Annotated in this window: 54 protein-coding genes and 4 pseudogenes (1 of these 58 only partly in view); 20 read left to right on the forward strand and 38 right to left on the reverse strand. The window is 38.5% G+C overall.

Features of this window, described 5'->3' with window-relative positions:
• From TI10_RS24850 to TI10_RS05280, 3 genes are all read right to left on the reverse strand, one after another.
• On the reverse strand, positions 1-392 hold the 5' portion of the coding sequence (locus tag TI10_RS24850) for a lysis protein (RefSeq protein ID WP_049582808.1). It extends 70 nt beyond the left edge of the window; only the first 392 of its 462 coding nucleotides appear in the window; its start codon is at positions 390-392; the stop codon falls past the left edge of the window.
• A 92-nt stretch (positions 393-484) separates the two neighbouring features.
• Positions 485-1,021, reverse strand: a complete 537-nt coding sequence (locus tag TI10_RS05275; RefSeq protein WP_049582238.1) for a lysozyme — start codon at positions 1,019-1,021, stop codon at positions 485-487.
• Positions 1,005-1,187: a phage holin family protein gene (locus TI10_RS05280; RefSeq protein ID WP_049582239.1), complete on the reverse strand. Its 183-nt coding sequence runs from the start codon at positions 1,185-1,187 to the stop codon at positions 1,005-1,007. Before TI10_RS05280 ends, TI10_RS05275 begins: the two co-directional genes overlap by 17 nt.
• Before the next feature lie 160 nt (positions 1,188-1,347).
• On the opposite strand from TI10_RS05280, the gene TI10_RS23490 reads away from it, so the two are divergent.
• Entirely contained in the window at positions 1,348-1,749 is a 402-nt protein-coding gene (locus tag TI10_RS23490) for a YjaA family stress response protein (protein WP_074524849.1), read from the forward strand.
• A gap of 43 nt (positions 1,750-1,792) precedes the next feature.
• On the opposite strand, the gene TI10_RS05285 is transcribed toward TI10_RS23490, so the two are convergent.
• The 11 genes and pseudogenes from TI10_RS05285 to TI10_RS05335 form a co-directional block, all read right to left on the reverse strand.
• Positions 1,793-2,836 (reverse strand): DNA-methyltransferase, encoded by a 1,044-nt coding sequence (locus TI10_RS05285; protein ID WP_175445327.1) that lies wholly within the window; start codon positions 2,834-2,836, stop codon positions 1,793-1,795.
• Between the two features lie 101 nt (positions 2,837-2,937).
• Positions 2,938-3,138: a hypothetical protein gene (locus tag TI10_RS23495; RefSeq protein ID WP_074524840.1), complete on the reverse strand. Its 201-nt coding sequence runs from the start codon at positions 3,136-3,138 to the stop codon at positions 2,938-2,940.
• 179 nt (positions 3,139-3,317) lie between these two features.
• Positions 3,318-3,833, reverse strand: coding sequence for an antiterminator Q family protein (locus TI10_RS05290; RefSeq protein ID WP_244161519.1), 516 nt, complete (start codon positions 3,831-3,833; stop codon positions 3,318-3,320).
• Positions 3,834-3,887: 54 nt separating this feature from the next.
• Positions 3,888-4,481 (reverse strand): DUF1367 family protein, encoded by a 594-nt coding sequence (locus TI10_RS05295; RefSeq protein ID WP_049582240.1) that lies wholly within the window; start codon positions 4,479-4,481, stop codon positions 3,888-3,890.
• Between the two features lie 100 nt (positions 4,482-4,581).
• Positions 4,582-5,781 (reverse strand): helix-turn-helix domain-containing protein, encoded by a 1,200-nt coding sequence (locus TI10_RS05300; RefSeq protein ID WP_049582241.1) that lies wholly within the window; start codon positions 5,779-5,781, stop codon positions 4,582-4,584.
• Between the two features lie 15 nt (positions 5,782-5,796).
• Positions 5,797-6,468 carry a hypothetical protein gene (locus tag TI10_RS05305; RefSeq protein ID WP_049582242.1) on the reverse strand — a complete coding sequence of 224 codons (672 nt, stop codon included), beginning with the start codon at positions 6,466-6,468 and terminating at the stop codon, positions 5,797-5,799.
• A 538-nt stretch (positions 6,469-7,006) separates the two neighbouring features.
• Positions 7,007-8,374, reverse strand: a complete 1,368-nt coding sequence (locus TI10_RS05310) for a replicative DNA helicase (protein ID WP_049582243.1) — start codon at positions 8,372-8,374, stop codon at positions 7,007-7,009.
• Between the two features lies 1 nt (position 8,375).
• The gene (locus TI10_RS05315; RefSeq protein ID WP_049582244.1) at positions 8,376-8,960 is read right to left on the reverse strand and encodes an ATP-binding protein; all 585 of its coding nucleotides are present in this window, start codon (positions 8,958-8,960) and stop codon (positions 8,376-8,378) included.
• On the reverse strand, positions 8,957-9,688 hold the full coding sequence (locus tag TI10_RS05320; RefSeq protein ID WP_049582245.1) for a helix-turn-helix domain-containing protein: 732 nt from the start codon (positions 9,686-9,688) through the stop codon (positions 8,957-8,959). The genes TI10_RS05315 and TI10_RS05320 overlap by 4 nt, the downstream gene beginning before the upstream one ends.
• A 241-nt stretch (positions 9,689-9,929) precedes the next feature.
• A pseudogene (locus TI10_RS05330) lies at positions 9,930-10,368 on the reverse strand (toxin YdaT family protein).
• A 57-nt stretch (positions 10,369-10,425) separates the two neighbouring features.
• Positions 10,426-10,614 carry a transcriptional regulator gene (locus TI10_RS05335; protein WP_049582247.1) on the reverse strand — a complete coding sequence of 63 codons (189 nt, stop codon included), beginning with the start codon at positions 10,612-10,614 and terminating at the stop codon, positions 10,426-10,428.
• A gap of 139 nt (positions 10,615-10,753) precedes the next feature.
• Here TI10_RS05335 and TI10_RS05340 point away from each other — a divergent pair, with 139 nt between their 5' ends.
• The 11 genes and pseudogenes from TI10_RS05340 (at position 10,754) to TI10_RS24855 (ending at position 17,459) form a co-directional block, all read left to right on the forward strand.
• Entirely contained in the window at positions 10,754-11,125 is a 372-nt protein-coding gene (locus TI10_RS05340; protein ID WP_049582248.1) for a hypothetical protein, read from the forward strand.
• A 1,018-nt stretch (positions 11,126-12,143) separates the two neighbouring features.
• Positions 12,144-12,488 carry a hypothetical protein gene (locus tag TI10_RS05345; protein WP_049582250.1) on the forward strand — a complete coding sequence of 115 codons (345 nt, stop codon included), beginning with the start codon at positions 12,144-12,146 and terminating at the stop codon, positions 12,486-12,488.
• Positions 12,489-12,503: 15 nt separating this feature from the next.
• On the forward strand, positions 12,504-12,755 hold the full coding sequence (locus tag TI10_RS05350; RefSeq protein ID WP_049582251.1) for a hypothetical protein: 252 nt from the start codon (positions 12,504-12,506) through the stop codon (positions 12,753-12,755).
• A 13-nt stretch (positions 12,756-12,768) separates the two neighbouring features.
• Complete coding sequence (locus TI10_RS26450) at positions 12,769-13,557, forward strand: hypothetical protein (protein ID WP_049582252.1); 789 nt, start codon at positions 12,769-12,771, stop codon at positions 13,555-13,557.
• Positions 13,558-13,623: 66 nt separating this feature from the next.
• Positions 13,624-14,523 (forward strand): hypothetical protein, encoded by a 900-nt coding sequence (locus TI10_RS26455; RefSeq protein ID WP_049582253.1) that lies wholly within the window; start codon positions 13,624-13,626, stop codon positions 14,521-14,523.
• A complete protein-coding gene (locus TI10_RS05365) occupies positions 14,523-15,020 on the forward strand; it encodes a siphovirus Gp157 family protein (RefSeq protein ID WP_049582254.1) in 498 nt (165 codons plus the stop codon). The genes TI10_RS26455 and TI10_RS05365 overlap by 1 nt, the downstream gene beginning before the upstream one ends.
• Before the next feature lie 51 nt (positions 15,021-15,071).
• A complete protein-coding gene (locus TI10_RS05370; protein WP_011147664.1) occupies positions 15,072-15,260 on the forward strand; it encodes a hypothetical protein in 189 nt (62 codons plus the stop codon).
• A 567-nt stretch (positions 15,261-15,827) separates the two neighbouring features.
• Positions 15,828-15,998, forward strand: coding sequence for a hypothetical protein (locus TI10_RS25595; protein ID WP_167337833.1), 171 nt, complete (start codon positions 15,828-15,830; stop codon positions 15,996-15,998).
• 4 nt (positions 15,999-16,002) lie between these two features.
• On the forward strand, positions 16,003-16,218 hold the full coding sequence (locus TI10_RS05380; protein ID WP_049582256.1) for a hypothetical protein: 216 nt from the start codon (positions 16,003-16,005) through the stop codon (positions 16,216-16,218).
• Positions 16,170-17,354, forward strand: coding sequence for a site-specific integrase (locus TI10_RS05385; RefSeq protein WP_049582257.1), 1,185 nt, complete (start codon positions 16,170-16,172; stop codon positions 17,352-17,354). The genes TI10_RS05380 and TI10_RS05385 overlap by 49 nt, the downstream gene beginning before the upstream one ends.
• 2 nt (positions 17,355-17,356) lie before the next feature.
• Positions 17,357-17,459, forward strand: a pseudogene (locus TI10_RS24855).
• Positions 17,460-17,616: 157 nt separating this feature from the next.
• Here the strand turns inward: TI10_RS24855 and TI10_RS23505 are convergent.
• The 3 genes and pseudogenes from TI10_RS23505 to TI10_RS05395 all read right to left on the reverse strand — a co-directional run.
• Positions 17,617-17,805 (reverse strand): annotated as a pseudogene (locus TI10_RS23505) (IS4 family transposase); the annotation flags it as partial.
• A gap of 112 nt (positions 17,806-17,917) precedes the next feature.
• Entirely contained in the window at positions 17,918-18,208 is a 291-nt protein-coding gene (gene nadS, locus TI10_RS05390) for a NadS family protein (protein WP_036777552.1), read from the reverse strand.
• A gap of 2 nt (positions 18,209-18,210) precedes the next feature.
• Positions 18,211-18,522 carry a toxin HigB-2 gene (locus tag TI10_RS05395; RefSeq protein WP_036777554.1) on the reverse strand — a complete coding sequence of 104 codons (312 nt, stop codon included), beginning with the start codon at positions 18,520-18,522 and terminating at the stop codon, positions 18,211-18,213.
• A gap of 637 nt (positions 18,523-19,159) precedes the next feature.
• Between TI10_RS05395 and gapS6a the strand changes: the two genes are divergently transcribed.
• The 3 genes from gapS6a to TI10_RS05410 all read left to right on the forward strand — a co-directional run bounded on the left by gapS6a (position 19,160) and on the right by TI10_RS05410 (position 24,037).
• Positions 19,160-19,489, forward strand: coding sequence for a GapS6a family protein (gene gapS6a, locus TI10_RS05400; RefSeq protein ID WP_036777559.1), 330 nt, complete (start codon positions 19,160-19,162; stop codon positions 19,487-19,489).
• Positions 19,489-22,785 (forward strand): GapS6b family protein, encoded by a 3,297-nt coding sequence (gene gapS6b, locus TI10_RS05405; RefSeq protein WP_049582258.1) that lies wholly within the window; start codon positions 19,489-19,491, stop codon positions 22,783-22,785. Before gapS6a ends, gapS6b begins: the two co-directional genes overlap by 1 nt.
• Positions 22,786-23,782: 997 nt before the next feature.
• A complete protein-coding gene (locus TI10_RS05410) occupies positions 23,783-24,037 on the forward strand; it encodes a YceK/YidQ family lipoprotein (protein ID WP_049582260.1) in 255 nt (84 codons plus the stop codon).
• Between the two features lie 620 nt (positions 24,038-24,657).
• Here TI10_RS05410 and TI10_RS05415 read toward each other — a convergent pair.
• From TI10_RS05415 to TI10_RS05440, 6 genes are all read right to left on the reverse strand, one after another.
• Positions 24,658-24,945 carry a gp53-like domain-containing protein gene (locus TI10_RS05415; protein ID WP_049582263.1) on the reverse strand — a complete coding sequence of 96 codons (288 nt, stop codon included), beginning with the start codon at positions 24,943-24,945 and terminating at the stop codon, positions 24,658-24,660.
• Between the two features lie 1,039 nt (positions 24,946-25,984).
• Complete coding sequence (locus tag TI10_RS05420; protein WP_049582264.1) at positions 25,985-26,572, reverse strand: putative adenosine monophosphate-protein transferase Fic; 588 nt, start codon at positions 26,570-26,572, stop codon at positions 25,985-25,987.
• A gap of 7 nt (positions 26,573-26,579) precedes the next feature.
• Positions 26,580-27,062: a YhfG family protein gene (locus TI10_RS05425; protein ID WP_049582265.1), complete on the reverse strand. Its 483-nt coding sequence runs from the start codon at positions 27,060-27,062 to the stop codon at positions 26,580-26,582.
• Positions 27,063-27,138: 76 nt separating this feature from the next.
• The gene (locus tag TI10_RS05430; RefSeq protein ID WP_049582266.1) at positions 27,139-27,678 is read right to left on the reverse strand and encodes a GNAT family N-acetyltransferase; all 540 of its coding nucleotides are present in this window, start codon (positions 27,676-27,678) and stop codon (positions 27,139-27,141) included.
• A 204-nt stretch (positions 27,679-27,882) separates the two neighbouring features.
• The gene (locus TI10_RS05435; RefSeq protein ID WP_244161520.1) at positions 27,883-28,368 is read right to left on the reverse strand and encodes a bactofilin family protein; all 486 of its coding nucleotides are present in this window, start codon (positions 28,366-28,368) and stop codon (positions 27,883-27,885) included.
• Between the two features lie 959 nt (positions 28,369-29,327).
• The gene (locus TI10_RS05440; protein ID WP_049582268.1) at positions 29,328-29,723 is read right to left on the reverse strand and encodes a hypothetical protein; all 396 of its coding nucleotides are present in this window, start codon (positions 29,721-29,723) and stop codon (positions 29,328-29,330) included.
• A gap of 539 nt (positions 29,724-30,262) precedes the next feature.
• Between TI10_RS05440 and TI10_RS05445 the strand changes: the two genes are divergently transcribed.
• Positions 30,263-30,538, forward strand: coding sequence for a FaeA/PapI family transcriptional regulator (locus tag TI10_RS05445; RefSeq protein ID WP_049582811.1), 276 nt, complete (start codon positions 30,263-30,265; stop codon positions 30,536-30,538).
• Positions 30,539-30,743: 205 nt separating this feature from the next.
• Positions 30,744-31,199, forward strand: coding sequence for a GNAT family N-acetyltransferase (locus tag TI10_RS05450; protein ID WP_049582269.1), 456 nt, complete (start codon positions 30,744-30,746; stop codon positions 31,197-31,199).
• Between the two features lie 117 nt (positions 31,200-31,316).
• On the opposite strand, the gene TI10_RS05455 is transcribed toward TI10_RS05450, so the two are convergent.
• The gene (locus tag TI10_RS05455; protein ID WP_049582270.1) at positions 31,317-33,263 is read right to left on the reverse strand and encodes an autotransporter domain-containing esterase; all 1,947 of its coding nucleotides are present in this window, start codon (positions 33,261-33,263) and stop codon (positions 31,317-31,319) included.
• Between the two features lie 426 nt (positions 33,264-33,689).
• Here TI10_RS05455 and TI10_RS05460 point away from each other — a divergent pair, with 426 nt between their 5' ends.
• Positions 33,690-34,145 (forward strand): acetyltransferase, encoded by a 456-nt coding sequence (locus TI10_RS05460; RefSeq protein WP_049582272.1) that lies wholly within the window; start codon positions 33,690-33,692, stop codon positions 34,143-34,145.
• 66 nt (positions 34,146-34,211) lie between these two features.
• Here TI10_RS05460 and TI10_RS05465 read toward each other — a convergent pair whose 3' ends face one another.
• The 6 genes and pseudogenes from TI10_RS05465 to TI10_RS05485 all read right to left on the reverse strand — a co-directional run bounded on the left by TI10_RS05465 (position 34,212) and on the right by TI10_RS05485 (position 42,578).
• Entirely contained in the window at positions 34,212-34,994 is a 783-nt protein-coding gene (locus TI10_RS05465; protein ID WP_244161521.1) for an energy transducer TonB, read from the reverse strand.
• An 84-nt stretch (positions 34,995-35,078) separates the two neighbouring features.
• Positions 35,079-38,072: a TonB-dependent receptor domain-containing protein gene (locus TI10_RS05470; protein ID WP_175445324.1), complete on the reverse strand. Its 2,994-nt coding sequence runs from the start codon at positions 38,070-38,072 to the stop codon at positions 35,079-35,081.
• A 52-nt stretch (positions 38,073-38,124) separates the two neighbouring features.
• Positions 38,125-39,546 carry a surface lipoprotein assembly modifier gene (locus tag TI10_RS05475; RefSeq protein ID WP_244161544.1) on the reverse strand — a complete coding sequence of 474 codons (1,422 nt, stop codon included), beginning with the start codon at positions 39,544-39,546 and terminating at the stop codon, positions 38,125-38,127.
• A gap of 161 nt (positions 39,547-39,707) precedes the next feature.
• Positions 39,708-40,130: a Slam-dependent surface lipoprotein gene (locus TI10_RS25855; RefSeq protein WP_244161522.1), complete on the reverse strand. Its 423-nt coding sequence runs from the start codon at positions 40,128-40,130 to the stop codon at positions 39,708-39,710.
• A pseudogene (locus tag TI10_RS25860) lies at positions 40,122-40,453 on the reverse strand (Slam-dependent surface lipoprotein); the annotation flags it as partial. The gene TI10_RS25855 and the pseudogene TI10_RS25860, both read right to left, overlap by 9 nt.
• An 835-nt stretch (positions 40,454-41,288) precedes the next feature.
• On the reverse strand, positions 41,289-42,578 hold the full coding sequence (locus tag TI10_RS05485) for an MATE family efflux transporter (protein WP_244161524.1): 1,290 nt from the start codon (positions 42,576-42,578) through the stop codon (positions 41,289-41,291).
• 566 nt (positions 42,579-43,144) lie between these two features.
• Between TI10_RS05485 and TI10_RS05490 the strand changes: the two genes are divergently transcribed.
• Together TI10_RS05490 and TI10_RS05495 are read left to right on the forward strand one after the other, a co-directional pair.
• The gene (locus tag TI10_RS05490; RefSeq protein ID WP_049582275.1) at positions 43,145-44,419 is read left to right on the forward strand and encodes a bifunctional O-acetylhomoserine aminocarboxypropyltransferase/cysteine synthase; all 1,275 of its coding nucleotides are present in this window, start codon (positions 43,145-43,147) and stop codon (positions 44,417-44,419) included.
• A gap of 289 nt (positions 44,420-44,708) precedes the next feature.
• Positions 44,709-45,503, forward strand: coding sequence for a glycoside hydrolase family 16 protein (locus tag TI10_RS05495; RefSeq protein ID WP_049582276.1), 795 nt, complete (start codon positions 44,709-44,711; stop codon positions 45,501-45,503).
• Between the two features lie 58 nt (positions 45,504-45,561).
• Here the strand turns inward: TI10_RS05495 and TI10_RS05500 are convergent, their stop codons facing one another.
• The 8 genes from TI10_RS05500 to TI10_RS05535 all read right to left on the reverse strand — a co-directional run bounded on the left by TI10_RS05500 (position 45,562) and on the right by TI10_RS05535 (position 57,642).
• Entirely contained in the window at positions 45,562-47,655 is a 2,094-nt protein-coding gene (locus TI10_RS05500; protein WP_175445323.1) for a TonB-dependent copper receptor, read from the reverse strand.
• A 155-nt stretch (positions 47,656-47,810) separates the two neighbouring features.
• Entirely contained in the window at positions 47,811-48,356 is a 546-nt protein-coding gene (locus tag TI10_RS05505; protein ID WP_279615314.1) for a DUF2946 domain-containing protein, read from the reverse strand.
• Between the two features lie 342 nt (positions 48,357-48,698).
• Positions 48,699-49,484: a cupin-like domain-containing protein gene (locus TI10_RS05510; protein WP_074524848.1), complete on the reverse strand. Its 786-nt coding sequence runs from the start codon at positions 49,482-49,484 to the stop codon at positions 48,699-48,701.
• Positions 49,485-49,633: 149 nt separating this feature from the next.
• Positions 49,634-52,057, reverse strand: coding sequence for an acylase (locus TI10_RS05515; protein ID WP_049582281.1), 2,424 nt, complete (start codon positions 52,055-52,057; stop codon positions 49,634-49,636).
• A gap of 2 nt (positions 52,058-52,059) precedes the next feature.
• Positions 52,060-53,040 carry a TauD/TfdA family dioxygenase gene (locus tag TI10_RS05520; protein WP_244161526.1) on the reverse strand — a complete coding sequence of 327 codons (981 nt, stop codon included), beginning with the start codon at positions 53,038-53,040 and terminating at the stop codon, positions 52,060-52,062.
• 184 nt (positions 53,041-53,224) lie between these two features.
• Entirely contained in the window at positions 53,225-53,968 is a 744-nt protein-coding gene (locus TI10_RS05525; protein ID WP_049582283.1) for an aspartyl/asparaginyl beta-hydroxylase domain-containing protein, read from the reverse strand.
• 127 nt (positions 53,969-54,095) lie between these two features.
• Positions 54,096-55,751, reverse strand: a complete 1,656-nt coding sequence (locus tag TI10_RS05530) for a cyclic peptide export ABC transporter (RefSeq protein ID WP_244161527.1) — start codon at positions 55,749-55,751, stop codon at positions 54,096-54,098.
• A gap of 52 nt (positions 55,752-55,803) precedes the next feature.
• A complete protein-coding gene (locus TI10_RS05535; protein ID WP_049582287.1) occupies positions 55,804-57,642 on the reverse strand; it encodes a thioesterase domain-containing protein in 1,839 nt (612 codons plus the stop codon).
• Between the last annotated feature and the right edge of the window lie 29 nt (positions 57,643-57,671).

Consider the following 57,671-nt stretch of genomic DNA (forward strand, 5'->3'; position numbering starts at 1 on the left):
ATGATGCCTTCTCGGATATCAAGAACAGTTGATCCAGTTTCTCCAGTGAGTTCGACTGTGGTTGTAGTGCCCACGCCGCCGGAGGTAGTGGCCTCACACACGGGACAGGTGGCCGCGATGCGCAACCGACGACGACCGGCAGCAACATCATCACGCAGAGCATCATTTTCAGATTTAGCATTAGCAAGTTCCTTCGTATGTTTCACATCCAACTCGTTCAACATCGTGATGTGAGAGTTCTGATAGTCGATAGTGTCTATGAGTTGCTGAATGTCTTCTTGCTGCTGCTTTGTAACACGTTGCTCTCTCTGTAACTCAGAGTGATGACAATACGCTGTCAATGAAATAAGGATCAACGCTAGTATCGTGTAGTAATGAAAGCTAAATTTCATAGCAACAACGCCCCAGAAACCAACCCCATCCATCTTTACCTATCAAAGTAAGAACAAAACCAAACAGAAACAATCTTCCGGCCAACGAATGTCTATTCACCCAACCCCCAGCAAGTTAATTCCGATTCCTGGGCGCGTCGCTCAACCTGACCATAACAGCCGTTTGCCTGCCCTTTGGTTTGTCGGCAATCTCGACCATCGTCAAATACCCAGCGCTTTATCTCAGCACAAGCGCCTTTCTTATCTCCGGCATTCAGCTTTCGATAGAACGTGGAAGAGAAGCATTTCGATGGGCCAATGTTATACGGGCAAAAGCTGGCAATACCTGCTATCTGAGGTTCAGTTAATGGCACCCACACATTGCGTTTTACCCATGCGATGGACTGCTTTGCTTCTTGTGCATTGAGGTCACGGCACTGATTCGGTATTAACCTCATCCCTTGACGAACAGGAGCTCCATCAATCCGAGTCACACCTCGGCAGATTGTCCAGACTCCACCCGCATCCTGATACGTTGATAACCGGTTACCCTCTTTCTCGTCCAAAAACTGAGACAGTATCGCCATAGCACCTGCACCAGAGAGAGCCAGACCGATAACCGCAGCACTTAACTTACTGGTCTTTGTCATTGCGGCTAAACTCCCGATGCTTGTAGTACCAGTTGACCCCAAAGGTACCAACAGTGCAGATAATGCCAATAATGATGGCCCAGTCGTTCAGCGACAGAGCGCCAAGCATTGCTGTAAAAGCGCCCCAAGTATATGCAATGGGGCTGGTGTATTTGTCCATACGCATAATTCCATCCTACTGATGGGGTGATCATTTAGTTAATTTAATTGTTTGGGCTGATTTGCCCGGTATTGATTTAAAAGACTCAGTGAGAATCAGACTTCACTGTATTAAGAGAAGAACGTATACTTATAACAAATTTGCATTACCTGACATACACATTTTTATGAGCTTAATTTACATACGACTATATATTAATAAAATTGTTGTTCGCAACGTCAGTACTGGTAAAGAAGTCTCTGGTACCCCCGACACTCCCTTTGCTACATCTCGTTTATTGCTAGGGCAAATGATACCTGCAATGTTTTTGCTTAAAAAACTAATAAAAAAAGTGAGGAAAAATACTTGGTATAACTTTTTTTTATCAAACCATCATGTGATTATTCAGCCGATGGAAATGAATGAAGGTGGACACAGTCAAGTTGAATTCAGAGCTTATATAGATCTCGCTAAGAGCATTACTTCAAGTCAAAACGTTAATCTCTGTTCACCGCGATTACTACCACTTTCTGACGATGAAATCCGCCAAATACTATCCAACAATTCATTATTTCGCCATAACAACTAATGAGAGAAACTCAAATAACCCCTCACCGCAGCGAGGTAGTTATTCATATCATCGCCCCAATTTCCTGCTTAGTTTGATTAAAGTATTCTTCTTCTAATTCTACACCCAAGACACGACGATTCAGCTTTAGTGCTGCTTTTAGTGTTGCGCCCGATCCCATAAAGAAATCTGCCACTAGATCTCCTTCCCGGCTGCTAGACTGGATAATATGTGCCATCAAATCGGCTGGCTTTTCACAAGGGTGTTTGCCAGGGTAATACTGAACAGAGGGAAACATCCATACATCGGTATAGGGAACATCAACAGTTACAGAAAACGGGCGACGCAGCAGCCCATATTCCCGACTCAATTCTTCATACTGGCGTGATAAAGTAAGATGAGATTCTACTAACTCATGATACAACCTGTTTAATTCTCCGTTCTGGTGTTTTTCTCTGGCTATCCGAGCGAACAGTACTCGCAGCTTTTGGTAATCCACTTCATTGGGTAATTGCCACTGGCTATCACTGAACCAGTGACTGGCCATCTGTTTTCCCGTAGCAGCGTTAATTTCTTTTGCTGTGACACCCAACGCCTTTCGTGCATCGCGAAAATAGTCCACAAGAGGTTTAAAGACATATTGCTTAAGCTCGCGGCATTTGTGGAAATATCCATCACCTTTAGGTTGATAAGGCCCCTGATAATGTTCAGCAAATATGATCCGTTCCGTGGAAGGGAAATAAGCCCTTAAACTTTCTTTATTCTGTCTGCGCCACGGACCAGAAGGTTTTGCCCAGATAATGTGGTTAAGCACATTGAACCGTTCACGAACAAGGATTTCCGTATCAGACGCCAGACGCGAACCACAAAACATATACAAACTGCCGTTGGGTTTCAGCACACGCCAGAATTCAGTCAGTACTTCATCCAGCCATGCAAGATAAACCGTTACATCCTCCCATTGTCTGTCCCAACCACACTCTTTTACCCGAAAATAGGGCGGATCAGTGGCAATTAAGTCTATGCAGTTGTCTGGTAACATTTTGATAAATCGTAGAGAGTCGTCATTAATTAATGTGATATCACTTAAATTCACAATATTTTCCATAAATCGATACTGGCTTACTCTCTGGTTAGCACAGAACAGGCGAATGGCTGGTGTTGTCAACTCCACCAGCCGTCCATTTCACCGCTTAAGAAGTTACCCCATCAGGGGCAACGCTTGAAAAAGGTGTCGTTGTCCCGGCTTTCCATCAATCCAGCCAGACAAAATTGAGTTAAAAGTAATTGGCAACGCGGCGTTGATAGCCCCGTCAGAGTTGAAACATCAGGAATAGAAACCCAGTCATACATCGGTACGGTTTCTAAAACACATGAGGCTATTGTTGTCATATCTTCATGTTTTAGCATGATAATTTAAACCTTTGGTCAGTTAATGTGCATAGACACACATGTAACTCTGACCGATGACAACAGCAAGTTTTATCTGGATTTCAGGCAATAAAAAACCCCGCACTGGGCGAGGCTATCAGTCACGAATGCTACTATCACAACATATACTAAAATAGTGGCTCATAAGTTCAAAGATGTCAACACGTTCGTGACAAAAGTTTTGATTTTCTTTCCTGTTCCCGTCTTATAAAGGCATCTTGCAATGGTTGATAAATCAAATATTCCGTTGCTCTTAATATTTCCTCAACCTCACGCCGACAAGTTGACATTGATGGCTTTCGCTTACGCAACATACCATTTCTGCGGATCATAATTCTTGGCTGAACCGTTGCATGATAATGCCTGGCAATTGCTCTATCAGATACACAATAAACATATCGACTAAGCAACATCCCAAATGCAACCCGATCAATATGGTAAATATGGTCTACTACCCTAGCGATTAACATACCATCATCATCATTACATATCGGACGTTCTGGATAACCTCTCGGCTCTACTGTCGCCATAAACTCAGCAATCATACTGCTCTGACGTTTATCAAACCTGCCAGAGTAAACCCACGCGCCAAACTTAGATAACCAATCCTGCAACCAGATTTCTTGTGATTGGCTCAACTGTAGCCCATCCGTTGGAAACATCACACCCGACATAGCCGTACCTCTTCAACTTCCTTTTTCACTTTTGGTCATTAGTCTCGCTCTGCATTAAATAAAATCGAACAGCTGAGAGGCGACATTCTCAGCAGCTTCTCTAGTCGGGAAATTGCGATACAATATAAAGTTCCAAAGCACGTTTAATGTGGCTTTATAAAGTTCCTGAAATTCCAGCTCTTCCATTTTGGCAAAGCTGATTGAACGAGGTTCACGATATAGACTTCCGTTAGGCATCTCGTAAGTGTCATAGTGCCCTGACTCCACTGTTGCCCAGCGCCGAAAGGTATCAAAGGATTTGGTGGCAGTAATGTTCTGGGCTCGGTTTTTGGATATGCCAGCAAGATATTCATCCGCAGCGGATTGTAAGACATCTTCACTGCCCGCGAAGTGTGCAAGAAATTGTACGTAGCCACGCACAAGCGCTTTCTCTTTCGGGGAAATAGTGCCTCCAGTAGGTTGCCAGTATTCATAGCCAAGATTCAGAAGGGCAAAATATTTACGATGGAAACGCGGGTTACGTGCTTTCTTAAAATCCGCATAAAGCACATCGCCACACTTCACTTTGAAGTGCAGGTATTCCCTGGCTGCGGGAGTCGCCGGTCTCAGGGTGTCATTCGAGATTTTGATAAAACTATGCTGCGTCATCACTTATCCTCAAAGTTATGACACAGCAGCTTTTGTTTAGGTTATCGGATGTTCAGGCCGATACGAATAGAATAACAGGTGTTAGTATTAATTCCCAATTTTACTTTTTATTAAATAAGTTAACGACGTTTGTATCTTGTTGTGTCGTAGATATATTAATACTATTCTTCAATTGTATTCTGGATTGAAAATCAAGTACCTGTGATTCTGAAAAAAATCCCTTAGGAACTGAACATAAATCCTCTAAATCTCCTTTTGGGAAACCAAATTCCTCAAGAAGCGTTTTTTTACTAAAAGTTCCAGAATCCAATAATAGGTTCAAGCACCTAGGTAACAAACGAACCGACTCTGGTTTTCTAAGATCATCAAGCGGCTCTCCTTTTCGCCAACCTCTAGCAGAAATATTTTTATATAACCTCTGATATTCCAGAGAAGATATTAACTCTAAATTTCTCGCTCTAAGGATCATAGATTGTGCCGACATCCCCCAGCGATTTTTTAAAGATATGAAATTCTGTAATGTAGGATATGGCGGAAGCTCTACAGAAAATGACTCTTCCGGCAACATGAAACTCGACGCAAACTTATGTGCTTGCTCTTCTATTGGATTAAAATTAATAGTATCAAATTTATTTATATATCGATGTAAGACTATATGACCTAATTCATGAGCAGCATCAAATCGACTACGATAGTAGTTATCTTTGTCACTAGCTAAAACCACATACGGTCTATTATCTAAATCATTCCATTGAGAATAGCCATCCATTACAGAACTACCTTGTTCAAATCTGGAACAGACTATCCCCGCATTCTCCATTACAAGCAATAGATCATCTATCGGTGCAATACCTAATCCCCAAGCTTTCCTACACTCAAAAGCCATTCTTTCAATCAACTGATCATCTATCGCTCTGTAATCCTTTACGCTAAGATGAGGAATGTTAACTTCTGGATAATCAAGATATTCTTGCATCTTACATGATAACTCTTGAAACCATCCCATGTATCGCTCTGAAGCAATACATAAGTCTTTTGCCGTGGTTGAAAGTGTTCGGAAGAATACTGGTTTTTTTTCGTACTTAACAATAGGCTTTGTGAACCAACTTACCGGGCAATTAAGAATCTGACTTAAGCTATGCAATACTTCTGCATCGGGGGAATGATTACCGTTTTCCCATTTGGTAATAGTTGATGGCGAACGATCCACTAACCTACCAAGGTTAATTTTCGATAATCCCCTCGCTTCTCTTATCTGTGTCAACCTTTCAGATTGGAAACCAGAAATTCCCACTCTCATAATGTCTCACCTATTCTATTTTTCCTGATCCTTCAGGCGCTTCTTGAGCTTAGGTAAAACCATATCAGGAATGACTATCTTTTTCTCTCCAGTATAGAGCGCTAAAAGCTCCGTTACAGATTTATTATAGTGAAAACCTTTCATATTGGTAAAAGGAACCACAATCCTTAAATCCATCATGCTGGCCTGAGATTCATGATATGGTGGATTAATATTTATTAACAACACACCTAACGTATCAATGTCATTATGATGTTTACTATCTTCTTCTCTAAAAAGATCTGGAGTATAGCCTTCAAATTTTTCATTCAATTGGGCTATCAATGAACGATGTTTCGCGCCCCTTATGTGGCGCTCATCGTGATTTAACCCAATACGGCTAATTTTAACACCTTCTGAATCAATAATAATATAATGCTCCCCTTTCGGGGATGTATCAGCATCGTAACAAAGATAACCTGAACGACTTGCAGCTTCCCTCAAAGCTGAGTTAAGGCCATAGTGCCTAGCCTGAGGCCTAAATCTACGTTGCTCCGGCTCACCAAGTTTTAGTATATCGCCTATAGTTACTTCCTGTGCTGCGGCATACTTAGCATATAATTCATCTTGTACGTTAAGCCAAAAATCACGCCTGAAAGCGTTTATTATCAAATCGGTAATATCACTTTGTGTGTCGTTAATGCTCATTTAGATACCCTGATTGCGTTAAGCAGATTTTATGGTATTTTTTTTTCGTTTTGAACGCAAGCAATATACTTAATATGTAAATTTGTACGTTAAAAATACAACTTTTATACCATCCCAGTGTATTCCTGTAGGCCACTTCACTAGAAAAACAATATTCAGCTACAAAAAGACTTTCCCACACACTTTTCACTTTGCTGTTTATGCAACTGAACTACCTACTTTTTTCATGAATGATCATCCATCCTAATCAGCATAGTGAGGTATTCATTAACTTTGTAAGATTCCCTATCCGATCTTCGAAGAGTACAATTGAGCTTCAGCATCTCCAGCTCTTAGTTATCCACCAGCAATTCTATTTTGGTAAAGCCAGCATCCTGCTGGCGTTTACATTGAATCGACTAGCTTTCAAGTCTAACTTTGTAAGATAGCGATGTTTTCGGCACTACACCAAAATGGGATAATTAATAAATACCCCAATTATCTAATAAAATCAGTTTACTGTTTATGGTCATATTGGTCTGCCTCTTTTGGTCTTTAGTTAAAATGCTTTGTCCGCATATCGGCGCTCTTTTTGTTTAGTCTGTTGCTGTGTACGACATATTTCAGCAGCAACAATTTGATCAGTTGGTAAGTAATGCCCGTTTTTAAATTCCTGGAATATCGTTCCGGTTTCACCGTGACGATTTTTATCCAAAATAATCTCAGCATAATTTCTGGCTGGACTTCGTGGGCTATAAACAACATCCCGGTAAGTAAAAATAATCCTGTCTGCATCTTGCTCTAAGCTACCTGAATCTCTTAAATCAGCCGCAACAGGACGACGTTGATGCATTGGCCGCTTATCAACTTCTCTTGATAACTGACTCAATGCGGTAACTGGTGTATGCAGTCGTTTAGCCAGTCCTTTGAGGACCCTAGATATTTGAGCGATAGCAAGATCATTACGTTCGGCTTTGGGCTTTTCTATCAATCCCAGATAATCAACAAAAATTCCTTTCAGATTCGGATACCTGCGTTTATGAGTTTCACTGATAGCACATATCTGCTCAACGCTTAATTCACTAGCATCAAGAATATGAATATCGCGATCTATTAACTCGCTTATTGCGTTAGATATACGAACCCAATCTTCATCATAAAATTCACCACTTCTCAATTTGGAAACTGACAGTTGGGCAGAACCAGCAACCATACGCTCTGTAATTTGTTGTGCTGCCATTTCCATTGAAAACAGCAATACTGCCCCTCCATGCCTCGTCATACCCTCAATCATGCAAAGTGCCAGTTCTGTTTTGCCCATGCCGGGACGACCGCCGATGAGAATTAAATCAGTTGGGTTAAATCCTCCCGTCAACGAGTCAAATGGCTCAATACCTGTCATAATCATGCCGCGACTATCTTCACCTAAGTTACGCCTCTCCAGTGTGTCAATGTACCCTTCAACCAATGTCTTGATGTGCACGGGAACTAGGTTGCCAGTATCTCGCATTAACTCCCCCATAGTGGACATAAAGCCCGCTATGACATGTTGTGCTTGAGTATGATTTTTAGTTTCCAGTAACGCCTGTTGACCGGCGTTGATCACTGCTGTAACCCGCCGAACATACCAATATTCACTAACTTTATTGGCATAGCCTTTCAGGTTTGCATTCCAAACAGGGCTCTTACTCAACTCCAGGACATTAGCTAATGTATTACCATCTCCACTCATAGCCTCAGCGATGAATATTGGATCAATCAGGGAGCTACTGAACGCTTGTTTTTTGATTTCAACGTAGACACGACGCAAAAAACCTGAACTAAACGCCTCTTCTGGTAACGTTGCAAGAACATCGTAAGCATCCTGCGTTGCACCACCTGACAACAATCCGCTTATAACCGCAGACTCTAGATTGAGCTCATTCATACTACTGCCCCCTCCGGTAACTATCCCAGTCAAAAGCCAACACCACCCCACCCTGTAACACACGATCTAATACTCGGTCCCCTAAAAACACCGACAGATCATTCATTGGCAAATTACTGATCAGGATCGTTGGTAATAAATCTTCATACCGGTTATTAATCACCTCAAACAAGATATTTCGCTCTGATTCAGTGCCGTATTGAACGCCAATCTCATCAATGATCAGCAAATCCAACTCACTGTAAAACCTCAATGTTTCGAATTCGTTGGTGTCAGAATCATTATTCCATGAACGACGAAATGCCCTGATAATACGTGATGCGGTTGTAATAAACGCACTGATACCGTTTTGAGTGACTATTTCACGGCATGTCGCAACAGCCAGATGAGTTTTCCCGGTACCAAGACGGCCACACATGATGATCCCCTCACCCATAGCTTTGCGTTCTTTCCAGGTCTGAACATAACTTCGGCAGGTCTTCAGATTATGTTGAGCAGCTTTGTTAATAGGCTGATAATTTTCAAAGCTGGCATGTTCAAAACGTGGAGCAATGTTGATTGATTTCAGCAAATCAAAAGTGTTCACTTCACACCTCCCGAATCAATTTCCTTAGCCCAGTAAGCGCTATGAGACTCATATTTTTTATTTTCATAACCAGTATGATTATTTAATTGAGTTCGTGGGTTTTGGGATTTTTCAGGGAACAATCCCTGCCATCCATTCGCAATAGAATTACAAATCACGTGATCAGGATGATCACATTTGGCAAGTTTTATACCCTGCTGCTTGCACATAGTCTCCGTCAGAGGTTTTTTTATCTCTCGTCTAAAATTAACCCAATCAGCCCATACATCGGCGCTGACGTTTTCAGGCTTAGCTGTAAGAGGATCAAATTTTATTTTTTCCTCTCGCTTTTTCCCTTGAAGGGTAAATGAGGTTTTAGGTTCTATGACTGGTTCAAAAGAGTGATTGGTTCTGTGACTGGTTCTGGGTGCAGCATTTGCACCACTGAGTGCAAGAGATGCACCATATTTATTACTGGAATTGTCTAAATTGAGTAAATACACATTTGATTGATTCAAACCGTTCTTCGTTTTCCTTTCCTCAACATTAATAATGTTATCCTTAACTAATTGTTTAATATGGTTTTGTACAGAGCGTTCTGATATTTCGCATTGTTCAGCAATGTAAGCAACTGACGGCCAGCACTCTCCTTGGTCATTAGCGTTATCAGCCAGCTTAATCAATACCAATTTACGAAGTGGATTACCGACTTTGATACTCATAGCTTTTACCATCAATAACATGCTCATAATCAAGCTCCAAGTATTTTAGCAATCTGACAGCAAGCTGACTCACACCGTTCAAGGGTAAGAGACTCTTCCAGCAATTTGGCCTTTTGCCGTTCATATTGTTCCCAGATATTTAACGCAACTTCTCTGTACCCTTCATAAATTTCTGAGATTTGTTCTATAGTTACAAACTCACCACTTAGGCGAAACTTATTACAACAGACGATCTTTTCTATGGTTCTAAGCATTGGTCTTGCCTCTTTTAAACGTTTGTCAAAGCATGCAGTGCTGATATCGCAACAGTTATTTGTTGTGATATATCACTACCTCCTAAACCTCCCAATAGAATTGCAATTATCACTGCCGTAAATTCACGAATCGCAATAGATATCAAATAATTAGTTGTTTCACCGTTAACTCTAGCTTTGCGTTCAAGTGGAAGGGCTGATTGAATAGCGGGTAACAACTCCGATACTTTTCTTCGTGCCGCCCTTGAATCACTGCGCAACCACCTGAAAATTTGCTGCCTGTTATTATTGATAGCTTTCCAATTAGCATTTCCATTTATTTCAATGGGGTGCAGTTTGGCTGATAGCGTTCTTTCACAAAGCAAGAAGTACATTCGGCTTATTTCGATTGCTACATACTCCTGCTGCCCACGCCTCGACTTCGGCTTTCAGGGCGTTGATATTTTGTTCCACGGTTTACGTCTCCTGTCGCAATGTTGATTATTGAGAATCAGTTTTTTTACTGACTACTCAGTTAGCATTTATTTCAGGCCATATTTTCTGCCAGTCATGAGGACGAAGATCTTGTCTTGTCACTTTTCCATTGGTTGCATTTTCTATATCAAAACATCTAGCGGGAGGAACTGGATACCCCAAGCCTCTCAGCAGAAGTTTGGCTTCACCTCGCTTTAAATTAGAAATGTAATCATTTAGTTTCATAACTACCCTTTTAGAAATACAAAAGGTTTAATAAATACTAAACATTTGTCAAGCATTTGCTTATTTAGTAAATACTAATCACAATTTAACTGGTAGGAAAAATAGTTAAATCCCAGATACGTAGGTTCTTATAAATAAAATGAGCATGAAGAACATCAGGCAACAACGCCTAAAAGATTGGTTTTCCGATAAAACTCTTCCTGAAAAAGAGAGGAGTTATTTGTCACAGCTTATGAACGGTAAAGCATCTTTCGGCGAAAAAGCCGCGAGACGTTTAGAACAAGACTATCGAATGCCAGATGGTTATTTAGACGCCGATACAAACACCCCCGAACTAGGAAGTCCACTACAAGTAACATTGACTCCTAAACAAAAAGTTCTTCTAGAACTGTTCGACAAACTACCAGATAGTGATGCCGATGATCTGATAAAAAATCTTGAAGATAAAAAACGGCATTATGATAATTTACTAGAAGAATTATTACATAAAAAGAAGCAAAAGAAAGCATAGAAAAAAGTCGCCACTCGACTTTTTTATTATTTATCAATAAGATTTTTATCTTACTCTGAACCCTACGGAATAAACCGTTAACCCTCAATCACTCAATCCAAAAATTAATTAACCTTTAGCCAACACTAAAAAATTATCATGCTATATGCATGGCGAATCTCTAAAACTATCTTGGCCATCCTATTTTATAGTGCTATCACCAAGGGAAAATTCATTCAGTTCATACCTTGAAATAGATATAAAAATAAATCAAATAGTTAAACTTAACACTTCGATAAGCCCTTCTCGTTGTTTAACTTTTGATTTACTTTAAGTTTATTAATTACCAAACTTGATTTCAACAGCAAACAGGCAGGACGCCCACGCAGTAGTCGCTACCGGCATATGAAGAGGTAGATGATTTGCTAATCAGTAACACGGCACAGCAGCCGTTTAGGTTAAGTGTTCAGAACCGAATTTACAATTTCAATTGTCATGAAGGAGGAGAACCGCAGCGCTCAACATGACCTGCCATAATTACCACACATGACAACTGTATTTACCAGAATAGAAGAGGAAAGATCAACCAACACCAGGATTCCCCAGCCAGCGGTGGGAATGGTACGAAAAACACTGGCAGTTGATGCGTTACGGTTCTTCTTGCCGGGTTTCTTAGAAACTGCGTGAATCAACGGACGGCGGGGAAAGACCCACACATTAACCAATCGAACAACAGCTCTTATGTGTAATGACATGCAGAATATAAATTAGACCGATTCATCGGCCTGTTTAAAGCATTTATTAAAACCATAATCCCTGAATGGTATTTATCGTTGATCAGTCCGTACCAACTAATACCAATATGGAGAAAAACTAAGAATAAACAGATGTAAAAGAACCCACCGAAGTGGCGGGTTCTTTTACCCCGGATAGCCGACCAAAGCTAACCGGGAATTTCTACTAACGAGAACTAACTCGCTAGAAGAGGCAAGACCAATGATTTCCATCATTGATCGTTAATAATATATCAGGAGTTGCTATGAAAGCACAACAAGAAACAATACAAGTAAAGCTCTATGTTCACGCTATCGAAAATAACATTTCACGAAAAATGAACATCACCGTCTTACCACATGACGCAAGTAAACACGGAAATGCGTCGATCTTTGGTACAGTTGTCGCTATTCATGATATAGAAATCCCGTATCCAAATATTAGTCGCTCAGACTTTATAAATTCACAAATTGATACTTTAAAGAAAGAACAAAATAAAGTTCTTACGGAAGCTCATGCTAAAGCATCTGAACTTGAGGACCGTATTCAATCACTGTTATGCATTGAAGAAAAACCAATTTCTAAATCTGATGAAGAAATTCCTTATTAATTCTTAGGTGTATTTATGAAAAACATAAATGATGTAATTAATTTAATCCTAGATAATGGTTTAATTGCTATTGAGCATGAAAATAATAGCGATACAACAAACGAAACTATGCATATATCTATTATCGGTGGCAAAAGGCGGGTTGAATATTACCCAACGACGGGAATGGTTTATTCAAATGCTGTCAAGGGATTATATCCAAAAGTCAAAATGCCAAAAGCCGGGATTAAGGCAACAATAAGACTGGCAAAAAAAGCAATTCATTAAAGAGGTAAGACCAATGTTCACATATATCTGTGTCTTTGAGCCGACAAAAAAAGCTCAAAAAAATGGGGCCGTACCACTTGCAATCGCACTCAAAACCAATTCCGAAAAAATGGCTAAAGCTATGGCCATTGTTTACCTTGGGGAAGAGTACGCGGACGATATGAGCAACTTCAACACATCAAAACCAATTATTTGTAAAGATATACAGGGCTCCCCTCGCCCACCAATTGGTAAATTTGACGAAAAATTTGCTACTGAATACGAGTTCAACGGCACCACATGGCAGGCTAGAACACTCGAACCAACGAAAAACTCATCTATTACTACGCGTGATTTTAACCACACTTACGCCACGTTAGATCTGGAAATTGCACTGGCATTACTAGACGGTGACTTTCATTGCTGGGCGATTATGTCACATAGTATAAAAGAAGCTAAACAACTGATAGCAGACAACAATGAAACATGGAGGCAATGGTCCACCGCATTTCGCATCAGAACCGACGCTCTGTCCATTCCAAGAGAAACGCTTTTCAGCATCGTGCGTGAAGGTAAACGCCGTCCTGAATTTCTGGCCGATGTCATCGCTATGAAGGAATTTTTAAACTGTGCTTTAGGTAATACCGACATATCCATTGAATTACCAGAAGAGCAACCCAAAGTTTCCGATTATCCGATGTCAACATCAGAAGCCTCAATAACAGATGTCGCTCCAGATGAGGTTGAACCCCCACAGGCGGCACTACAAGTTAAAGAGAAAAAAAGCGAAACCAAGTCTCTTAAGACCAGAAAAACCAAGTAAACCAAAGAGGACAAAGCAGTAGAAAAGACTGCACAAGACACTACGGCGGATGATGAAGTCACCTCATTGCCTCCTGCTGCTACCCTGAACACCAATGATGATAACTTCCAACATCGTGCCAATTTGCTGGAAGAAACTATCAAGGCACAAGGCGATGAGCAGCAAACGAATCTCCGTATCTGGAAAGCAGTCCAACGCACCGATCCCCACTTTACAAAACCATTAGAGGGAATGGGGTTCAACGGTACAAGCATAAACAGTAACTATATGTTTATGCGGGCAACAGAACTATTCGGACCATTCGGTTATGGATGGGGCTGTAATGTCACAGAAGAAAAACTGATCAATGGCGCCCCCATGTCAGAACCTATCTATGACGATAAAAATAAACAAATTGGGAGCCGATTCTTACGTGATTCTGACGGCACATTAATATGTGAACAAAATCACTCTATCAAAATTCTCTTTTGGTATCTGGTCGAATGTGACATTTGCGCTGAAATTGAAAGTTATGGTGCAACACCATACATGTACAGAACCAAATATGGAATTAAAACAGATGGAGAAGCCATCAAGAAATCACTCACCGATGCCATAAAGAAGGCGTTATCGATGCTTGGATTTTCTGCTGATGTATTTATGGGTATGCATGATAACCCTGAATATCTGGCCGACAACAACATTGAATTTGAAATCAAGGCCGCCAGTGATAAGGCCGAGGATCTAGTCAGATTACGCAAGGAACTAGACGATAAGTTCACCCGTAATACAGAAACTATGCGTACCGCTGTCAGCAAAAATGAAATTCGCGGCATAGCATCTACCCTTATCCGTGAATTAGGCATTCATTTAGGCAACGCCAAGGCCAAAGGAGACAAGGATTACGAAAAGTACTTATCCGGTCGTCTGCGTCGCTTGAATGAAATAGAGAAAGAATGTTTAACTCAATTAGAGAAAGCAAACTAATGACTACAACCGCAATTGCATTAGCAGCAGATTATGAAAAATTACAACAGTTGGTAGAAACTGGCGAATTCTCGTCAGAAGATATCGCCGATACACTTGAAAGTATCGAATGTACTATCGGTGATAAACTTGATGCTATCATGATCCATGTTCGCAATATCGAAGGCCAAGCCAGGACTCTTGCTGATGAGTCTAAGCGACTTACTGACCGTAAAAAATCATTCGAAAGGCAAGTAAAAAACCTAAAAAAGTATGCCCTGGATTGTTTACTGAAAGCGGGCATGGATTCACTACGAACTACCAAAAACACGTTCACAGCCAGAAAAGGTCTTATGAATGTCATCATTGATGATGAGTCAAAATTACCTGATGAGTTAGTTGATGTGCAGACAATTACCGCCCCGGACAAAAAAGCCATCAAAGAAGCTATTGAAAACGGTATCAATGTACCAGGAGCTCATATTGAAATCGGTGAGAGAAACCTGCAAGTACGTTAATATTCATTACGTCCCACAAATACTGGGGCAATAAATAATATGGAGTGATTTATGGCTGCACGATTAGAAATCATTATCTCGTTTGATGAAAACCTAAATAAATACCAAGTAGAATGGATAACAGGAGAAAGTCAAGATATTACAGATGAAGAAAAGAAAATCATTGCTCAGTTAAAAAATAAATTACTGGCCTCAATGGAAAATGAATTAACTGGGAATAACCAACATTACCTCCATTAGATATTTAACATTACCTTAAATTAACACAAGGTAATAATGTCAGAAAATAAATTCCACAAGCATGTAGAATTTACATTTGTATTTCTCGGCATGTATCTATTAGATGGAAAACAGCAGCAGAATGCGAGATTGAAGGTAAATTAAAAGAGACAGACCCATGTTAAGACATTCTCACAGCAAAAATGAAATTGTTAAATTAACGCTACCTGATGGTCGTAATGGGATCATCATTATCGATAGGAGTTGCAATGTACTCTATGATTTTCCGTTTGACGTCAAAATAATTCCAGTATCCAATTCTCAGGCTATCGAGAAAATGAGGGACCGAAAATGATATACGGTCTGTTTCTACTTGTATGTTCTTCGACAAACTGCCAGTACATTCCTTACAGCCATACTTACCCGGATGAAAAAAACTGCATAGCAGATATGGAGATGCAAAGTCCTGGAATTTTTGAGTGTTACCCATTGGAGCCATAATTCACACTCAAAACTGATTAAGCTTAATCAGAAATCAAGTAACATAATGAATAGCATGATGGTAAATCCACTGACCGGAGAACCATCATGCAACCCTGGCAACCAGGACAACAGTTATTAACCAACTTCGATATTAAATTGGGAAGATTAGCAGCCAGTGTCAAAAATACATCTTGCAATCAGGGTGATATTACCCGTGTTTGTGCTGTCGTTGATCTGATCATTATATCAATGATGAGGCAAAACCATGTGAGGTAAATAAATGGTGAATATTGAATGTGTTCCCATATCCGCTTATTGCTATACAACAGGGGAAACAGTTGATGCAATTAATAAGCGCATTCAGCGCGGCGTTTGGCGTGATGGCGTACATGTATTGAAAGTTGAAGGTGTTAAGGAACGCTGGATTGATTTAAATGAGGTAGCTAAGTGGGCCAGGAAAAACAGTATAGTAAATTGCCCAGAGGAATTACAGTAAGGAAACATCGTTCTGGTGAAACTATAAATATCTCTTTTACATACAAGGGGGTTAAATGCCGAGAACCCCTCTCAAATCTAGAAGTGACCCCCAAAAACATTAAATATGCCGAGCGCAAACTCGGCGAAATATATAATAAAATTGAACGGGATACTTTTATTTATGCTGAATATTTCCCTAATTCATCACGTCTAAAAATATTCGGGAATGTCAATAAAGGCAAAACAATAAAAGATTATTTAGATGAGTATTTAAAAATCTGTGAAACCCGCAATTTATCACCATCCACAATTAATGGATATAAAAAATGTAAAACTGCTTTATATGAATTACATAAAATTCCCGTTGTAGAGTTAACACCAGCAATATTAAAAACTTGGATTCAAAAACGATCAACGGCTCTGAAAACAATCAGGAATAATCTGTCATTTTTACGAAGCGCCATAGATGAAGCAGTTACTGATTGCCTGATTAGTATGAATCCTGTGAATTTAGTCACAGCATCACGGTATCAAACTGAACGAATAGAAAACGATAACGAATATATTGTTGACCCTCTATCTCCTAATGAAGTTACTGCATTACTGTCAGCGGCAGGCAATAAACAAAAACAATGGGAAAATTTATTCCTTTTTGCGATACATACAGGGCTTAGAAGCTCCGAGTTATGCGCGCTTCGATGGCAAGATATCGACTTCATTGGCAAAACCGCACATGTCCAATCGGCACGAGTAGTAGGAATAATAAAAGGAACGAAAACGAAAGCCGGTACCAGAAAAGTTGAACTGGACACTAACGCTATGTCAGCCCTATTAAATCAGAAGGCATTCACTTTTATGAAAGGCGAAGTGGTCTTTGAGGACCCGAAAAAAAGTGAAGCTTGGGCAGGTGCAGATGCCATTCGTAAAAAAGCCTGGGTACCCACACTAAAAAAGGCGGGAATTCGGTATCGCAATCCATATCAAACAAGGCATACATTTGCAACAAAGCACATCAGCCAAGGGGTTAATCTTTTCTGGCTTGCCGCTCAAATGGGGCATAAAGGTCCAGAGATGCTTTTCAGACATTATGGATCATATCTGAAGGAATATGATAGCAGCACATACAAACCTAAACAGGCCAGTGGTGAGACATGAAAGGAGCTGCAAAGGATACGCGGCGAAGATATTTCATAAAAATGTTATGTATAACAATAAGATGTAAAACAATTAACGCGGGTTCAACTCCCGCCAGCTCCACCAAATAAATCAAGGGGTTACGTGAGAACGTAGCCCTTTTTCTTTGTCTATGTCCACTTTACGTCCACCTATTTTATTTTTATGGGCATCAATGGACACTACCAGCACCGCCGCATTCCTTCTGGCTCATCGCTGAAACTACTTAAGGTACTTGAACGTAACGTTTAATTTTGTTTTTAACCTGCGCCCACCTGGGCAGAAAACGCCCGATACTGGTCAATATCAGCGATGCACCATTGAGCAGCGCAACGGTGGCGTCTATCAGGGCGTTCTGTCGGTATTGATGAAACGGTGCTAAGGCATCCCAGAAGAAATTATGGCATACTCGACGAACAGGCGTAGTAGTGATCTCGCTGAAATTGTTAACGCAATCAGTAGATCACATAATGTTATGCCTGTCTCATTTTTTCTGGGGATTCCTCAGTGCAGAAACGAGGCTTAGGAATTTTTATGTGCTCTACTTACATAGATAACGCCTTTAAAACATGAACCGGATCTTTCTCTATTGCCTTCAACAAAGCTTTTGCGGGTCCAGTTGGTTCACGCCTCCCCTGCTCCCAGTTTCGCAGGGTTCCAACATTAACAGAAATTAACTTAGCAAAACCGGTCTGACTTAAACCAGTTGCCTGACGAATATTCTTGACTTTTACTGCTTCAACGTGAGTTTCACGAGAGGCAGCACGTTCGCCGTTAATAATTTCGTTCATCTGTGTCATGCTTTCAGTTAGCCTGGAAAATAATTTACTATCCATTGTTACCACCCCTCATTTAGTGCTCTCAAGACTTTCTTTTCTGATTCACTAAGGTCATCCTTGATACCTTTTTTGTAAATCAACAACAGCCTGATATGTGAGACATCTACTTTATAGTAATAAATAATGCGCACACCGCCTCGCTTACCTTTACCTCCAGATGCCCATCTGACTTTACGTAAGCCACCAGTGTGTTGGATAACATCACCAGCAATAGGGTTGTCTGCAAGATATTGCTGAAACTCGCGATATTCACCTTCACTTAACAACTCTTTACAATCTTCAGTGAAGATATGAGTCTCAATAAATATCATGTATCAGTGCGCCATTGGTGTATATTTTAAGTGATGATATACGCCTTATCGGTATAAGTCAATGGCGCATATACAACATATTGTTGTAACCGAGGCTGCTCTCCTCTAATGAGCGATATTGGGTTGCGTCAACAGTGCTGAAATCAGGGAAATAAAGTAGCCTAAGACCCTTAACGATTTTCGAAAAATTTATCTCCGGAAACTGCATAAGGGTTCCCTGAAATAAATGCATACCAAGCGCTTCCTTCAAGTTATTTTCAATCCGCTGATTAGCTTGCTTAATTGCATAATCTTCGCTTTCAGCTAGTTCCCTGTTGAATTGCCCTACGCGCTGCTCAAGAGGATGGGCTGTTCCAGCTTTTCGGCATTCATCCAGTTCCTTACGGCATAAAGCTTAGCAGACGAGCGAACCGAGATTGCTTCATCTCGTAGCTTGACTTCAGCATCATCCCCCACAAACCAAATTAAAACAGACAGTTAAAATAGAACCCAATGTTGCAACTTATGGCGCTCAAGTTCCTCAGCAGCAATTTCTTCATGAAGATAGGTTACCAATTCTAAGGTATCATCTAAAGGAGGTTGATTTTTTATAAAAAAGAGTGATTTTTAGCACACTACTATGGCATTAGGAGTTGATATGGACTTTATGAGCAGCACAATCCTTTCAGGGATTCTTTATGACGGTTTTGTCAAAGGGGCTAAAATCTCGGCCAGCTTTTTAAAAGAAAAATTGCAGGGATGGTTATTTGACGATGCTTTAATCGAAAAATTATCCGATAGACTAAATGACCTTGATTTAGATGAGTTAGGTCAGCATGCGATCAAAAAGCGTATTGATAACTCTCCCGAAATACTGCAATGCATGCAAGGTATTAAGCAGGAGCAAACTATTGGTTCTGTTAATCAAAACCACTATGGTACTGGTGATAATGTTGCGGGAAATAAAGTTATCAACAACGGGAAATAATGGAAAAGCAAATTCATACTGGATCAGGGGATAATGTTGGCAATAACAAAATTGTCAACATTATTAATAGCATTGAACCTAAAGATATTAGAAGGTTCATTGATGATTTAATGCACGACATTTCTTACAGAAAGATATCCGAAGCTGAAAAGAAGATAAACGCCATTACAAATATTGATGCACTGGACAATAATGTAAAATCAATATTAAATGCATTGAAGGTTAAAATTTCCTTGGTTCAAGGAAAGACGGATTTACCTAAACAAGAAATACAAGTCCTTCTGAGAAACCCAGCATTGAGTAATGAAGTTAGAGACGCAGTTCTCTCAATACTCATTCACCTAGAATCCCACGTTCAACTCGAATCTGCTCGAGAGAGATATCTTTTCACAGAATTGAAGGGACCATATTCTAATGAGGTTTTTTTCGAACACTTAGCAACTATTGATGAAATTAACTCATCATTTAATAGCTCAGAAAAATTAAATTTTTTAGAGCAAGAGATTATAGGTCTGATCCGAGGCTCATTGAGAAATAGAGATTTTAAAACGGCATATGGCATTAGTGATTATCTAAATAAAAATTACCCATCTGAAAACTCGATGTTTTTCATGCTTCATTATGAAACACTTTTATTTTTAAAAGAAATTAAGAATCGACATATTCTTTCATTTGATAAAAAACAAAAAAATCATATTGACAGTTTAGTTAGTACACTTCTAAAGAATTTTGCATCAGATATACCTCGTTATACATCACCGTTAATAAATCAACTTTATATTACTAACTTTACTGATAGAAAGCTGCTTGAACTTGCTCAGAAATATTTGAATAAAATATCAGAAGTAAGTCCCGAATGTGCCGAAGTTATTTCAAAAATAACTAATAGAACAACCTTGCAAAATACAAAATTTTCTTTACCTAAAGAAATAAAAAGTATTGAGACATTCTCTGAACTTGACGAGTTATTAAAAACTGATTTATTTGATAAAACCTTACTAGCTGACTGGAGAGGTGATGGAGGAAAAATTAGCACTAACGATAGTTACATTAACGCCCTCCTCGAACTCCAGGTTTCTGTTTGGTTATGTATTCCTCAAGATAAAAAAGCCATTTTTGATTTAGGGAAACAAGCTGAAGAATTCTTGAATTTTGACGCAACTCGATACAAGGAAATAAACCCATCCAACTTAATTTTTTTATGCGAAAGATTTATGGACTTAAGTCTTCCGCTAATTGCAGTAAAGTACCTACAACCTATATTACCTGACGAACCATGGTTGTCTCCACTTTTAGAAAGTTTATTGCAAGCTTTATACTTAAGTGACCAAAATGATCTTTTTTTCAAGAAACTAGCCCTGTTTTCAGATGATGAAAAAAGTGAGTTAGTATGGTTGCTAGAAGCTCAGGCATATGAGCGCTTACAAAAAAACGATGATGCCATTAGAGCAATCCAAGCAGCAATTAAACTAGAGAATAAAAATGCTTACTCATGGGATTTGCTATTAAATTTATACCAAAATAAGAACATAAGTAAAATTGATTTAACTAATATGGTCATGGGAATTCCAGAAGAGATTTTTTCCACATACCACGAATCAAAGATCCCTTTATTAAATAGCATAGCAAAATTTGTAGACCATAATATTTCCGAGAGAGTTTTAGTAGACTGGTTTGTAGTAAACCCCAATAAATTGGCAAAATATCTTATAGATATTCATCATAACTCCTTGATGTTTCGCTCTGAGGTAAACAAATTTGTATACTTGCCAAGATTTTGCATTAAAGGGGTCGAATTTGACGATGGATTTAGAAAACATAAACGCATCTTAGTAAAGGATATAGTAACTGAGCACCCTCTATTTCTTAATGTGAATTCGCCATTAGGAAAGGTAATAGAAAAATTAGCGATCGGGGAAACCATCGATGATCCTATGCTTGGGGAATTAACCCTTACAGATGAAACTCCTGCATTTGTCGCTGCATATCAAGCAGCGATAAAAATAAGAGATCAAAATAATGATGGATCAGACGCATTTAAATTATTTGAATTACCGCCTAATGATGATGATTTTCTCCCATATTTTGAAAAAATTTTACTCCGCTACTCTAATAAACCCTCCCAACACAATCCTATACTTCTAAACCCTAACATTCCGCTCTGCATGAGGGGCAACCTCACACACTCTGGCGATTATTTTCGCGCAGCATATTTTCATCTAACATCAAAAGAAACAACGCAATATATAAATCTATATGATCAAGGCATAATCGACCCACATAAAGTGATAGTTGATATATATACATCTATCTATCTTTCTCTGATGGGTTTTATTTCAATAATTGTAAAAAAATCCATCACCATTGTAATATCAAATTACACCAAAATCACTTTGGAAAATTGGATTACAAATATAACGAGAGAAGATTATCTTTCATTTGATATCACCACTCTTGGAATACAACAGATTACGGCAGAAGACATTCGAAAAAATCTTTATGATTTCATTCAAGAATTACAATTGCTACTTAGCATTGCAGAAGATGAAAATCTCAATGTCGTAGACACCCCTGAAAACCTTGTGAAAATAAAGAACTTAATAGACCCAACTATTTTTTCTACGATTCAACTTTCGTATGCAAATGAAATCCCCTGGCTAAGCATTGATCATTTACTTTGTATATTAGCTCAGAATTCAGATTTCCCAGTGGCGAATATGGATAATTTCTTAAGGGAGATCATAAACTCATCAACTTATAAAGAAAGAAAAAAAAGCATTTTTATTAGTTTGATCTGTGGTCTTTCTGTTCCTGTCTTCTATAAAGATATAGCTATATTAAGTTGTTCTCATGAGAAAAATGATATTTATTTTGTTGCAAAATTCATTGAAAAGCATAAGTTCCCTAATAACACTTCTAGTGAAGCCTTGAACTTTCTTTCAGAAATAATGAGAAATGTAATAATAAAAGCATATTTAGATAGAGATATTTTGATTGGGGGACGTTCTTCTAATCCAATTTATGATGGGTATGAAGAATATGTTTTTAATGTTTGCTGCCATACAGCAACTTTATGCCTCGAAGGAAAGACCGCAGAAGCAAGAGTTGCATTGCTAATTTCAGAAACTCTAAAACCTTTTTACCATATTGTTTCTTTCCGAAAGTTAGTTTTCAATTTAGCAACATCGTTTTCAACTGGTCATTTCTTAGATATAGAAGCTATCAATAATGAACTCGAGAAAATCATTACAATTCGAAACGATACTACTGACTCACCGAGTGACACTCGAATATAAATAAAACAACACAGTCTCTCACAGCAAATTGGGATAACAGCGTTACGATTAAAATTAAGCCTCCACTTTCTTTTATTGAAGAAACTATAGCAAAACATCCAAAACTGAAATCATACAATCAAAATATTTTCAAATATATATTATTACACTGAACTGTCCCACAATCTGAAGAATACGAGGACTCATTTTCTATTGGAAATATTTAACTAATGAGAACAAATAGTTTACAGAAATTAAGAAAGCCACTAAATGGTATCGAGTTGTAATCAAACAAGGAAGAAGGCTTTACATGCTTCAAAGTGCTCTTTTAGGTCAAAACCATCTGATTGTAATTAACCCTGACTTGCAAAAGAAAATTTCGGAAGTTATAGGCTACAAAATTGACAGGACGTTATCATTACATCCAATTAGAGCTACACTATTTTTTCATTGGAACGTTACCCAGTAGCGAATATTCAACAAGAAAAAGCTCAGTATATTCCACTTGCTTTTTGCAATAACTGGCCCTTAACTTTGGTTATATTTATACTCCAGCGTTGTAATGAATCAAACTGATTACTAGCTAATGAATGGCGCATACAACGAGTCTGTGTAGTATATTTATGCAACTTCTTCATGTAATCGTTTAAAATGTTCCCTTTCAAATGAAGAGCTTTTAACATACACATCAATGACCGTGTAACTAATATACATTGAGTTCATTTTATCTACTCATCTGTCAAGCGACATAAGCATATTGCCTACTTTGTTTATTGTTTTCTCATAAGTTTTTTTAAACATTTTTGGTAACCTGTACACTGGCATTAAAGACTCCCAAGCAATCGTTTAATAGCCGATATCCGTACAATATCAAGTGATTAAGTAAATAATGTGAACGTATATAAAAATATCTGGGTTTAATTAAAACTGGGATGAATTTGTTAATCTTGTATTTTCAATTTGAAATCTGGATGTTACTATTCAATATATTAACTCAATTATATCAGGAGTATTACCAATGCTAAAATCTATCGGAGTTGTCTTAATTTCAGCTATTTTAAGCGGATGTGGAACCTTTGGCTCTCGTGTAACTCACGGCTATGAATGCAAAGTCTACCCAGCAACTCAATTTGATATACAAGGTATTAAGGAAGGCTATCCATTTTCAAGCCTGATAGACATTCCATTCTCAATAATCACAGACACACTTATACTTCCGTGGGATACTCATCGTTTATACACTGATGAAATATGCAAAAAACCACATCCTTAAAAAACCATGCTAAATTATATTAATCAACACCCGCTAAAATAAGCTAAACCGGATGAAGCAACTCTTCTATACCCAATGGATTTCAAGATGCATCGCGACGGCAAGGGAGCGAATCCCCGGGAGCATAGAGAACTATGTGACCGGGGTGAGTGAGTGCAGCCAACAAAGAGGCAACTTGAAAGATAACGGGTATATAAAACTCAGAATAAAAGCCATGCTAACAATCCATACTCAGGTTGATACCACTTCAATAATAAACAGATTTCCTACACAAAAATTCTTTACGTTCCCCGTTTTTCCGTCAATCTCTAGATTAATAAATTCACTCCTTAAAGCGTATAAATGCCATTTGATATAATGCTCTATTCAGATATAAGCATATTTTACGTATTTATTATCTACCATCTTTCTAAGCCGTAGTCTTTTCTCCCGCATACCCAACCAGATAATAGCGGACAATGGTTAATCTAAATCCCGACGAGCATCTTATAAAAATTGCTCCCTATGTATATATAGATTGACATACAATATTATGGGAGCAATTCACTAAATAGCTTTCAATATAATTTCTCTTCAATTCCAAAGCTAGAATATATTACCCACTGTTAATAACATATTACTCAATATCCTATTGCAAACCAATATGAACCTAAATTATCACGCCCAATTACAGCACTGGTGGAATTAAATTCATAAACTGTTGAATAGTTATCCGCAGGAATCGCATTAGCATAGACACTAACTTGCATAGATAAGCATGCAGTAGGAAATGGGATTGGATAGGTTATTGTATTTTGTCCAGGACCGGCTTTCGGATTATATCCCCATTGATAAATTATTCCGGTATCTCCACATTTCCACCAACCGTTTACAGCTTTTAGGGCAGTATTTTCAGCGATATTAATCATGGATACTCCTTAAGGTTAATAATTAATATTTTCTTCAAAAGAGATCTACCGACTAAATCATTTGATTACATAAATCATGCATTGATAATTCACTTTAACTATAGTAGATCTTAAATAAATCATGATGAATTATTTTTATCGATAATAGTGATTAACCATTACTGAGAAATTAATACTAATAAATAGTTTTGAAGACAAAAAATATAAAAAGTTATTTATTAATAATATCATAAAATTACCTTACAACATCTACTGTTTCACTTATGTTATATCCAGAAACACCTGCCTATAAATATGAATGCAACAATACAAATAAAAAAATTTTATTTTAACTTTCACAATATTAATATTAAATGAATGTATTTCCATTAAAAAAATAATAAAAACAATATATTGAAAGATAAAATACCAAAAAATCAATATTGAATTATTCATCATTATTAATAAATAACAATTATTTACCCATCCTTCGTCACAAATCCACCGGCGTTAATTCAACAGATTTTCAACGATACAACAAAAAATTATACAAAAAATGAACTTATTACCTACTATTAAACAATAATTAGTAACTCAGATAAATTATTTGGCTCCAATAAACCCCTGATGAGGTATCAACTATGAAAAAGTTATCAGCTTGTCTTTTAGCGTTAAGTATTGCCACTTTCTCCTCCAATTCGGCGTTCGCAACTATCTGTTTGCAAAGCGATAAGCCTCTGACCAAATGTACTCAAGTATGCGGACCAATAGCTCTTTATAGTATTTTTTTCTCAATAGCTTGCTTTTAAATAAATCAATAACAAGCAAAAGTGACAGGAATAGTTTTATTCTTGTCACTTTACCATGTGGTTATCACTCTCATTCATAATGATATATCTTTACGCAGCTCAATTATTTTAATGACTACTGATCGCCCAGCACACTAAGTAAATCTAATAGCAACCAATATAAGGACATAATTAAAGCTATTTTTCTGCCTATTTAAGTTTATTATTTCTTAAAATCATATTCATAAATAATCAATAAAATAGCCAAAATATTAAACAGAAACACAATTTTTAAAAATTTTTATTAATGGCTGATAGTTACATTGATAAGCAGAAATATTAGCGTCAATCCACTGCTTAGCATTTATAGATTCAAAAGAGATTTTATATCCACAGTTTATAACAATATATTCAAATAATAACCGCTGTGTTCGCCCATTTCCTTCTCTAAAAGGATGAATCACATTTAATTCTGCATAATATTCAGCAAGTTTTTCAATAAGCTTTTTATGATTTAATCCCTCAAGATAATTCTCATTCTCCAACATATTAAATATCCTATTCCCTTCTATCTCAATACATTTAGCATGACAGAAACGGGTATCCCCTTTAGATATATCAATTATTCTTAGCTGACCAGCCCAATCATACAAATCAGAAAATATCTGTTTATGAAGTTGACACCAAAAGGCTAAATCGTAAGGTGGTTCCTGGAATGAAATATTCAATATAGCAAGTTCAGTGAGTTCCCTTTCTGCCTGTTCAAGCACAACAGGATCACGAATACCTAATTTATTAATAAGTGTGTCTATATCCTGATATGTGTAGGGATCTTGCCCTGCTCCATATTTATCCACCATAATTACCTCATTGTAAACTATATTTTCTAATTAGTTTATCTTTAAGATTTTTTTGCTCTTTCGGCGTTTCAGGCAAATTATTCATAACTATATTCATCCCTTCAAGACGCATACTTTCTCTATAATTTTTTAATTTTACACGATCAAAATAATGTTTTTTTTCACTATAGGTTGTCATAATTGTTTTTCTATTCTTTTGGTTTCTAATATCTTTCTCTTGCTGACGGGAATATTTAAACTTAGCCAAATCCAAACTACTCAATTTACCATTAATCGCCTGACCGCTTTCAAATATTCCCCAAGAAATAACTTCGAAATAACTAATCTTCCCATTTCTAATACGGTTAATCTTTACTTCTAACTCTTGTTGCAATATTTGCAAGACCTGTTGCACCTTACGCTCAGATATCCCTGTCGCTTCTACAATTGAGCGGGTATTAGGATGATTTAATTTAGTCAAGGCCGCCATAACAGCTAATTCATATTTCATTTGAATTTCCAAGATACAATCTATGCAACTGTAGTATAAAACATCAAAGTAATGAAAACCAGAAAAGAGAATAACGCTATTGTTGACGAATCCGGTAAAGCACATGTTCATGAAGCAGGTGCCCATTCGGTAATGAAGGATGCAAGAAAGTATTTTCATCTTTCACCATGCCAAGCCGCTGCATAACTTTTTGAGATCGCAAATTAGAAATTGTCGTAAATGCAACTATTTCCTCAAGTTTTAATTGGGTAAAGGCAAAATCCAAAGCTTTACGAGCAGCTTCACTGGCATAACCTTTACCCCAAAATGGCTTATCAAGACGCCATCCAATTTCAACACAAGGGGAAAACGGTAATTCCGCCACAGGAATATTCAAACCAACAAAACCAATAAAATCCCCGGTTTCTTTCAGCTCTACAGCCCATAATCCCCAACCTCCCTGTTGCTCAAATCTCTGGATAATTGTATCCACCATCGTATTACTCTGTTCCGCCGTCAAAGTGGCAGGAAAATATTCCATGACTTCCGCGCTACTATTCAAATGGCAAAATGGTAATCTGTCTTCTTCTCTCCATGCACGCATGATTAATCTGTCTGTCTCCAACATCACAATCATATTCTTCTCCTCTCAATATTAGTTAACAAACAGGATACTTACCATGTGACAAACCACATACTTCAATTAGAGTGATTAAAACAATTAAATAGATAGATTGCTATAATAAACAAAACTAAAGAGAAAATAGAGCAATTCGTAAAAGCTAACAGGGAAGGCCCGTGCTGGAAGGATCTGAGTCAGATGTCACACGGGCCAGGTTTATCAGGCACTTGTTTTTACCGTGGCCTTATCTTTAGATTTATCATTATTGGTGTCTTTTATTGGTACAACCCGTTCGGATGCAGTTTTATTTTCAACCTGTTCCGACTGCCCAAAAAACAAGCCTCCACGCTTGATAGACATACTGCTGCAACGACTGATTCCACGCAACTCACCATGTTCAAGAATATCCAACGTCGCTGCACAACAGGTTCCTTCAACATCGCCATCAATAATGATTTCCGGCGCACTAAGTTCACCTTCAACCCGTCCAGCATGCATAATGCGGATCGCGCCCTCTTTCACCCGGATATTGCCAATCACTTTGCCCCAAATCTGTATATCGCCTTCTACATCAATATCGCCCTTAAATACCGAGCTTTTGGCAACAATAGTACAACGACGAGCTTCTGCACTAGCGTTCTTTTTATCATCAACAAATTGAGACACAGACTCAACAGCCAATGCCTCTGATTTTTTTCCAAACATAGTTTTTAATCTCGACCTCATGTGAATAAAGCAAAATATTAGCGCCAAAAAAGAGAGAATCGCGGTCACTGCACAGCCAAAAAGATTACCAGCCAGATAGAATCCCAGAGCAATGCTCCACATGATCCATATACAGCTCAAAAAAATGTTGTCCGAAAAACGATGTTTTGCCATGTTTGTTCACGTTTTTGTTATTTTTCATGCTTTTTTCATTAGGAAATACAAAACCAAAATCACTATTTTAACAGAACAGATAACCATCAATGCTAAAGGAAAGCCGGTATTTACAACGTTATTAAACGGTTAAAGCCTATACCCGTTATCTTTCAAGTTGCCTCTTTGTTGGCTGCGCTCCCTTGCCGTCGCGATGCATCTTGATATCCATAGGGTATATATTCATTCTTGGATAACAATTAACAAGGAAAAATTAACATTAAAATAGAAACCTTATTTTTATAATTGTTAACATAAACCAAAAATAAAGTCACGCCATTAATGTTTAATTTTATTTACAAATAATACGTTATAAAAATCTTTCTCAATTAATATCTATTGATATTTATCTAACAAACATATTTCTTATTTATACAAAAAAATTAATTTATTAAAATTATCAATATTATTGCTTGATAAAAACACAATTAATATCCGATAAATCAATTTATCTTTATGAATAAATGATTCAATTATAAGCTCATAAGACTAATTATAGATTGGATAAATCACTAAATTCTTCATTTAAACTATATTATCGTATAGACTAATGAATACTAAAAATCTATTTTATCCATTCCTTTTATTCATTAGTTTTATATGAATATAAAAAATAGATAAGATTGGTATGAAAATAATTCAATATGGAGATATAAAGAATAGAAAATTCTATAGTGAGACAACTTAAACGCCGAAATTTTATTGAAAATAATCAGACTACACCTATCTCATAATCAAAAAAACTATTAAAAAGTAAAACTTATCATTAATCTGAATATATAAACCTTCTTTCGCTGGCACAATCCTGGAGATTTATCAACCTTATTAGCCACCCAAGGTAAAGCCAGCAAGATTTTTAATGTTGCCCGGGATAATAACCGATGAGCTACTGGATGCAATTCACAATTCTCCAAATGGTTTTCAAGACTCTTATGGATTGAAACTCTCTCCTTTTCCAATATTACTTTGGAAATTTTCCCCGGATTTACCGCACTACCAAAAAGATCCTGATCAGAAAAATAAGGGACAGTAATAACAACGCCATTAAGAGTCACTGTGATATAACTTCGATCAGCCTTATTTACAATAGACACAACACCCAACATTAATATGGCCGCTATTATAATTTTATTCAGTTTCATTTCGAATTATTACGATTATCTAATAACGATTAATACCTGCATAAAACAACAAAAAATTTTAAATAAATAATTTCATTGTCAATCCTATTGTAATCTTATCAAGACTAGAAAAAATTTGACGTAAGGAATAAATCATAAAAAACATTTATATATGAACAACGACCTTATCGACCTTTCAAGTATTACAGAATAATTCAATTAATAAAAACAAAAAATACAAATTCAAATAATTTCACAACAAAATACTTAGATAACATTTCAATACGATCATTTGCGATCTATAGTGTCGCAAATTATATCTATATAAGTATAAAATACTTTATGATGTTTATTTTTCAAATTAAAAGATCTAAAATTTCAATTTTTCGATATAATCGATCTGCATCGTACAAAAACCAACCTTGACAAAACAGGATATACCCGGTAATTCTTTATGACTGAATAGGACATTCAGATTGCCCTCATGTGTTGAAATTAACCGTTGGATTATCCAAATTATTCAAGATATCCAACTGGGTTCAATAAAGCCTGGAGTTAATATGGAAAACCGGAAAGATTCGATTCAACCTTCCCAAACGGATCAAATACTCAATGTCATATCCGAATTATGTACCATTCGGAAAATGCAAGCGGCTCCCCCGCCAGAATCATGGCCTAGCACGCGTGATGTAGCAGAACAATGCGATTTCACCATCTACAAAGCACGTTATTTGTTATTGAAACTGGCTAACAAAGGATTAGTTATGGTAACTCCATCTCCCATTAAGAATTCTCTCCGATGGTATATACCGGAAGACAAAATTAAGTCTATCTAATGTCAAGAAAATCTGAAGAAATGGATGTCTATTCTGTACAGTAGGGCCTGTCTATATAGTCGAAAACTTGAAGAGACAACATACGGCCCTATGGTGTTATTCATTCAAATCGCTATATTCTTTCCATTATAAAAGTCTCAACAACGCGTTCAAGCGCAGAGATATCATAATCAATTGTTATCATTTTATTTCAGAGGAAGTCAGAATGGAAAAATTGTATCGTTGGGAAAAGGATGGATATGTTGTCACTACAGATAAGAATAAATTAGATATTACGATCATACAGCAGTTTCTGACGAAATCCATTTGGGCGGAAGGAATCGACAAGGAGACAGTTAAGTTATCGATCGACAATAGCTTGAACTTTGGTCTGTATAAAAATACTCAGCAAATAGGATTTGCTCGTATCGTGACTGACTTCACAACCTTTGGTTATCTTAGTGATGTTTTTATTTTGGATGATTATCGAGGATTGGGATTAGGACGCTGGTTAATGACATGTTGCCTGGAACATCCTCAAATAGCACAGCTTCGTCATATTATGCTGGTCACTTCTATGGCGCCGTGGCTGTATGAAAAAATGGGTTATTCCCCGGTAAACGAAGAAAACTTTGTTTGGCAAATTGTCCGGCCGGATATTTATAAACAATCTAAAATATGAGGCAATCATCACAAGAAAATGCCCGATCACTTTATCGGGCATTATTACGACAATAGCCACACTATTACGATATACAGGAAGCTACTGTTTTATCAACTTGTCTCTTTTAACCAGAAATTAGAAACTGGCATTAACACCTAAGCTGAAAGCATAAGTGTGATTCTGAACATCGCCATCATTACGCGATATTGACGCAAAAGCGCCCCAATCTTTTGTAATAGCAGCATTCATGCCGATAACGTATTCACGCCAGTTGGTATCCTGCTTTTGACTTTTACTAACGAAAGATGTCTCAGTTGAGTTAATGGCACTACTAATCTGATAACGTCTATCGCCGAATTGGTGGTTAAACCGAATTTCAGCATAAGGGTTAAAACGACTAAAATTGGTGTCCAGACGCCAGCCTAATGTTCCGACCTGAGAGTCGTAACGTTGATCGCCGAAATGCATAGCCGTGCTGCTCTTACCCGATTCACGATAACCTTTAACATAACTCTTATCCCAAGCGTATTGGATAATCGGGCTGGTCATGACTGTAGATGTCAGCGGAATATCCCAGCCCGCAGTAATGCGTCCGCCCCACTGATGACCGGTAGTCGAAGCATGCTCCTTGCGCAGCCACTCATTGAGCACAATACCACGCGTAATGTCTTCATATTTCATGTCCAAATAGTGAAGATCGCCGCTAATCCAACCTTTATCGTAGTAACGCCATAAGCCATAAGTGGTGAAGACATAACCACGACCATCAGCGTGAAAATGATTAACTGAGCGTTTATCCTGATAACGAGAGATCATTCCCCCCAACAGAATATTATCCGTGAGCTGATAGTCACTACCCAGAGTCAGTGTGCTGTTGTGATTACCACTATAACCACCGAATACGCCTATTTTACCTTGGTCATTACCCACGCTACGTAACTGTTGCAAACGGCCGTCAAGAGAAGCAAGCGCCCCCTTCACCGGCACATTGTTGGTATTCGTCAGTGACATAGCCTGATGTGGAGCATTAAGGATTGAAATAGTGTACTCACCAATCATACGCTGTGCGTTTGGAGTTGGATGAAAATCGTCAGCAAATAAAAAGAGTTGATTGGCATCAAAACCGGGAACATCGGAATAACAAGCACTGGCATTAACAGTCCGAGCACAAGCATAACCTACTGTATTGGAAAAACCATAACGTAAAGGATTATCAATGACCTCATGTAAAAGTGCATTAACATCAACTCGAACAATATTGCCGCCCTTCTGGCTAAGTTCGATATCTTCTAATTGGTTGTAGCTATCAACCAGCTCTGACGCACTACGGCTTACTTTTTCATAAGTACCAAACAATTGTTGAGTTATCTCCTCCGCTTTTTTAGCATCCCCCCCTGAAGCTTCAAGTCCGATATTTTTGAAAACACCTTGGATAACTTGAAGACGGGTGCCTTCATCGATTGTTGGATACTTGTTGACTGCCGCATGAACTTTATCCATCGCCTCCTTAAGTTTGCCTGAGGTAACTTTAGATTCTAGCCCTCTAGAGATAATGGTCTCCATAAGCTTCGGAGTGACACCAACATCAGGAACCGTAGGTACGATCACCAACCCAGCCCCCGTATTGAGAAGCGTATGTACCTGGAATGCAGCGGCTTTTGCACTCTTATCAATTATTCCTTGCGCTTTACCCAAATCTCCCAATGCCGCCTGAATATCATTACCACCAATCCAGTGAACATACATGCCATTAGGATCAGCACGACCACCGTGGCTTGCCAGATAATTATCTACCTGATTTTGAGTGTTGTGATCTTTATTTAAATCAGAAACAGCAGTCGCTCCACCTACTGAGTAATTATTCCCCCCACTATTAGAATTGGTCAATTTAGTCCCTAAGTGTTGAGCAATAAGATCATTATACAACTTACTGGTTGTACCATTGATCGTATATCGACCTCCATTTCCGCTGTCACTCAAACTATCACCAAAAACATATAGTTGGTCATAAGTGTGTGCATTAGAAATTGCACTTATCGAAAGTGCTAACACGCCTGGTGTAAATATAAATGCCCTTTTCATTAATATGATCCTCAAGAAGTTATTTTATATTTATCATTGAACTAGCCGTTCAACTAAAATGATCAATCCGAATAGAAACTACGTTAATGAGATATGACGCAGTCCCCTTTTTGATTAACCAATACCTCATTATAGTTAGCAACAGAGAGAATCCCGCACTGTTTTTTTAGGTTTTAAAGTTTAGTGTTGCTTGATTGTTCAATTAATCAATTTGGTTAAAATTCAACTATCTATAAAAAGTAATATTAGACCAAATTGATTCAATTCTCTCCTCTGCTTCATGAAATAGATCACAAAACAGACAGAATAAGATTCTGATAGGAATAATGGATAGCTTTAAGTAATATCTGAAGCGATCCATCACTACAAACGTGATAGCATCAATTCATCTCAGTTCAGAAAAATAAAAGATTAAGAAGAATGAATATGAAAATTCAGCAAGCAATGAAGGCCGATTTCAATAAACTGATCGAAATCTGGGAAGCCTCGGTACGAGCAACACATGACTTTTTATCTGACGAATATATTAATCAACTACGCCCATTGATTCTGCATATCTATTTACCGATGCTGACGGTTTATAAAGCGATAAATGACAAACACGAAATTGAGGGTTTTATTAGCGTTGATCAGCATCGAGTTGAAATGCTGTTTATCTCACCAAATTCCCGTGGTAAAGGTATCGGCAAAGCCCTGCTGAATTTTGCTATTAGCGAATTAGGTATCAATGAACTTGATGTTAATGAACAAAATATTCAAGGAGTGGGGTTCTATCAGCATCAAGGATTCAAAGTTTTCAGTCGATCAGAAATTGATGGTCAAGGTAATCCATTTCCGTTATTACATATGCGAATTGCACGGCCGAACGCCAAAACGATCTAACTTCCCCCTCATATGACGCCACTATTATCAGGGCAGCGACAGTCTCTTCGCTGCCTAAACCTATATTTATTTCAAATTAAATTCTATTGCTAAAGTAAGCTCCTTTGGCAAACCAGCCGGTTTCAGCCCTACCGACCGAGCTTGTTGGATCGCCGCAAGGGCAGCCCGATCCAATTCATCAGCGCCTGAACTCTGCACTAATTGGTGATTCGTCAAATCGCCGCTATCCAGCAAGCTAAACCTGACCTGAACTATCCCCTGTTGCTTCATTTTCTTAGCCCGACGCGGATAGCGTTTATGTTTTTCAATTTCACGACGCAAGGCAGCCTGATAGCTTTGTAACTCATCAGCTCCCACGCCCGTCATCGGTTGACTGGTCGTCGCCTGACGGGCGCCAGCTTGTGAATCCACTGCATCTCTCCCCGCTAACTGAGAGTTACCTTCCGTTTGCTCTGCCTGTTTTTGTTGAGGCTCTTCTACCGGTTTTTTCTGTGGCTGAGATTTGTCCTTCGGTTTAGCATCCACATGCTTTTCTGGCGGTGGCTTCGGGCGTTCCTGTTTCCGTGGCTTATCCGCTGGCTTATTAAGTGCTATTTTTGCCTCATGGGGTGATTCCGCTACCACTATCTCTGGCGGTAACGGGGGAGGAATAGGTTCCGGTTCTACAGGTTGTTCCTGTCCGGCCGGCGCTGCCGAAGCAACCATTTCTATTGACATACTAATTATTGGCGAATTCACTGATTGATTATTCGCACTGTCATCACGCAGTAAATGCCGCGCCATAAATCCAACAAGACCCGCATGTAACAGTAAGGAAGCACACAAGCCAATATAAATACGATTTTTCATCATAACTTCAAGCCATCTTTCCGTTCATTATCTGTGGAGATTGCCAGCGCGCTTAACCGCAACCGGCCAATCTCCTTTAAAGAGTCAGAACCGACTGGTGACACTAAGCTTAAACGTCCGACCAGGCGCTGGCATCATGGAACGCGTTAACGGGTCCAGATAATAGCGATCGGTTAAGTTGGTGCCAGATAATTCAACGACTACATCTGGCGTAACCTGATAATTAATATAAGCATCTACAGTCATTACCGAATTCCAGCGCATAGGATTATTATTTATCCCTTTATAAGCACCGGGTAATTTCTTCATTAACCATTTTTCATCCTTATTCTCCACGTTACTGTGATATAATACTCGGCTGCCGATTTCTAAATTTTCGTCCAATAACCGACCGCCAATATTTAGATTAAGAGAATAACGCGGTGGAATAGTTGTCCTTAAATAACCACCGGGAAAACCGCCATCAATACATTCAGGAACACCAAATTGGTTTCTTGGATCTAACATAAGCGATGCAGTTTTATCACAAACTTTATTTTTAAGATTATAAGATAGACCAAAATGGGTAAAGAAACTACCGTTATCATAACGTCCCTGTAGTTCTAAACCGGATAATTTCTGTTTATCTAGTTGAGTAAATACAAAGTTACTGTCACGATCAAAAACATGCTCAATGACAGTATTGTAATAAGCGAATCTAATATCCGCATGACGCTCCGCACCCAATAACTGACTTAAATCATGCACATAACCCACTTCCACTGTTTTACTACGTTCAGGTTTAAAGGCACGAGTAGGTTTATCAGTTAAACCGGAGGAAAAGCCAACGGTATCCTCAAAAATACTTGGCATACGTACTGCTTCAGCATAACGGGTATAGATACGTGCATGATCAGAGATATAAGCCGTTGCGGAAAATACCGGCGCCCAAGCATGATCTTTACGTTTAGGTTGTTTAGACCAGCGCTCTTGTTCACTTTTTGCTTTATAAACACCCTTATCACTATTATTTAATATTTCTCCAGAGTCATCAATATAGCTACTATTCTGTTGAGCAGTACTGTATTCATATTTATACACTTCTTTATTCGTCACAGGATCAATAACACGTTCGTTCATATCAAGTTTCCCATTAAAATAGGGATTATCTTGTTTATATAACTTACCATCGTCATGATATTTCCAAAGCACATCTACCGGCGCCATAGGGCGAGTAATTGAATCTCGTTCTTTTAATTCTGTAATCTTCTTTTCTTCATATTCGAAAAATTCATCTAAATCATCGAAACAATCATCAATGCAACTGCTATATTTCTTATACAATATAGCTTCCCGCTCGGTAAGTGTTCTCATATATTGCAACCCTTGGCCAACCAATTTTTCATGCTTACTATAACCAATATCACGGGCAGCCAAACGTTCATTTAAAAAATCATCCTTGGACCAATAACTTACCCGCCTAGCGCCGGCACTTAATGCCAACCATGAGGTAGGCCGCCAATCAAAATTAAAAGCAATATTATTCTCCTGACGGCGTCCTTTTCTTGGTGGCGATCGAAAATTAGAAAAATTCTTCCCTTTATAATCATCATGGGAACCTAAACGTTCCTGTTGTAGGCTAGCTGACAAGGTTAAATCTAAACTTGAGGTCAATTGGAAAGCATTAGAGAGATCAACACCCCAACGGTTATTATGGGTATTGGTAGAAGCAGTATCTACCAGGCGACCATCCTTATTTGGATCTCTTTCCTTACCATTTACATCCCAAACGGCATCCCGCTCTCGCGGTTCACGTGGATATCCCCCGGCAGTATTGGTATCGCTGATAGTACGGGTAATCCAAAATTTCATATCAAAATCAACCCATTTGTTCCCGTCAGGTTTCCATTTATAATCCAGATTAAATGCCTGCTGATGTACATTCGCCAACGGCCACTGTGGTACAACGTTACTTTCAGCCCGAACCCAACCAAGCCGTGAAGGCATAATCTCCCCGTAAATCGTTTTAGTATCACGGATACCAAGCCCAATCGTCTGTTGATTAGCCAGATACCAGTTATTTTTAAGCAACCAAGATTCCATTTCACTGGAGGTATTAGGCACTTCATTTCCAGGGCGATATATACGCGCCACAAAAGGCAGATAAGGATCATATGACCGGGTACCGCCATCAAGGATCTCTATATCCTCTTTACTAATGGGATCATCATAACGATGAGCACCGCCCTTGCCGGCAAAATAGTTTCCTTTACTGCGATAGCTATAAGCTGCCATTAAATCAAAATATTCCTGCCGGGTACCTAGCGCCAGACGTATCGCATTATCTTTTAGGCCCAATAATTTATTATCTTTTGAAGTTTTCGGCGTAATTTCTAACGCAGGATCAACATAATTAAATCCCTGATTAAAACCGGGAATATCCCGATAATCTTGTCCCAATACCAGATGCGGTACTCGTTCCTTAACAGCATTACTGCTGGTTTCCAATTTCAAGTTAATACCAAATCGTTCATCTACTGGTACTACATCATCAATCCCCAGGGTTTTGATCATTACCGCTCCACCGATCGAACCTTTCACTCCACGTGTCAGTGACGGGCCTTTTTCTATTTCAATGCTGCTGATCAGGTTAGGGTCAATATAGTTACGATTATTCGCACCGTTATAACCACGCCAGGTGGTAATTGCCTGCTCAGTACCGTCAATGGTAACAGGAATCCGTCCCTGCCCCTGAATGCCGCGAATATTAGGATCTAATGCGCCACTGTTTCTCGAATCACCGCTAAATACGCCAACTGCGCTTTTTAAAACATCCGCCGGTGAAGCGCCCTTATAGCGTTCTACCAAATCCTTACCCAAGTAAATATTAGTAATATCTTTATCATAAACCGCATCATAACCTGCCTCATCTTTTTCACTGGCCGCTGAAACGTTAATTTTACCGAGGTCAGCCTTATTTTCAGCGGGCTGTTTAGATGACTGAGCTAGTGTTTCTGCACCAGAACGATAAGGCATCATACTGTAAGCCAATGCCAGCATGAGTGTTATTTTGCTATATTTATTATTCAATTTATACATAATCATTATCTGCCATAGTGTGAATTGAAATAACTTGTTACTTCAACCAGTATCAAAAATACTTTTCAAATTTAACTAACACTTCATTCTTATTATAGGAATAGAGCCAATCAACATTACTACTATTTTTTCTAAATCGATAAGTAATTACTGGGGTTAAACCGAAAACTTCAAATTTAGGCATACTCACAATTGCCGCATAGAATTGTTCATTATCTTTACGACGTGCATTTAGAGGCACACTGTAATCACCAAATTGCCGCTGGCGCAATGCAGTAAATACCACTGCATTAATTCCTGGATATAATTGAGTAGAAATGCCTGCTCTCACACCTTTTTGTTGATAATCATCCGCTTTCTCAACACTGGTTTTATTAACCCAATCACCACCCGCAAAGGTAACTGTTTGATCAGTTAAATAATAAGATAAAGTGGCATAAACAGAGGCCATATTACCGTCATTATGATTATAAAGTTTATGATAACGAAACTGCTTATATTCACCCTCCAAATTCAATGCCAGATTTTTAGATAGAATATGCATCCATTCGGTTTTCACTCCTGTAGTACGATAACGGGAACGATTACCAATATAATTAAATTCAACAACTGGCCCCAATAGGAAATCATCTTGTTGTGCTTTATAGCTATAGCCCAAATAAGCAGAAGTGGTATTTTCATTCTCCTCACTATGATGACGGTAATTTTCTCCATAAGTCATCGAGCGTAAAAAGACACCGTGGTGACCACTTAGCGGATATATCTTACGTAACGTAGCATCATAACTAATACCATTCGCTTTCTTTGCCATAGGCAACTTACGTTCAGTTATACAACCAACATCTTTATGATATTTAATGCAGGTAGGAGGCTTATCCGGCGACATATTCGTGTTATCGTTAAAGATATATCCCACGGAAAAAGATCCACGCCAGGCATTGCGCAAATTAATTGCATCCTGATAATTAGTTATATTCTTAATGACTGCTGGTGGTAATTTATTTTCATTATCGCGACTAGCCGCTGAAATTTCATTAAATAGTAAACTGGCTTCTCTATTTTTTTGATTCTCATAATAAACCCTGGCTAACTCTAATTTAGCACGGGTAAAATCAGGTTGTTGCTGCAAGATAGCCTGATAATGCTGTTCTGCTGCTACCAAGTCACCCTGAGAACGCGCCAGATTTGCCTGAGCAAAATGGACCAATTGAGTATCATGTCTAGGTAACTTCTGGTATATCAACAAAAAGCGCTCAACATCTTTCACTTGTTGATGATTAATGGCTAAATAGAGCGCTTGACCAATATCATTCACATTATTTTCAACACTAAACGTTTGACCATTAAGTACTATCGATAAATGATCCGTCTTTTTATTTACAGTTTCATCTGTGACCAGCGCTTTTTCTTGATCCTGCAAATTTCGCTGTACGTTATGCCACAATCTTCTACCGGTATCTTCATCTGCCAACACTAGAGATGGCTTTATAAACAAACAGCTAATAAGTAAAGTAAAACGAACAATTGGGGTATTTAGCATCGTTAATATCACTGCTTAATTGTCGAGCCAAAAATAAACAAAAATAAGACAAAGCCAATATGAACTTTGTCTTATCCAGTCACTAAGAACGCATATTATGGGTTCTTAGTTCCGCCAAAGGCGGTATCTTTACTATGGTCCGAAGTAAACGTAGCAGTTCCTGCTAAACTAGCGGCATTATCACCAAAAAAATGCCCGCTATTTCTACCAACAGCCCCTCCAGCAGTTGCCCTACCCGCAAATGAACCATCAGCTTTAATAGCAGAATTAATACCGACAGTTAATGCACTATTTGCTATTGAACCAGTAAGCCTTTTCTGACCGAAATCAGCAGTAAATGTTCCATGTAGGGCATTGCTACCACTATATTGGTTAATTCCTTTAACCGTATAAGTCGCGATCCCACCGGTAGGCAAATTAGTTGTCACATCTTTACCGGAATAATAGGCGGTATGGGTAGTATCATTCACCTTGCCGGTTTGTGACCATTCACCAAAATAGACATCAGCATTAGCCACTTTACTAAAATTAAATACCCCATCCCGTTGTGGCTGCCCGATCCCGGCATAGAAATTTTGTGAATTCCATTCGCATCCGCTGCGGCATAACGGGTAAGCCCTGAAAAGCTAACAATTTGACCGCCAGCAATGGAATGTACCCCAACTCCCGGTTCCCCCCCAGGACTTCCATGACCAGACCCACCCTGTTTAGTCACACCTACATTAATGCTAGGTTTATTCGCATCAAACTTTTGAGTTTGCCCAAAACCTGGATCAGCCATAACTTGTGTTACTAATCCACATGTACCTAATACTGCAATTAACACTTTAACTTTGTTCATAGCATATTCCTTATGTTAACTAATTAAATGTTAGAGTATTGCTTATTACATAGTTTTAGTACCGTCCGAAGACTGGCGCGCATATTAACGTACTTTTAATAAAAAATGAAATGATAATCATTATCATAAAACAATCGTATCTATTTGTATAGAATGGTAATTAATTCAGCTAACTATTTAATTATTAAATAAATATTCACCATAACCTTAATATAATAATGGATATAATCTTAGATGAATCACCCAATAATGAGTGTAAAAATATCAATACATATAGATGTATAAATAAGAAATTATTTCAATATTAAATTAATTATAATGTTATTGTTCACATGGTAACTATATAACACCAAATTAACTATTTCACATTAATTAAAAAATACTTAACAATGATAAATAAAAATCAAAAATATATATCTCATCCAAATGATTTAAATAGGAAAAATTATTTTTTCAGATATAAAGATATTTATTACGAGAATGATCACTAATATATAAATTATTAAATTCACTAAAACGAAAACATTACTGACATGACTTAAACTCTAACTAAATATCATTTTCCATTGATGAAAAATTAAATAACCACAGTTTTTTAAAGTAAATTTAAATTAACTGTAATTTTTATAAAATAAATAATCAAATGGCAATATTGATACTATTTTAGCTCTAAGATGAAAGAATTCAATTAAGTTATTTAAATAAAATCAGAGAAATCCCCTACCTTTCGACAGGGAATTTATGTAGATATAATAGCTGTTAGGTTAATATGAAATTATTTGAGAAATCATGCCTCTCTGTCTAACCCTTAATATGATAAACAGCAAAATAGCATTCACAAAAAGCCCAAAACCAACCCATACCAAAACCCTATAATTCCCATCCTCTCGGTTACCCAGTCTGTCAAAGCCAAAACAAACCCTAATGGCAAACCCACTAGCCAATAACCGAATAACGGCGCGTAAAATACCGATCGAGTATCATGAAAACCCCGTAAAATACCGGATAAAACCGCCTGACAAGAGTCAAAGAATTGGAACAGACATAACAGAAAGATGATGTTAAGCGCAATTATTATGACTCCATTATCGTTAGTATAGAGTGAAATAAATGAACCTGCAAAATAGTAGATTAAAACACCAATAACTGCGGAAATAGATAAAATTAAAGCAATTGAGATCCTTATAGTGCCGATTAATGATGTTCTATCTCTCTTCCCAATATAGGAACCAACTTTTACAGTCACAGCGGCGGCAATCCCTCCAGTTATAGTATAGATGATCGAGGTAATATTAAGCATAATATTATGCGCAGCAATGACTTGAGCACCTAAAGGCGCCGCGGTTATCGCGATCACATCGAGAAAAACCATTTCAACAAAAAGAGCCAATCCACTTGGCATGCTAATATAAAAAGTCTTCATCAAAGCATTATATTTCGGCAAACTAAAATCTGGCCTATAGCGACGATATTCCTTCTTTAGGAGAAAATAGATAATCAAGCATACAGCAATTAGATTATTAATAATTGCAGTTGTAATACCCGCGCCAATGCCGCCCATTGCTGGCAAACCCAGTTTCCCATAAATGAATATGTAATTTAATGGTATATTCAATAATAAAGAAGCCGCAGACAAATACATTGCGATTTTTGTGTCTTCCAATCCTTGTAGAAAGGAACGAAAAACATTAAATATCATAACACTAGGAACACCACAGGCCAAAGCAATAACATAGCCCTGGGTAATTTCTAAAATATGCTCATCAATACCGATGAACGAAAGTAGCCAGCTAACTAACATTAATAAAAGAATTATTGGTATCGAAAGTATCACCGCCAGAAACAAGTAATTTTTAAGACTGTCTCTAATCCCTTCGTCATCATGTTGCGCTTTCTGCTTAGCGACATCTGCTGCCAGCATGATAATCATCCCATATCCCAATACAAATATAGGAAACCAAATACTACTGCCTAATGTTACCGCTGCTAAATCAGCCGTAGCATAGTGACCAGACATTACAATATCAACAAAACTCATTGCTGTACGTGCTATCTGACTAACGATGATAGGGAAAGAGAAAAATAAAAGTTGTTTTAACTCCCGCCGATTTGAAAACGTAGCCATAAGAATCCTATTAATTTATTGGTTAGTGCCAATATTGATAATACTAACAATAAATTACGACCAAAATCATTTAAAAAAGCCTGAAAAAGTGAGAATGACGAGTATACCCTCTATTTTCTCTCAGGCAACAACGAATAAATAAATTAAAGCAATCTAACGAAAACTAACTATTTCACAGCAATTTTTGTGATCTTTATAAAAGATTGAATATTTATTTAAGTATTTTGTTCCCATTTTCTATTTTAATAGTTAATGTTGCTTGGCTGAAATTATTGAAGTATTTTGTGATAACATCCACATTATTAAAAAAATAATAATACTAACATAGCTAAAGCAAATAATTAGTAACTTTTTCAAATTATTTCTTTAATCAATAAAGAATTAGCGGAAATATCATGTCTACACAGATATCTATTCTAATAGTTCATCAATCAAAAAGAGATATAAATCAAGTTCCTTGTGAGCAATTGCTAGCAATAGTAAGTCAGGCTATGATTTTAACAAAAGCCGCTTACACCCATTCATCAAAGATATATGTCATCTTACCGTAAAAAAAGAGATCGAAAATGAAACCAGAAACTCTTGCTATCCACGGCGGATATTCCCCTGATCCAACCACCAAAGCGGTTGCCGTTCCTATTTATCAAACGACATCCTATGCGTTTGACGATACCCAACACGGCGCCGACCTATTTGATTTAAAGGTTGAGGGCAACATCTATTCCCGCATTATGAACCCGACTAATGATGTATTAGAAAAACGGGTCGCTCTACTTGAAGGAGGAGTCGCGGCTTTGGCCGTCGCATCTGGCATGGCGGCCGTCACCTGCGCGATTCAATCCATTGCCAGCGTTGGAGATAACATTATCTCTGTTGCTAAGTTATATGGCGGCACTCATAACCTGTTAGCTCACACATTGCCGCGATTCGGGATTGAGACCCGGTTTGCTGAACACGATGATATTGCAGCATTGGAGTCACTGATTGATGATCGTACCAAGGCGGTATTTTGTGAATCTATTGGTAATCCGGCAGGTAATATTGTTGATCTGAAAAAATTTGCCGAAGTCGCTCATCGTCATGGCGTCCCTTTAATTGTTGACAATACTGTCGCCACTCCTGTGCTTTGCCGCCCCTTCGAGCATGGCGCCGATATCGTTATTCACTCTTTAACCAAGTATATGGGAGGGCATGGTAATTCTATTGGCGGCATCATTGTAGATTCCGGCAATTTCCCCTGGAAAAAATATCAGCAACGGTTTGCTATATTAACTACCCCAGATCCCTCCTATCATAACGTCGTTTATACCGAGCAATTCGGCAAAGCTGCATTTATCGGACACTGCCGTGTCGTACCGCTACGTAATATGGGAGCGGCACTATCGCCTTTTAATGCTTTCCTTATCCTGCAAGGATTGGAAACACTGGCATTAAGAATGGAACGTCATACTGAAAATGCGCTGAAAGTCGCTCATTATTTGCAAGATCATCCTCAAGTTAGTTGGGTGAAATATGCAGGGCTGCCAGATCATCCAGAACATGAATTAGCTCAACATTATATGAATGGGAAACCATCAGCTATCCTTTCCTTCGGTATTAAAGGCGGGAAGCAATCCGGCGCGCGATTTATTGATGCACTAAAATTGATTGTGCGCTTGGTTAATATTGGCGACGCTAAATCACTTGCTTGTCACCCAGCGTCAACAACGCATAGCCAATTAAATGATGAAGAGTTAATTAAAGCCGGCGTATCACAGGATATGATTCGCTTGTCAATCGGCATTGAACATATCGACGATATTATTGCCGATCTTGCTCAAGCGCTGGATGCATCGAAATAATTTAGAGTCACCATATACCCCGTTCTGACGAACGGGGTTTCTATTTACTCACCATAACAACTTTCTTTACTGTATCTATTTCAATTATTTCTCCCCAATCAATATTGCCGATTTTCATTTTCACCAATCAATATTAATTACGTCCAAAATAACTAAAAACAAAAAGCATAGGAGTAATAAATTAAGTCGGTAACCCTGTTGCCAATATTCGATTAAGTTACTCATCCCAGGAAAACGCGTCATAACGCCTAAATGGCTATTATTCACGTCAAACATACAAGGAAAATAGATGAAAACTAAGCTAACCTACACGTTATTATTAAGCTCATTGATCTGCGGGTATGCTCTAGCAAAAGTCCCCAATGAATTTAGCCCTACTCCCTCATTTGAAGATAATTTCAATGGCGCCGCGCTTGATACCCAAAAATGGGATCACCGTGGTCTGGGTGTCAGAAATAATTGTATTAATACTCCATCAGCGGTTATTGTACGGAACGGTCATTTAACCATAAAAACCTATTCCGATAGTTCTTCTGGCAAGCTACAGAATTATTGCGGCATGATTTCAACGCAAAAAAGTTTCCTACAAACATACGGCTATTGGGAAGCCGCTATCAGATTTAATCGTGCAGAAGGTAATCAAGTTGCATTCTGGGTCCAGTCACCGACAATCGGTCACGATTTAACAAATCCAGAAAAATCAGGTGTCGAAATTGATGTATTTGAACATTTAGCTGAAGCGACACAGGATAAATATGATCACGCTATTCACTGGAATGGTTATGGCAGCGCTCATAAGGAGTGGTCAAAGAAATTGTCTACCAATAAACTGACTGATGGTAAATTCCACAAATTTGCTGTGGCATGGACGCCGAGCGGTTATACATTTTATATTGATGATATTGCTCAAAACCTATCAGGGTTAGATCAAGTTCCAATTTCAATCGCCAACCAATATATTATTTTGAGTTCCGAAGTACCGCGCAGTTATCCAGCGCAAGGTTATGGCCCGATAAATAAAACAACCGCAACATTCGATGTGGATTATGTAAAAGTTTATCCGTATATCGGTAATAAGAAATAGTCATTAATCAAGAAAAGGATAAATAATTGGCGCCCAATCACTGGACGCCATTTTCTGATTAGAATTTTACCCCTACTTTCGCCCACACTGTCCGGCCGGGTTCATTCACCGAAGTATTCGATGAATAACCAAAGGTGCTATTACCGGCAAGGTTGAGGTGTTCGCTGTATTCTTTATCCAAAATATTGTCAATGCCAGCGCTAATTTTTACATTTTTGTTAACCTTATAGGCCACGTTGGCAGAAAGCACGCCGAAACCTGAACTATCTTGAAAATCTTTGCCGACAACATTCCCCTGTCCCACGGCAATCCGATGCTGGCTGCTTACCAATCGCCACAAGCCGGTACTACTCCAATCACCGCGTTCATAGGTCAATCCAAAGCGGGCTTCCAGAGGTGGAATCTGAGGCATCGGCTGGTTATCTGTCCTATTTTCTCCCCAGGCATAGGCAAGGCTGGCATCCGTTTTCCAATAATCTGTCAATTGATAACCGAAGCCCATTTCTCCGCCCATGATATTGGCATTAACGTTATCCGCCTGACTAATACGGGCGTTTTTCGGGCTATATCTGAATAAAATGAAATCATTTACACGCCCTATATAAGCGGATACCCAACCATTAAAACGTTCCCCGGTATATTGAGCGCCGATATCAAGTTGAGTGGTTTTCTCACTTTTTACCCCATCAAAAGCACTGGTACTCCCCGCCGGACCATATGTAGGCGAGAACAATTCCCAATAATCGGGGAAACGTTCGGTATAACCAATACCGGCATAAAACATCATTGGCATATCAGCCAGAGTATGCTCTAAGCGCATAAAACCACTCGGTAAAGTATCATCACGCTCTTTTTCACTATTACCAGCAAATTTCTTTACCCGGCTGCGATCAAGACGAGCACCGGTTATTAATTCGCTCTGTTCTGTGGCATACCAAGTTAGCTCACTAAATAGACCATAGTTATAGAATTGCGCATCCTTTTGCCATCCACTACCCATTTTATTACGGTGGGTATTGGTTTGTGTATCCGCGCCACTTTCCAATTTGAAGTCTTGCCATAGCCAAGTGCCCATGACTCGCCCCCCGACAACGCGACGATCCAGTTGCATCGACATACCGTGGTTCATATTCATGTGCATACCGCACCCATGTTTACAACCCGAAGAAGACATGCCCATCGACATGGCGCTATTCGGAGAACGCAAGGTTATATTGTCCATAATATGGTTGGTATAGTTGTAATAAACTTGGGCTTCAACCTTATCCAGTACCTCACCGATGTGAGATTTTTCAAAACGTACACCAAGACTTTCACGTTTGAATTGTGAACCGTCCATACTACGTCCGGCATAACGGGCCTCTCCATCACCTTTACCCACGGTCAGTTCGAGCAATGTGTCTTTATCCGGTGTCCATCCCAACGCCAGATCACTATTCCATTTATCCCAACGTGAAGGGACGCGATATCCACCGCCATCTTTGTAGTCATTTGAACGGGATTTATTTGCCATTAAACGTAAATATCCCAATTCACTACCAACACTAGCATCAACATTGCCATCCCAACGGTCATTTGAACCCGTCAGTCCACTGGCATTGAATTTGACTCCCGGCTGATCAAAGCGAGGATGTTCGCGTTCAAATCTTACGGTCCCTGCCGAAGCGCCAGCCCCCCACAACACCGTTTGAGGCCCTTTAATGACTGTCAGCAAATCATAACTTTCTGGCGAAATGTAGGATGAAGGGGCATCCATTCTGCCGGGACACGCTCCTAGCATTTCTGCGCCATCAGTCAGGAGCTTAATTCTTGAACCAAACATACCCCGAAATACCGGATCGCCATTAGTGCCGCCATTACGGATTTGAGAAAATCCGGGTATGGTTTTTAAATAATCAGAACCATCACTTGCCGGAACTGGCTGACGAGGCGTTTTTGGCGAGGTGACAATCGCTAAAGGAGAGTACAAAGGCGCGGTTACGGTAATCACATCCCCATCATTGGTTTTTGAACCCTTTATATGGTCGTGCGTATCCGATGCGGTTTCAGCCGCATAGCCATTAAAAGTCGCTAGCAGAAAAAGCGGCATTGCCGAACGGATACAATGGGATAGCATATTTTTTTTATGAGAAGAATTTTTTTCGAACATCATCTTGCCTTAATGTGAATCCACCTTCCAAAGTGATATTTCTATCAAAAGCGGAATACGTTATAGAATCCAACCAAATCGTTTTTGGTATGAGCAAGCTTTTCCTGACTCAACAAGTTGCAGGACAAAGCGTTGCAATTATGTTTAAACCAATGAGATTAGATCTGTTCAGGCGGAGCGCGAGGCAACGAATCAGAAAAGATGAAATGCGGCAGAAAGGAAGCTACGGTTTGAATCGGTGGCGGCCGTGAAGTCAGCGAAGTTGACCAAAATAGCGGTGTATTCGCCAAATCCAGTATAGGTACATGGATCAGAAAAACGCAGTACCCACAAGCAATATCCTCCAACATCGACATACCACCGCCAGCATGTATACCCATCTGCATGCCATCATGATGGCTGGTACTATATAATTTAGTACTATGCGATTTAGTACTATGCGATTTAGTAACATGTGATGCGGAAGAAACGTCAGAATGAGACATATTCCGAGGCATATCATCGTCAGATGACATCACCCTATGGCAATCGACCACTCTCGATGAATGAGCCTCACTAATGCGCGCATGTTCCAGCGATCGGGAAATCACTGGCGCAATGAACAACATCAGTATCGCGAATATACCGAGCCAGGCTGGCAGGCGATTCCGCGATATGTAAAACCGGATCAGTGACAAACTAAGCCTATTCTGTAGAGAACACATTCAGGGACGGGATTGTACGTATTTAACGACCAAATGTTAAAACACTTTATGCAGGAATGTCGCTTTGGCGACAAAATTTATTGTTTTTCTATAGGTAACAGGTTTTTTTTCACTCATTCGACCAAAAATACCGAAAACCCAGCCTGTCACAATAGCAACATTCTTAGCAATATAAAGCTGCCCATTTTTGCAAAGTAAAACAACCGGCTTCAATCCAATAAGTCAGCCGACGGGGCCAAGTCGCCTGACTGTGATAATCGGCACTAAAAATGCCATTTACGTTAGCCCCAAGGCATTTTTTCACCTTATTATTACCATTAACTGCCCCGTTATTTCCGACAATTAACTTAATTCAGGAATCAACATGCGAATAAAACTCGCCTGCTCAGGCGATATATCATCGTCGTTCGTTATAGCGTTCTTAACAAGCGCCAAATTCGTGTCATTAATAAAATTTTCAGTGATTGAAATTCCTGACGCCAAATTTTTAACTTGGTGATAGTGTGTACAAGGAGTGAAAACAATATCACCAGGATTCTGTATACAATGAATACCCTGCGCCTGAGTGAAATCGGGATATAAGGCCAGATCGGGGTTAAAAGCATCAACTTTGCCATAACCTATTTTCGCTGCTTCTTCCGGCCCATAAAATACCCACTCTTTTCGACCACTAATAACCGCATTCCAGGCGTGAGTAGAAGCAATGTCCAAATGCAAACGAGAACCACTGTTTTTAGGTCCCATATAAATCCAGCGAAGTAATAGTAATGCTGCTTCATTATGCAAAATATCGTCTGCAACACGCTGACGAATCAAGCAGGAAAAATAGTCAGGGACCTCATAATCATTCACCAATTCTTTAAAATAGAGCGAAAACTGCCACGCAGAAGCATAATAAGGATCGAGTTCTTCCACATCTTTTATATAATCAATATAGTCACCAAGAGACATATATTTATTATCTTTATTATTTGATGATCGAAATACTTTTATCAGGTGATGACCAAATTTTTGCTGAAAATAGTTCCATGTCCACTTCGTTCTTGCTACCCACTGTTCAGCCCCTCCTCGAATAATAAAAGGGACTCTATCCAGCATACAAGTAAACACATCCTCGATAGATGGCATGGTGAACTCTACACATTTCTGACATCCAGAATTAAAAAAATCCATCATATTTATATAGTTCCAAAGAATAAGTAGTATTTTCGATAACTGACGGAACCCATCCGCCAGTTAATAATTTTATCCAGCCAAGGCCCAAATAATCTGATTGCCTAATGTTGGATAACCAATTCTGAAATAGTTGATCGTTTAATCTCTTCTGGCCGATAAGGCAACGGCAATAGCTGTTTATAATGAGAATAAAACCGGCTCTGATCCGCAAAATGAGGCGAATCAATATCAGAAGATTGCGAATAAGTGAGTAACCCACGCGCATTAGGTCCTTGTTGATCAAATGCCACCAGCATTATCCAACTAGAACCATAACGAATATGATATCCTTGATCAGTTAGCTCCGATTCCAATGGCTCACCAGTCACCACATCATTACCCACAGTATAATGATGTTTAGGAAACAGGGTTTCATCCCCATCCCACGGAGCGATCATATTAAAGCCGCCTTCTTCTCCAAACAACCCCGGCCAACTCATGCGATTATCTGCCGGTTTACCGTCAGGCGCGGTACTTTCAATAAATTGAAACTGACTCACCGGAGTATCTAAAGCCAGCCCCGCATTATTCACATTAGCAACCGCTCGTGCTAACAAGGTGACAAACTCTTCACTTTGTTTTAATTGACGCGGTGTTGTTGCCGGATGGGCTATATCAAACGGTACGACAAAGTGTTCTTGTTGATCAATTAAAAAAGCCAATTCACGGAATATAATAGCGCCCCGGCTATCAGCATTAAATTCACCGTTCCATTGTGATAGTAATTGGCATGCTTGAGTAATATCCACCTTTATTCCATTCTCCAATCTAATTAATCGGTTCGGTGTTTTATCACATAGGGTAACCACATCCTTTAATATCAGTTCGGCTAAATATGAACGCTCAGAGAATAACGCCCGTTCTAATTCCATTAGAGAAAATCGCTTATTATCACCCGCCGCGTCCTGTATTAGTTGCAATCCCATACGCGTTCTGAACGACAGGGGTTTTCGTTCATTACCCAGAAGTGGGGAAAAACCTTCGAGTAAATGTTCCAAGTTCGTTGCCCAGTGAGAATCATTGGAATTTTGTACATAGGATGTTTCCACAAGCTGCGGGATCTGATCATAACCCAAGGCTTCGGTAAAAATCATGGATGATGAGTTACCCGGTAAAATAGTCACGTCATACTTCTCACGGGCGGCCGCCAAGGTTTCGTCATTATTCAATAATTGAATGGCTTCAAGAGACAATGCCGGTACCGCTCTATCACCCATAAAAATACCAACGCCTTCTTTACCGGTTAACAACGTGTTATTAAAAGCCAAGCCATTAAAATCTTTATAAGATTGTTTTGCATCGGCAAGATTATTCGCTCGATTCAACGCCAACCAATGATCAATCATATTAAGGTTGTAAAGATTAACATCTTTTACAACATAAAATTCAGACTCAGACCAAGCAAAGTCTTCATTTTCAATAACTGGCCCAATATCAGTATAAAAATAATCTTTGACGATAGTTTCAATACCGTTGTCGGTTTTGACTTCAATATGAATCGGCTTCGACATTACCGGTTTAATAATCCCATCAATCACATAATTGAGCGGATTGTTAGCAGCAGTTTGCATTTTATAAACAATGACATGTTCAGCCGATGAATAAGTGTGAGTCCAGGCAATGTTGTGATTAAATCCAATATTAATAATACCCGGAAAACCAATTAAAGACGCTCCCATAACATCAACCTTGCCGTTCATGACATGATGCACCTGCCAAAAACGCAGGTTGCCTTCATAAGGAAAATGGGGGTTCGCCAATAACATGCCATTAACCCCTTCAACTTTATCACGGCCTAACGCCCAACCATTCGAACCAATGGAATAACCATTATACCTTGATGTATGTGAAGCCAATTGTTTTTGATCATCATTATTGGGATCAGCGGCATAATAATCGGCAAGAAATTGAGCAGAACCCGGAAATACCGCAATAGAAAATACATATGCCAGCACATCCTCACGTTGAATAGGTATTACCCATTCTTGACCTCGACAAGCTTTTGGCAAGATATAACGGCCCTCCTTAACATGGGACAGGTAGGTATTATAACCTGCAACAAATCCATCAATAATTACCTGTGAATCGGCACTTAATTGAGGCCACTTTTCTCGTGCCTGTTCCACCAAAGCTAGGGCTTTATAGCCGAAGTCCTGAATTAAATTCAGTGAGTCCCCCGGTTTATTCCTATCAGCACCAAAGAAACGCGCACGCTCCCCCCTAATACGCACATAATTATCCGCCATAATGCATATATTATCTTGTGCCTGAGCATAGGCGTTGCCAAAACTCAGGCTTCCCAAATCTTGCGCATAAATATGAGGTACACCATAATGAGTACGAATGATTTTCGCCTCAAATGCTGTCGTGGTCTTTACTGAGTAACTTTTAAATTCGCTACAACTGATTGTTAATAAGACAGTCAACAGTAGTACGTTTGCTTTAAATGATATTGCTTTAAATGATATTGCTTTAAATGATGTCATTTTTATTTTGCCCTTAAAGTGCCTGTATAAAAGCAATCTCTGGCTTTGAATTTTGATTCCAATATTAATGCTCTGAGTAACCAGCGATCATAACCATCGTATCGAGGTTCATACTCGCTGCGCGCATGAGCGACTTTGCGGTTATCAAATAGCAACATTTCTCCAGGCGATAACGTAAAAGTCTCTCTATTTTCATTAATACACTGATTCAACTTTTCTAACGCTACTGCTGCATTTGGGGTTAAACAACGCATATAAGCTGGATCAAATATCATTTCTGGTTCTTGATGTTGACTTAATATGGCAACACAACGGCGGCCACTCGTATTTGACATAAATGTAGGATCGACATCGATCTCAAAGTTTGGCTTTTGTAATTCGGCAATAGTTTCAGCATCTAAATGAATATTCTTGGTTTGAAACAAGTAGGTTTTAGCATTTTTATCGCCACGTAGACAATATAAAGCGACCCAGTCCGCTTTTGCATCATGGAAACCATCTTCAACATGCCATTCCAAAAACGCCTTGTTTGTCCCTAACTGCATATTCTTATATTTTTCCATTGGGAAAACATCATCGATAAAATTAAAGTTCTTTTTGTTGACAAACGAATAAATATATCCAATGCGAGATAAAATCGTGGATATCAAAGTACGAACACCCGCCACCTCAGAACTATTTGTTTGTTCATAAGATAAAGGCGTTAAGCCAAGATTATCAGGAATAGGCAATCCCTTTATCAGCAAATAATTTTCATTTTCTAATGCACGAAAGTCAAATAGCTTTTTCTGTAAACGTACTGGCAAATTAAACGATTGATAAAAACATTGCCAGTAAAATTCCTCGAAATTATCAATGTCATATTTTAGAGTAGACGCTAAAAATTCCTGCTTTAAATATGTCTGTTCTGTTGAGTCAAGCTCAAAAATGAAGTCATCAGACTCCTGAATATCAGACACCATGCATTGCCCATTTCTATTCATAAAGGCTATCCTTTTAAACTGTGTTGCCATATCCAGCAACACATATCTAGGAAAATATACCCGTCATCTTTCAAGTTGCCTCTTTGTTGGCTGCGCTCACTCACCCCGGTTACATAGTTTTCTATGCTCCCGGGGATTCGCTCCCTTGCCGTCGCGATGCATCTTGAAATCCATTGGGTATAAGCTAATCGAAAAGTTCACGAATACCGGTAATAATCAAAACCAATGCTTCTCGTTCCGCAAACGATAAATTTGGATGCCAGATATCCATTAATAAACAAATTCTATGTTTATCTGAACGGTTATAAGCTTCATGCTGATAAGAATAATCAAAAAGTAAACATTCTCCTTCTTTCCAACATCTGGCTTCATTGGCAACGATGATCTCACAATTGCTAGCAGGAATATCGACCGCAAAATGTAAATTAAGAGTGAAATTCCATAAATCACAATGCGGTTTAATCACCGTACCCGGTTGCAACACCGAAAAGTGAACTTCCAATAGAGGACAATGCCAATCCCGTAATTCATTATTAAAAATATGCCATGTAGCGGGCAAAATATTGGCAACTGCATTATTAGGCTGACCATTTTTGAACAAATATAACGCTTTCCAATCTCTTTGCGTTCCCAAATAGTGCTCATAATCGGTTATATGTTGGGACTCACCGCTGATGACCGCGTTAATTTCCTGTTTTATTTTACCCGCATTATTCATCAATGAGGTGACTAATGGCTGCAACTGCGGAAAAGAATGGGTATCTAACCACGGCGTGGTAGAAAGCCCAGGCATGATATATTTAGCATCTGCTTGTAATGGCGCTCTTTGTTGTAATAAAGGATAAAACATATCCTCTACTCTTTTTAAACAGTCACTCCCATATTTTTCTCTAATTCCAGCCAATTGATCTTCAAATAGTTCCAACATGATAACCTCCTGATATCTATTTTCTATTATGATTATATTTCTCTATTATAATTATCTTTCCCTATTATAGTTACCTTTCCTTATTATAGTTATCTTTCCTTATTATAGTTATCTTTCCTTATTATAGTTATATAGCAGAAACAGCGGGCTTTAAAGCACCGTTTTCTACTTTATCGGGATGCACGTTGATTTCAATATTATCCACCAAACCATTATCCATAGTGATAACTCTGTCTGCGATATGAAAATATTTATCGTCATGGCTAATAACGATAATAGTTTTTCCATTGCGCTTCATTTCAGGAAGTAATTCGTTATAGAAAAACCCTCTATAATTAGGGTCCTGATCGGCAGCCCATTCATCAAACAAATAAATAGGCGCATCTTCCATATAAGAGATAACCAGAGCTAAGCGTTTACGTTGACCATGAGAAAGCTTAGTTGTGGATAATCTGCCATCTTTAACCGTGACTTTTTCTGCTAAATCCAATTTTTTCAGATATTGACGCGTTAATTCATCATCGGCAAGTTCACCTTTTCGGTTAATTACCGTATCAAACAGATAAAAATCCGAATGAATAACACTGTACATATTCAGATAATTCTCTCGGTTATCTTTATTAACCACCTTATCATCTATGAAAATATCACCTTCAGATTTATTCAACAGTCCAATCAATAATTTGGCAAAAGTCGATTTACCACTGCCATTGCCACCTTTAATAATGATAATTTCGCCGCGCTGAATATCCAGATTAATCGGTCCAACAGAAAAACAGTTCCCTTCACCGGTATACTGAAAACTTATGGAACGCAGGGAAATTCTAGACCATTCTTTATATTCTTCGGTGTTGGTTACAGTTGGCTCCATTGATAAGTTTTCAGAAAACTTTAAGCGATCAATCTTACGCAGAGATATGAGCGCTTTTACTATGGTTTCCTGTGAGGATAAAATAAAATCAACAGGCCCCAGTAAAAAGGTCATAATAAAGATAAAGGTAAGAATATCGTTACTTTCCCCTATCCCCCACATAACATGAGAAAATAAAATAGAGCCAAGCACCAGAAATAATAATATTTGTCCCCAATTTTCATTCAATTTCCAGAAAATTTCTGATCTAAGATCAGAGTCATTAATCTTTTCTAATGAGGGTAAAACACCTCGATTAAAAAACGAATGTTTGCGCTTTTCATTATTATTAAGTTCTTTAACTCCATCCACCAGACTCTTAAATTGTTCATGCAAATTATCATAATCATCACGATATATTTCATCATAAGCTTCAGCTCGACTGATGAAATAACGCGAAACCAAAAGCCCTAATGGGAGAATAACCAGCGTGACTATAAACAGATCAATCGATCTGAATGCCAGAAAACCTAAACATGCAATCACGGTAATTACATGATAAATAAACTGCGGCATGGTAGAGATAGCCCTGGAAATATCACTCACATCAGATGTTAAACTGGCCTGAACTTTATGCCCGCCAATCCTATCCAAAATGGCATAAGGAGTATTCAAGATCCGTTTCACTAAGGTACTACGAACTTCAAAAATAATTTTGACACTTAACTTTGTCATTAGGTAATTAGCAAAAGAACTTACAATAAATAAACAAGCAAGCCCGATGAAGAACTTAACTGTCCACGATACTAAGTCAGCACTAATCTGCTCCAATGCATCATCAGTAATCAAGGAAATTAACCAAATACTAAAGAAAGCGCTAAAAGCACCAACAATACTATTAAAAATAATTTTTAACCGATTGGCTTTAACCAAATCAGAGATCATCGAGATTAACTCCTAAATAAAATTTTATTATTGCCTGACTTTAACAATCTTTACTTTGCCACAAAGTGATATTCCATCCCCCCATAAAACCTCGGCTAATAGTTTTTGGCGTTAACCAAAAACAGTGTCGATAAATAGTATCATCTCCATTAATTTGCAAAATCAAAACCTTATAGCCTTTGTCATAAACATCTGTTTTCAACCGCGGTAGAAGTTGCTTAAGCTGTTCATCTAAAAAACTATCACAGTGATAAATAACCACATGGTTTTCATTAAATCGATAATTATTTACATCAGCCTGTATTATCTCAATGTGATTTTTTTTATTTATAACGTTAACATTTTGCCGTGCAATTAATGCCAACGATTCAACAGTTTCTACTCCGGTAATCTTGCTAAAATTATAACTGGATGCACATATAATCGCTCGCCCTTTACCACATCCCAAATCGATAAATTCAAAGTCACTGTACTCGATCGGCAGAGACATTAATGCTCTATGAATCACACTGTAATAAGCAGGCATATAGCGAGTACAAACGGGAGAATTGACAGGCCATTTATCGTCAAAAGCAACGCCATTAGTTTGCACGCCTAAATATTGATCTTGGCTATCTTGTTGATCAATCCAGTGAAAAATTTCATCCGGTTGCGTGACGCCAAAAATAATCCATAATAAGTGATACAGCTCTTCTCCTCGTTGGACCTGAATTTTATTATCTAATATCGCCTTAGCGATAGCGGCTGATGGTTCCTCACTGGTTACACACGCGATTAATGACTCCACGCTGATTTCAATCTCACTATAAAAATCATATTGTTCATACATTGCATCATTAGCGTTGAAATCAATATGCGCACGTCCATCCGCTATCTCAATAAACCAACATCCGACCTGTAATATCTTCACTCGGTGAAAATGATTGATATTATTTATAGGCCGATATATATCGACCCGATATTGCACAATGTCGAGCAGCTCCTGATAGGTTAAGTTCGATGTTTTGAATAAAGGCTCCGGCCGATAGCGTTGTCGCAATATAGCCTCAGCCAGCTCTTCAACGGCACCCGGTTTTAATACTGAATAATGATCACCGCCTACCATGCCGCAAGTAATCGTTTGTGCGACATAATCTTGTAAGGATGCAATAATCTTCTTTTTTTCTGCCCGTAGTTGTATAGAAGTTTCGCAATAAATGAATGTCATCTTGCCCTTTAATCTGGCCGATGGTACATAATCGCAAGCCATCGTAGAGTAGCTTTTATAAACTTCAATAAACCTTTCCAGCGCTTCGCCTTCAATGCCTTGAGCTAACTCGGCACTCACTTCGTCGATCTCTTCGCGGGTATAAGGCTGTTGCTCATAAGCGGTAAGAAAACTATCAATCACTATCAAGTCAACGGTTTTCCCATTATTTTCCAACGCCAAAGCAACCTCGAAAGCAACACATGCCCCTACACAATCACCCACCAGTCGATAATGCTCTTGTGGATAGTCTTGCAAAAGTAATGCCGCATAACGTTCAGCCAATGTTTTAACAGTAATTGTGTTCCCCCCTAAGAACAGAGAAGTTGCGTCAAATACTTTGAGGCTGAAATCGTTTTTTATTTCTCGGGCTAAATCAATAAAAGATGATACTGGAGCACCTGCGCCAGGAACCAAAAATAATGGCGTTTGGTCAGCACCCAATGACACCAATTTAATAGCTTCATCTGGCGCTAAAAAAGCCATAATGTCAGCTTTATTAGCAATCACCAGGTTTTTTAGTTCAGGAGTAAAAACACAACCTGACATGACCTTAAAACCCAATTTGCCGCGCTCAACAAATAACTGCACCCCCGCAGCCGAAGTTTGCCGAATAATATCAACGACTCGCATTATTCCACCTTATTTATCAGCGTCTATTT

The sequence above is a fragment of the Photorhabdus luminescens subsp. luminescens genome (genome assembly GCF_001083805.1).
GTDB lineage: Bacteria > Pseudomonadota > Gammaproteobacteria > Enterobacterales > Enterobacteriaceae > Photorhabdus > Photorhabdus luminescens.

Bases quoted from the DNA above. Each gene is read 5' to 3' on its own strand.
- TI10_RS05275 (WP_049582238.1), bottom strand. From the start codon at position 1,021: ATGACAAAGACCAGTAAGTTAAGTGCTGCGGTTATCGGTCTGGCTCTC.
- TI10_RS05280 (WP_049582239.1), bottom strand. From the start codon at position 1,187: ATGCGTATGGACAAATACACCAGCCCCATTGCATATACTTGGGGCGCT.
- TI10_RS23490 (WP_074524849.1), top strand. From the start codon at position 1,348: ATGAGCTTAATTTACATACGACTATATATTAATAAAATTGTTGTTCGC.
- TI10_RS05285 (WP_175445327.1), bottom strand. From the start codon at position 2,836: ATGGAAAATATTGTGAATTTAAGTGATATCACATTAATTAATGACGAC.
- TI10_RS23495 (WP_074524840.1), bottom strand. From the start codon at position 3,138: ATGCTAAAACATGAAGATATGACAACAATAGCCTCATGTGTTTTAGAA.
- TI10_RS05290 (WP_244161519.1), bottom strand. From the start codon at position 3,833: ATGTCGGGTGTGATGTTTCCAACGGATGGGCTACAGTTGAGCCAATCA.
- TI10_RS05295 (WP_049582240.1), bottom strand. From the start codon at position 4,481: ATGACGCAGCATAGTTTTATCAAAATCTCGAATGACACCCTGAGACCG.
- TI10_RS05300 (WP_049582241.1), bottom strand. From the start codon at position 5,781: ATGAGAGTGGGAATTTCTGGTTTCCAATCTGAAAGGTTGACACAGATA.
- TI10_RS05305 (WP_049582242.1), bottom strand. From the start codon at position 6,468: ATGAGCATTAACGACACACAAAGTGATATTACCGATTTGATAATAAAC.
- TI10_RS05310 (WP_049582243.1), bottom strand. From the start codon at position 8,374: ATGAATGAGCTCAATCTAGAGTCTGCGGTTATAAGCGGATTGTTGTCA.
- TI10_RS05320 (WP_049582245.1), bottom strand. From the start codon at position 9,688: ATGAGCATGTTATTGATGGTAAAAGCTATGAGTATCAAAGTCGGTAAT.
- TI10_RS05335 (WP_049582247.1), bottom strand. From the start codon at position 10,614: ATGAAACTAAATGATTACATTTCTAATTTAAAGCGAGGTGAAGCCAAA.
- TI10_RS05340 (WP_049582248.1), top strand. From the start codon at position 10,754: ATGAGCATGAAGAACATCAGGCAACAACGCCTAAAAGATTGGTTTTCC.
- TI10_RS05345 (WP_049582250.1), top strand. From the start codon at position 12,144: ATGAAAGCACAACAAGAAACAATACAAGTAAAGCTCTATGTTCACGCT.
- TI10_RS05350 (WP_049582251.1), top strand. From the start codon at position 12,504: ATGAAAAACATAAATGATGTAATTAATTTAATCCTAGATAATGGTTTA.
- TI10_RS26450 (WP_049582252.1), top strand. From the start codon at position 12,769: ATGTTCACATATATCTGTGTCTTTGAGCCGACAAAAAAAGCTCAAAAA.
- TI10_RS05365 (WP_049582254.1), top strand. From the start codon at position 14,523: ATGACTACAACCGCAATTGCATTAGCAGCAGATTATGAAAAATTACAA.
- TI10_RS05370 (WP_011147664.1), top strand. From the start codon at position 15,072: ATGGCTGCACGATTAGAAATCATTATCTCGTTTGATGAAAACCTAAAT.
- TI10_RS25595 (WP_167337833.1), top strand. From the start codon at position 15,828: ATGCAACCCTGGCAACCAGGACAACAGTTATTAACCAACTTCGATATT.
- TI10_RS05380 (WP_049582256.1), top strand. From the start codon at position 16,003: ATGGTGAATATTGAATGTGTTCCCATATCCGCTTATTGCTATACAACA.
- nadS (WP_036777552.1), bottom strand. From the start codon at position 18,208: ATGGATAGTAAATTATTTTCCAGGCTAACTGAAAGCATGACACAGATG.
- TI10_RS05395 (WP_036777554.1), bottom strand. From the start codon at position 18,522: ATGATATTTATTGAGACTCATATCTTCACTGAAGATTGTAAAGAGTTG.
- gapS6a (WP_036777559.1), top strand. From the start codon at position 19,160: ATGGACTTTATGAGCAGCACAATCCTTTCAGGGATTCTTTATGACGGT.
- gapS6b (WP_049582258.1), top strand. From the start codon at position 19,489: ATGGAAAAGCAAATTCATACTGGATCAGGGGATAATGTTGGCAATAAC.
- TI10_RS05410 (WP_049582260.1), top strand. From the start codon at position 23,783: ATGCTAAAATCTATCGGAGTTGTCTTAATTTCAGCTATTTTAAGCGGA.
- TI10_RS05415 (WP_049582263.1), bottom strand. From the start codon at position 24,945: ATGATTAATATCGCTGAAAATACTGCCCTAAAAGCTGTAAACGGTTGG.
- TI10_RS05420 (WP_049582264.1), bottom strand. From the start codon at position 26,572: ATGGTGGATAAATATGGAGCAGGGCAAGATCCCTACACATATCAGGAT.
- TI10_RS05425 (WP_049582265.1), bottom strand. From the start codon at position 27,062: ATGAAATATGAATTAGCTGTTATGGCGGCCTTGACTAAATTAAATCAT.
- TI10_RS05430 (WP_049582266.1), bottom strand. From the start codon at position 27,678: ATGATTGTGATGTTGGAGACAGACAGATTAATCATGCGTGCATGGAGA.
- TI10_RS05435 (WP_244161520.1), bottom strand. From the start codon at position 28,368: ATGTTTGGAAAAAAATCAGAGGCATTGGCTGTTGAGTCTGTGTCTCAA.
- TI10_RS05440 (WP_049582268.1), bottom strand. From the start codon at position 29,723: ATGAAACTGAATAAAATTATAATAGCGGCCATATTAATGTTGGGTGTT.
- TI10_RS05445 (WP_049582811.1), top strand. From the start codon at position 30,263: ATGGAAAACCGGAAAGATTCGATTCAACCTTCCCAAACGGATCAAATA.
- TI10_RS05450 (WP_049582269.1), top strand. From the start codon at position 30,744: ATGGAAAAATTGTATCGTTGGGAAAAGGATGGATATGTTGTCACTACA.
- TI10_RS05455 (WP_049582270.1), bottom strand. From the start codon at position 33,263: ATGAAAAGGGCATTTATATTTACACCAGGCGTGTTAGCACTTTCGATA.
- TI10_RS05460 (WP_049582272.1), top strand. From the start codon at position 33,690: ATGAAAATTCAGCAAGCAATGAAGGCCGATTTCAATAAACTGATCGAA.
- TI10_RS05465 (WP_244161521.1), bottom strand. From the start codon at position 34,994: ATGAAAAATCGTATTTATATTGGCTTGTGTGCTTCCTTACTGTTACAT.
- TI10_RS05470 (WP_175445324.1), bottom strand. From the start codon at position 38,072: ATGTATAAATTGAATAATAAATATAGCAAAATAACACTCATGCTGGCA.
- TI10_RS05485 (WP_244161524.1), bottom strand. From the start codon at position 42,578: ATGGCTACGTTTTCAAATCGGCGGGAGTTAAAACAACTTTTATTTTTC.
- TI10_RS05490 (WP_049582275.1), top strand. From the start codon at position 43,145: ATGAAACCAGAAACTCTTGCTATCCACGGCGGATATTCCCCTGATCCA.
- TI10_RS05495 (WP_049582276.1), top strand. From the start codon at position 44,709: ATGAAAACTAAGCTAACCTACACGTTATTATTAAGCTCATTGATCTGC.
- TI10_RS05500 (WP_175445323.1), bottom strand. From the start codon at position 47,655: ATGATGTTCGAAAAAAATTCTTCTCATAAAAAAAATATGCTATCCCAT.
- TI10_RS05505 (WP_279615314.1), bottom strand. From the start codon at position 48,356: ATGTGTTCTCTACAGAATAGGCTTAGTTTGTCACTGATCCGGTTTTAC.
- TI10_RS05510 (WP_074524848.1), bottom strand. From the start codon at position 49,484: ATGCCATCTATCGAGGATGTGTTTACTTGTATGCTGGATAGAGTCCCT.
- TI10_RS05515 (WP_049582281.1), bottom strand. From the start codon at position 52,057: ATGACATCATTTAAAGCAATATCATTTAAAGCAATATCATTTAAAGCA.
- TI10_RS05520 (WP_244161526.1), bottom strand. From the start codon at position 53,040: ATGAATAGAAATGGGCAATGCATGGTGTCTGATATTCAGGAGTCTGAT.
- TI10_RS05525 (WP_049582283.1), bottom strand. From the start codon at position 53,968: ATGTTGGAACTATTTGAAGATCAATTGGCTGGAATTAGAGAAAAATAT.
- TI10_RS05535 (WP_049582287.1), bottom strand. From the start codon at position 57,642: ATGCGAGTCGTTGATATTATTCGGCAAACTTCGGCTGCGGGGGTGCAG.